The sequence below is a fragment of the Actinomadura montaniterrae genome, assembly GCF_008923365.1.
In the GTDB taxonomy this organism is placed as follows: Bacteria; Actinomycetota; Actinomycetes; order Streptosporangiales; family Streptosporangiaceae; genus Spirillospora; species Spirillospora montaniterrae.
In genome coordinates this window covers 1-55144 of record NZ_WBMR01000022.1, presented here as the reverse complement: position 1 = coordinate 55144, position 55144 = coordinate 1, and the positions used below count along the sequence as shown (strand labels likewise).

The window sequence follows — 55144 nt, the reverse complement described above, 5'->3', positions numbered from 1 at the left end:
ATCGTGCCGTCGAAGAGGTAGACGTCCTGGAACACGACGGCGATCCGGGCCATCAGCGCCTCGGTGCCGATGTCGCGGACGTCCGCGCCGCCGACGCGAACCGCGCCCGCGTCCACGTCGTAGAACCGCGCGATCAGGTTCAGCAGGGTGCTCTTGCCCGCGCCCGACGGCCCGACCACGGCGAGCCGCCGTCCTTCCGGCACCGACAGCGACACATCGTCGATGACCGTCCGGTCGCCGTGCCGGAACGTGACAGACGCGAACTCCAGGCCGCCGTGCTCCGGCCGGACGGGGTCGCGGGGTTCCGGCAGTGGTTCGGTGCGCAGCACCGCGTCGAGCCGGGCCAGTTCGGCCCGCGCGCCGCGCAGCCGGCCGCCGAGCTCCGACAGCGACAGCAGCGGGTCCGCGCAGCGGGCGGCGAGCACCAGGACCGCCAGGACGTCCGCCGCGCCGATGTCCCCGCCGAGCGCGAGGTAGGCGCCCAGGGCCAGGAGGACGGTGAAGAACGCCTGCACCGTGAGCGTCAGTCCGAGGATGCCGGGCAGCGCCGACAGCGTGGACCGCCGGGACGCGCGCTGGAGCCCGCGGAGCGAGTCGTCGAGCATCCCGAAGCGTTCGGCGGTCCGGCCGCCGGCCCGCAGCACCGGCTGGGCCTGCAGGTACTCGACGACCCGCGCGGCGGCCTCGTGGTCGCGGTCGGCGCGCTCGGCGTCGGCGGCGGCCATCGCCCGTCCGGCCCGGACCTGGACCGCCGCCACGACCGGCGCGGCGAGCAGCGCGGCCAGGCCCATCCGCCAGTCGAAGGCGGACATCACGGCGACGATCGTCAGCGGCGTCACGCAGGCCGACACGAGCGGCGCCAGCAGGTGCGCGATCACGCTCATCGCCTGGAGGAGGCCGCGGCCGGCCAGGACGGACACCTCGCCGACGCGGCGCGGCCCGTACCAGCCGACGGGCAGCCGGGCCAGATGGTCGCCGAGCCGGTCGTACATGCCGTGCAGCAGCGTGGTCCCGACGCGGAAGCCCGACAGGTCGCTGACGTACCGCAGCACCCCGTACACCGCGACCGCGGCCCCGAACGCGATCAGCCAGGGCCGGGCGTCTCCGGGCGCGTCGCCGAAGAGCGCCCGGAGGACGGGGACCAGCAGCGCGTAGGACAGGCCCTCGACCACGGCGGTCGCCGTCATCAGCGCCACGGTGCGGCGCACCGGACGCGCGTACCGGGGGCCGAGCACGCGGAACAGCATCGGAATCATCACAGGTCATCTCCTCGCAGGGTGCCGGGCCGGGCCGCGGTCTCACCGTCGGCGGCCGCCAGGTGGGTGCGCCAGAACGCGGCGAACCTCCCGTCCCGCGCCAGCAGCTCGGCGGGGGCGCCGCGCTCGGCGACCGCCCCGTCCTCCAGCATCACGATGGTGTCGGCGTCGGCGATCGTCTCCAGCCGGTGCGCGATGACGAGGACCGTCCGGTCGCCTCCCGGCGCCGTCAGGGCCCGCCGCACGGCCAGTTCGGTCTGCGGGTCGGCGAACGCGGTCGCCTCGTCGAGGACCAGGACGGGGGTGTCGGCGAGCAGCGCGCGGGCGATCGCGATCCGCTGCGCCTCGCCGCCCGACAGGCCGGCCTCCTCGCCGATCACCGTGTCGTAGCCGCGCGGCAGCTCGAGGACGCGGTCGTGGACGTTCGCCCGCCGGGCGGCGCGGACGATGTCGTCCCTGCCCGCGTCCGGTACCGCGAGCGCGATGTTGTCGGCGACCGACGCGCGCAGCAGGCGGACGTCCTGGAAGACGAACGAGACCGTCCGGTAGAGGTCCCGCGCGGCGATGTCGCGCAGGTCGGCGCCGCCGAGCGCGACCGTGCCGCGGGTCGGGTCGAAGAACCGCGGCAGCAGCCGGACCAGCGTCGACTTCCCACTGCCGGACGGCCCGACGACCGCGGTGACCGTGCCCGGTTCCAGCACCAGGTCGATGCCGCGCAGCACCTCGCGGTCGGGCCGGTAGCCGAAGCGGACGTCCCGCAGCTCCACCCGGTGCCCCCGCGGCGCGACCGGGTGCGCGGGCTCGGGCAGCGGCGGCACCGCGAGCACCTCCCGGATCCGGCCGACCGCGCGCCGGGCGCCCTGCAGGTCGTCGAAGCCGTGGAAGAGCGCGCCCACCGGGGCGGTCAGGCCCAGCCCGAGCAGCAGGAAGGGCAGCAGGTCGGCCGGCGCCAGGTGGCCGCCGGTGATCAGGACCGCGCCGCCGGTCAGCACGGCGAGCAGCACGAACGGCGGCGACAGCACCAGCTGGATCGCGGCGGCGACGCCGGAGAGGGCGCGCACCATCCGGTAGAAGGCGGTGACGAACTCGTCCACGGCGGCGGTGAACCGCCGCAGGGCGCGGTCGCCGCCGCCGAACGCCTTGACGACCGCGATGCCCTGGACGAACTCGACGACGGAGTTCGCGATCCGGCCCATCGCCGCGTCGAACCCCCGCTGCTCGCGCAGCCGGCCCGGCGTCATCATCAGCGGGACCAGCGCCACCGCCAGCAGCACCGGGACCAGCGTGGTCAGCGTGAGCCGCCAGTCGACGGAGAACAGGTAGGCCAGCGACACGAGCGGGACCACGAACGCGGAGGCGAGCTCGCCGGGGGCGTGGGCGATGAACGGGTGCACGGCGCTGACGTCGTCCCCGACGAGCTTCGCCAGCTCACCGGTCAGGCGGCCGGACAGCCAGCCGATCGGGACCCGGCCCAGCCGCGCGGCCAGCCGCCGCCGGAACGCCAGCTGCACGCGGCCGTCGAGCAGGTGCCCGATCCCCGAGGACGCGGCCGTGCACAGCAGCCGGACGAGCAGCCCGGCCGCGCCCGCGACCACGGCCGTCCAGACGCGGCCGTGGTCGGCGGGGCCGGGCGCCAGGAGGGCGCGGCCCAGTTCGGCGACCGCCAGGAGCGGCGCCAGTCCCGCGACCGCGCCGACCACCTGGAGGACGACGACCACGGCGAAGCTCCGGGCGTGCGGGCGCAGCAGCCCGGCCGAGCCCGGGTCCGCCGCGGCACCGGCCTCGGACGGCTGCGCGGGCCGCGCTTCGGCGACGCCGGTGACGGTCATCGGCGCGCCTCCAGCCGGCTGCCCTGCGGGAGGGTGACCGCCATGATGCTGCTGGGGACGTCCAGCGCGATGCGGTGCCACCGTCCGCGCGGGACGATCGCGGCGGTCCCGGCGGGCAGCCGGATCACTTCCTCTTCCTGCTCCGGCTCCTCCGGACGCAGGTAGAGGCGGAACTTCCCGATGAGGCAGGAGACGACCTCCTCGGACTCGGGGTGGACCTCCCAGTGGCCGCCGTGGACGTCGGCGTCGGTCTTCGCGTGGAAGGCCGTCAGCCGCCAGCCGTCGTGGCCGGAGCACACCGTCCTCTTCTCGGCGTGGATCGTGCCGCCCTGGCGGAGGTGGAGCAGGGACGCGAACAGGTCGATCGGGGTGACGGGCATGCCGGGCCGTCCTTCCTGCGGTGAGATGCACATGGGGGCGCCGGTCAGTCCATGGCGGCGGCCGGCTCGGGGCCGCCGGACCGTCCGGCCGGTGCGGGCGGGCCGCCGCGGCGCAGCACGGTGAGGGCGATGAGGACGGCGCCGAGCAGCAGCACCGCGCCGAGGGTGAAGCCGAGCGCGTATCCGTCGCTGAGCGACGCCCGCGTGACGGTGCCGCCGGTGCGGTCGTGCGCCGCGGTGCCGAGGGCGGCCAGGCCGAGCGAGGCGCCGATCTGGCGGACGCTGTTGAGCAGGCCGGACGCGGCGCCGGCCTCGTGCGGCGCGACGCCGGCGGTGGCGGTGGAGACGAGCGGGGCGAGGCAGAGCCCGAACCCGACGCTGGCGACGATGGAGGGCCCGAGGACGTCGGTGAGGTAGGTGCCGTCGGCGCCGATCCGGCCGAACCAGGCGAACGCCGCCGCGGTCATGAGCCCGCCGGCGATCAGCAGGGTGCGGGCGGGGAGCCGGTAGCCGAGCTTGACGGCGAGGAAGGAGCCGGCGACCACGCCGAGCGCGAACGGCACGAACTCGAGCCCGGTGAGCGCGGGATCCGTTCCGAGGACCCGCTGCAGGTAGAGGGACATGAAGTAGAAGGACGACGACAGCGCCGCGCCGGCCAGCAGGTTGTAGGCGTTCGCGCCGGCGACGGAGCGGTTCGCGAGCAGCCCGAGCCGGATCAGCGGCTCCCGGGCGGTGGTCCGCTCGACGAGGACGAACGCGGCGAGCAGCGCGGCCGCGGCCGCCAGCGTCGTCACGGTCACCGCCGACGTCCAGGCGTACCGGTCGGTGCGGACGACGCCGAACACCAGCAGCGTCATGCCCGCGGTGGCGAGGACCGCGCCGAGGACGTCCGGGCGGCCCCTGCGGGCCGGGGGCGGGTCGGCGGCGACGCCCCGCCAGGCCATGGCGAGCGCGGCGGCGGCCATCGGCACGTTCACGAACATCACCCAGCGCCAGCCGGCGTACTCGGTGAGCAGGCCGCCGATCAGGACGCCGAAGGCGCCGCCGGCGGCGTTCATCGCGCTCCAGATGCCGAAGGCGCGGACGCGGGCCCGGCCCGCGGGGAACGTCGCGGTGAGCAGGGCCAGCGCGGCCGGCGCGAGCGCGGCGGCGCCGACGCCCTGGGCGACGCGGGCGGCGACCAGGTGGCCGGGTTCCTGCGCGAGGCCGCCGAGGAGGGACGCGAGGCCGAACAGGCCGAGGCCGAGCCGCAGCACCCGCTTGCGGCCGTACCGGTCGGCGGCCTTGCCGCCCAGCAGGAGCAGCCCGCCGAACGTGAGGGCGTAGGCGTGGATCACCCACGTCACGCCGACCGCGCCGAACCCGAGGCCGGACGCGATCCGCGGGAGCCCCACGTTCACGACCGACAGGTCCAGCGACACCATGAACTGCACGACGGCCACCGCGGCGAGCGTGAGCCCGGGCCGGGCGGCCGGTTCGGCGGCCGCCCGGGCACGGGGCGTTTTCCGGATCGTGTACATGCCGGAAATGGTGCTGTTCGTGCTGGTCGGCGGTCATCGTGCGGGGGATGACTCCTTCGCCTCGCACCGCGGAAGTAGGCCCGGCCCGCCTACCACGCCGGGAGTAGCCGGCTCTTACGCCGTCCAGCGGAGGATTTCCACGAAAATGGCCCATAACCTACCTGGATGAGGTTCTTGGACCGGAGGCGGCCGCTCGCCGAGGACGGCCTGCTCGCCGCGGCGATGGCCGTCCTGCTGACGGTCGTCATGCTCTACTCGCCGCGCGCGGGCGCGCTGGATCTCGCGGCGGGCGTCGCCGGGTCGCTCGCGCTCGTCGCCTGGCGGCGGGCGCCGCTGGTGGCGCTGCTCCTCAGCACGGCGTTCATGCTGGTGGTCGCGGCCCGCACCCAGCCGGGCCCGGCGGCGGCCTACCCGGTCATGGTGGCGGTGTTCGCCGCGGTGCGGGCCGGCCACCGGGTCGCCGCGGCGCTGGTGAGCGCGGCGTTCCTGGGGATCGCCGTCGCGGTGAACCTGCCCGGCGCCGACGGGACCGGGGAGAACCTCCAGAGCGTCGCGCTGCTGATCGGCTGGTTCGTGGCGGCGGGCGTCGCCGCGACCGTCATCCAGCACCGGCAGGCGTACCTGGAGGAGGCCGAGCAGCGCGCCGCCGAGGCCGAGCGCACCCGCGAGGAGGCGGCCCTCCGCCGCGCGGGGGAGGAGCGGCTCCGCATCGCCCGGGAGCTGCACGACTCCCTCACCCACAGCATCTCCGTCATCAAGGTCCAGGCCGGGGTGGCGGTCCACCTGGCGCACCGGCGCGGCGAGGACGTCCCGCCGGCGCTGCTGGCGATCCAGGAGGCCAGCGGCGACGCCATGCGCGAACTGCGCGCCACCCTGGAGGTGCTGCGCGACTCCGACTCCGGCGGCGGTGACGGCTCGGGCGGCGAGGCCGCGGCGTCCGGCCTCGACCGCCTCGACGACCTGGTCGAACGGGCCCGCTCTACCGGCCTGGACGCCACGGTCACGGTCTCCGGGACCCGCCGCGACCTGCCGTCCGAGGTGGACCGCGCCGCGTACCGGATCGTCCAGGAGGCGCTCACCAACGTCTCCCGGCACGCCGGCGGCGCGGCCGCCGCGGTGTGCGTCGAGTACGCCGGCGACGCACTGGTCGTGCAGGTCGAGGACGACGGCAAGGCCGACCCGGACGCGCCGCCGGTGCCCGGCAAGGGACTGCTCGGCATGCGCGAGCGCGTCGCGGCGCTCGGCGGCCGGCTCCGCGCCGAGCCCCGCGCCGGGGGCGGCTTCATCGTGCGCGCCGAGCTGCCCCTGGAGGGAGCCGCATGATCAGGGTGCTCCTCATGGACGACCAGGCGCTCATCCGCGGCGGCTTCCGCGCCCTGCTGGAGATCGAGGACGACATCGAGGTGGTCGCGGAGGCCGCCAACGGCGAGCAGGGCGTCGCGCTCGCCCGCGAGCACCTGCCCGACGTCGCCCTCGTCGACATCCAGATGCCGGTGATGGACGGCATCGAGGCGACCCGGCTGATCGCCGCCGACGAGCGGCTGGCCGGCGTCCACGTCGTCATCCTCACCAATTACGGCCTCGACGAGTACGTCTTCAACGCGCTGCGCGCCGGCGCCTGCGGCTTCATGGTCAAGGACACCGAGCCCGCCGACCTGCTGCAGGGCGTGCGGGTCGCCGCCCGGGGCGACGCGCTGCTGTCGCCGGCGATCACCCGCCGGCTGATCGCCGAGTACGTCGCGCGCCGTCCCGAGCCCGTCCCGCAGGCCCTCGACGTGCTGACCAACCGGGAGCGCGAGGTCGCCGCGCTGGTGGCCCGCGGGCTGTCCAACGACGAGATCGCCGCCCGGATGGTGATCAGCCCGACGACCGCGAAGACGCACGTCAGCCGGGCGATGACGAAGCTGCGGGCGAGGGACCGCGCCCAGCTCGTCGTGTTCGCCTACGAGTCCGGCCTCGTCACGCCCCGCCGCGCCTGACGGCGGGCGCCCGGGTCACCAGGGGATCGGGCCCTCCGCGCCGAAGAAGCCGCCGGTCGGCCCGTCCGCCCCGAGCGTGGCCAGCCGCACCAGCACCGCGGCGCCCTCCTCGACCGTGAGGACGCCGGTGTGGTCGTTGGCGTCCGTGGCGACGAAGCCGGGCGCGGCGGCGTTGACCAGGACGCCGTCCTTGCCCAGCTCGTTCGCGTACTGCACGGTCAGCGCGTTCAGCGCGCTCTTGGACGGCGAGTACGCCGCCGACGGCGGCAGCGCCGTCATCGGCCCGGCCGGGTCGCTGAAGATCGTCATCGACGCGGCGTGGCTGCTGACGTTGACGACGCGCGGCTCCGGCGACCGCCGCAGCAGCGGCAGCATGGCGTTGGTCACCGCGATCACCCCGAAGACGTTGGTCTCGAACACCCTCCGGACCATGTCGAGGTCGACGGTGCTCGGGACCTGGTCGTGGGCCTGGTCGGGCGCGACCTTCCCGGAGCCGCTGATGCCGGCGTTGTTGATCAGCACGTCGAGGCGGCCGAAGCGCTCCTCCACCTGCTTCGCGGCCGCCCGGACGGACGCCGCGTCGGTGACGTCCAGCGCGACCGCGTGCACGTCGCCGCCCGCTTCGCGCAGCGCCGCGGCGGCCTCCTCGCCGCGCCGCGGGTCCCTGGCACCGACCAGGACCGTCATGCCCGCCGCCGCGAGCTGCGCGGCGGCCCCGCGTCCGATGCCCTTGTTCGCCCCGGTGACCAGCGCGACCTTCCGGTGTTCGCCCATGTCCCGCTCCCTGTCTCGGAAAGGGTGCGTCCTGCCCGGCACCCGTTGTCGGACCCGAGACGACACAGCCCGCCCGCCTGTGACATGCGGGGAGGAGCGTGGTCAGTGTTTGTGCGCTTCTTCCAGGGACGCCCCCGCCATCCGCGCCGCGAGCACGCCGGCGAAGTTCGGGCACTCGAAGACGTTGTCGTGCGGGCAGGCCAGCCCGTGCGCGATCGCTTCGCGCGCCGCCTGCATCCGGGCGATCTGCTCGTCCAGCTCGGCGAGCTTGCCCCGCTGCAGCTCCCGCCGGTCGCCCCCGGACGTGCGAGCCCCGACGAGGGCCTTGATCTCGCGCAACGTGAAGCCGACGTCGCGCAGCAGCAGGATGAGACCGACCTGCTCCACCGCCGACGGCGGGTATCGCCGCTGCCCCGAGACCCGGGCCGGCTCCGGCAGCAGGCCGACCTCCTCCCAGTAGCGCAGGGCCGAGGTGGCCACGCCCGTCCGGTCCGCCACCTCGCCGATCGTCAGCCGCTCGTCCGCCATGGTGCCTCCGAGCGTACGCGAGGCCCGTTCCCCGCGATCACGAGGCGGCCTGGGCGCGGAGGCCGCGGACGAACAGGTCCAGGTGGCGGCGCGCGAGGGCCTCCTTCTCCTCGGGTGGCAGGGGGCCCGGGAGCGGGCGGGCGATGCGGACCGCCATCATGCCGATGTCGGCGAACGTGACGTCCTGCGGCAGGCTGCCGGCCGCGTGCGCCGCGGCGACCAGGCCCTCCAGGAGGCGGAGGCTCTCCGCGCGCAGCGGCGCCAGTTCGGGATCGTCCTCGAGGTCGACCCGGCCGAGCAGCGCCGGCAGTACCGCGGAGACGCGCAGCTCCAGCGTCCGCCGCAGGTAGCGGGCCAGCGCGTCGAACGGGTCGGCTTCCTGTGCGCAGGCGTCCCGGGCGGCCTCGACGGTGCCGGTCAGCGCGTCCAGGGCGACGGCGTGCAGCAGCGTGGCGCGGTCGGGGAAGCGGCGGTACAGCGTGCCGCTGCCGACCTCGGCGCGGCGGGCGACGTCGTCGAGCGGGACGTCGGGGCCGCGTTCGACGATCATGTCGCGCGCGGCCGCCAGGATCCGCTCGAGGTTGCGCCGCGCGTCGGCCCGCATCGGCCTGGCCATCGTCCACCTCCTCGCGTCGTAGGGACACGGTAGCAGCAAAAGCGGGGAAAGTTTCCCCGCTTGCTCTTGCCGGCCCCGCGGCGGCGTGCCACAGTTAAGTGGAGAGATTTTCCCCGCTTCGTGGAGAGGAACGGTCATGACGGGCAGGAACCCCCGGGTCGGCCCCCAGCGGGGCGGCCTCGCCGCCACCGCCGCGATCGTGGTGGCGGGCGCGATCCTCACCGTGCTCGACGCGACGATCGTCAGCGTCGCGATCGGCGCCCTGGCGCGCGACCTCGCGGCGCCGCTGCCGGCCGTCCAGTGGGTGATGACCGGCTACGCGCTCGCGCTGGCCGCGGTCATCCCGCTCACCGGCTGGGCCGCCGGGCGGTTCGGCGGCAAGCGGGTGTGGATCGCCTCGCTCGCGCTCTTCACCGCCGGCTCGCTGCTGTGCGCCCTGGCCTGGTCGGCGCCCAGCCTGATCGCCTTCCGGGTCGTGCAGGGGCTCGGCGGCGGCATGGTCGCGCCGGTCGGCATGACGCTGGTGGCGCAGGCCGCGGGGCCGCGCCGGATGGGCCGGGCGATGAGCCTGGTCGGCGTCCCGATGATGCTGGGCCCCATGCTCGGCCCGGTGCTCGGCGGGCTGCTGGTCTCCGCCGCCGCCTGGCAGTGGATCTTCCTCGTCAACGTGCCGGCCGGGCTGGTCACCCTGCTGCTGTCGTGGCGGCTGCTCCAGGGCGCGCCGGGCGGACGGTCCGACCGCCTCGACGTGCCCGGCCTGCTGCTGCTCTCGTCCGGCCTGGTCGCGATCGTCTACGCGGTCTCCCGGCTGGCCGGCGACGGCGCGCTCTCCCTCGGCACCCTGGCGCCGGCGCTGTCCGGAGCCGTCCTGCTGGCACTGTTCGCGGTACACGCGCTGCGCGCCGGCCGGCCGCTGCTCGACCTGCGCCACCTCGCCGACCGGACGTTCGCCTCCGCCGCCGCGATCCAGGCCCTGCTCGGCGCCGTCCTGCAGGGCTCGATGCTGCTGCTGCCGCTGTACTACCAGCTCGTCCACCACGAGTCCGCGCTGGACACCGGCCTGCTGCTGGTCCCGCAGGGCGCCGGCGCCGCTCTCGCGCTGGCCGTCTCCGGACGGCTCGTGGACCGCGGCCTCGGCAAGCCGATCATCCTGACCGGGCTGCCGCTGCTGGCCGCCGGACTCCTCGTCTACACCCAGGCGGGCGCGGCCGCCGGCGCGTTCCCGGTGACCGCGGCCCTGCTGGTCATGGGGCTCGGCACCGGCTGCCTCATGGCGCCCGCCATGTCCATGGCGTACCGGCGCGTCGACCAGGCCGCGATCCCGCGCGCGACCGCGCTGCTGAACATCACGCAGCGGGTCGGCGGCGCGATCGGCACCGCGCTGTACGCCGTCGTCCTGCAGCACAACCTCGACACGACCGGGGTCGCCGCCGCGTTCGGCCGGACGTTCTGGTGGCCGCTCGGGCTCACCGCGCTCGCCGTCCTGCCGGCGCTGCTGCTGCCCCGCCACCAGACCCCCGACCCGCCCCGCGCACAGCCGCACGACAACGCCCCCAAGCCCGCGAACGCATGACCGGGCGCACCGCAACGGAAAGGAACAGCGCGATGAGCCGCCGGCAGATCCTCGACCTCGTCCACCGCTTCGCCGACGCCGAACTCAACGGCGACGCGGCCGCCTACGAGCGGCTGCTCACCCCCGACTTCACCGGCATCGGCCCCGTCGGGTTCGTCCTGGACGGACGGCAGTGGGCCGCCCGGCACGACGACCTGACCAACCACGCCTTCGAGGTCCTCGACCCGCAGGTCCGCCTGTACGGGGACGCCGCGGTCGTCACCGCCGTGCAGCGGCAGCGCACCACCGCGCGCGGCCACGACGCGAGCGGCTCGTTCCGGCTGACGCTCGTCGCGGTCCGCGACGGCGACCGCTGGGCCATCGCGAACCTCCAGCTCAGCGGCCCCCTCCGGCCGCCGACGGCACCGCCGCCGTCCGCCCCCGCCACCGGGGACCCCGAGACGATCTCGCGCGACGAGCTCCGCACCGCCATCGCCGCCGGGACCGCCGTCACCGTCGACGCGCTGCCGGCGCCCGCCTACGACCGCCGGCACCTCCCGTCGGCCCTCAACCTCACCGCCGAGGACGCACCCGCGTCCGCCGGCGACGTCCTGCCCGACCGCGCCGCACGGATCGTCGTGTACTCCACCGACACGTCCTGCACGCGGGGTCCCGACCTCGCCGCGGAGCTGAAGCGGCTCGGGTACCGGAACGTCCGCCTCTACGCCGACGGCATCGAGGACTGGGTCGCGGCGGGCCTGCCGATCGAGACCGGGGGAGGAGCGTAGACCGCGGTCTAGGTGGACGGGTGGCGCGCCAGGAAGTCGAGGGCGAAGCCGAGGTCCATCGGATCGGGCATCGGGTAGAGCGGACGCGCCGCCGCCAGGTCCCGGTGCATGCGGACGAACGAGGCGAAGTCCCGAGGATAGGCGCGCGCGTCGACTCCGGTGAAGGAACCGAGCGTGCGCGCCCGGGCGAGGACGTCCCGCCAGGCGGGGATCGGAGCCTGGCCCAGGGCGCGCACGCCGTTGGAGAACAGGGTCAGGCGGATCTCGTCGTAGGGCGCGGCCCCGTCCAGGTACTCCAGCAGGCGGCGGTTCGCCGGGTCGGTGTTGAACGCCAGCCAGTACGGGACGGAGCCGGTCCGCAGCGTCCACCAGGGCTCCATGAGCAGGAAGCAGGAGGCGAACAGCCGCGCGTCGGGGACGCCGCGCCGGCGGTACCAGTCGCGGTACAGGTCGGCGACGGCGGCGCTGAGCGCCTGCGGCTCCGGGAACGCCAGCCGGTGCGTGCGGAACTCGCCCAGGTCGTCCAGCAGCGCGGGGTCGAAACCCCACTCCGCCTCGGGGCTCTCGCCGTCCGGCGGCGGCGCCCGCCAGGCGCGGAACGGGGAGCCGTCCCGGGCCAGGAACGCCGCGACGCGGTCGCCTCCCTCATGGAACTCGGCCGCGCCGATGCCGCCGAACGCGCCGTGCTGGAACAGGTGCCGCTCCCCGACGCGGGTGGTCGGCCAGCGCAGCCCGCAGTCCGGCACGACGAGGGTCGCGTCCGGGGCGAGGCACTCCCGCAGGAACTCCCGGTACGCGGCGGGCAGCCGCCGGAACTTGACCCGGAAGTACGACATCCCCGCGATCATCAGCCGGTCCTGGTTCGGGTCGTGCATGTGGTGCAGGACCAGATCCGGGCCGGCGTCGGCGAGGTCCTGGCCCGCCCGCCGCGACGCCCGCAGGCTCCCGGCCGGATCGTCGGGATGGCCGCCGCGGCGGCGCACCGGGATCAGGACGGTCTGCGGCAGCCACGGCGCGCCGACCGCCGCCGCGAGATGGATCATCGCGCCGTCCGCCGAGCCGATGAACGCGGCGGGGTAGCGCCGCCGCGGGTAGTGGGACACGATCCACTCCGCCAGGGCGTCCGAGCGGACCTCGCCGGTCCGGCCGGGCGCGACGGCCTCCGCCCAGCCCGACGCCGCGAACGCCCGCTCGGCGACCCGGCGCGGCAGCCGGTTCGCCGCCCCCAGCAGGACCGACATCGGCGCCTCCAGCGGCCCGGGAAGGATCCCGAGCAGCGGCGCGTCCCGGCCGTCCAGGAATCTCGCGAGGACGCGCAGCATCGCGGTCGCCGAGTCGAACCCGGCGACCTGCCGGCCCGGCGACGTCATCGCCCGCCCTCCGCGCGGCCCGCGGCGAGGCTCCGGATCGGCTCCGACCACGCGTCCGGGTACGGCCACACGAACGTGTGTGCCCCGGGGACCTCCAGGAACCGGCCGTCCGGCGCCGTCCGGGCCAGCTCGCGCGCCCAGCGCGCGGTGAGCAGGCGGTCCCGCCGGCCGCGCAGCACGAGCACGGGGAACGGCAGGTCGGCGAGCACGTCCTCGACGTGGTCGTCGAGATGCGCGCGGACGATGTGCCACAGCCGGCGCGGTCCCGCCCGCAGCCACTCGGGGTGGTGCGAGCGGCCGAGCTCGCCGGGCTCGCGGCGGGCGTCCAGCCGCCAGCGCAGCAGCAGGCGGGGGACCGAGCGGGCGACCGGGTCGACGGTCGGGCTCGCCAGCACCAGCGCGGCCGTCCGTCCCGGCCGGAACGCCGCGGCGTGCGCGGCGACCTGGGTACCGCTGCTGTGCCCGGCCACCACGACGGGACCGAGCGCGGCGTCGTCCAGCCACGCCGCCACCGCCCGCCCGTACCCGGGCACGTCCAGTTCCTGCGGAGGGTCGCCGCTGCCCGCCAGGCCCGGCAGGTCCACCAGGTGCGCGCGGGTCCACGTGCCCAGGCGCGCCAGGGCCGGCATGAGGTAGTCGGACACCGCCATGCCCTGCACCACGACGACCTCGGGAACGCCCGGCACCGCGCGTCCCACCGTCCGCGCCCGCATCCTGCCGCACGGCAGGCTCCGGTAGGTCACCTCGAACCGATCGGGCGCCTGCGGATGATTGATGTCCACCTTTGCCCCCTACCCGCGGACGCGGTGGTCGACGTTTTCGCTGAGGGCGAGAGCCGCCCGGGCGGCGCCGGACACTGCCATGATCGACGGGTCATGCCACCGACCTTCCCGGAGGGGCCATGCTCGGGGTGACGGACGACGACGTCGCGTGGGCCGACGACGGGACGCTCGGCGAGGTGTTCTGCCTGACCTTCGTCAGAGGGCTGGACGAGACCGAGGCGCTGACGCGCCTGGGCGCCCTGCCGGACGAGATGCGTCCGCGCACCCTCGACGAGGCCACCGAGGCGAGCGGATCCTTCGCGGAGGGCTACCCGGACTTCGCGTTCGCGCTGGACCTGGGCGAATGGACGGTGCTGATCGAACCGGACGGCTTCCAGGGCTCGCTCACCGGGCCGCTGACGGCGCTGTCCCGGGGCACCGAGGCCGTCTCGGTCCAGCGGCACGATTACGCCGACCACGGTTTCTCCTACGCCGTCGACGGCACGCTGGTCACCGGATTCGAGCCCACCTGGCCCGATCAGCGCTGGGGCAGCGAGCCGGACCGGCTGCTCGGCCGGATGCGCGCGGTGGGCCTCGACCTGGACGCCGAGGACGACGACGACCACGTGCCGGGCGCCTACGTCCCGGCGCTCCTGCTGGCGGGGCTGATCACCGGCGCCGTCCCGCACGCGGACGCCCTGGCGGGAGAGCTCCCGTCCGCCCCGCTCGAACCCTGGTTCGGCCCCGCTCCGGCTTCGCCCTCCCGCGGCCCGTCCGACCCCGCGATGGTCGCGGCCCTCGACGCGGCCCCGCCGCGGCTGCTCCGCGCGGTCGCCGCCCGCGAGACGATGCGCCTGGCCACCGTCCTCGCCGTGGACGGCACCCCGGGTCTCGCCGACGCGGTCGCCGCGGCCGAGCGCGGCGAACCGGTCACCGTCGCCCCCGGCTCCGACCTCGGCACGCACGTCCGGTCCTGGCTGAGGCGCTCGCGTCAGGCGGGACGGTCGCTCAACGACCCGTCCGCCCGCTCCAAGATGAGCGACGACGAGCGGACCGCCGCCCACATGCTGGGCTGGTTCGCGCAGGCGCTGAGAGCCGCGCTGTCGCCGGATCCGCGCGCCGCCGCCCACGCCGCGCTCCGCCCGCTCACGCAGGGGCCTCCCCTCCTCCGCGACCCCGCCGAGGAGGCCGCGATCCTGCGGACCCTCCGCAGCGCCGCGAGCTGACCCCGCCCGCTCAGGCCAGCGCGGAGAGCAGGCGGGCCAGGGGGACGGCCAGGTCGGGCCGGCTGGAGCGGGCGGTGTGCTCGCGGAGCCGGTCGAGGCAGTGCAGGTAGAGCGGCAGGAGTTCCCGCTGGAGCAGGCCGGCGGCCGACGCGGTGTCTTCGATGCCGCCGGATCGCCACCGGAGGGCCGCCGTGACCAGGCCGCTGGACGGCTGCGGCGGATCGGCGTACCAGCGGGCGGCGTCGTCGTTGCGGCCGAGCAGGCCGGTGGCGGCGGTGTAGAGGAGGCGGACGGGGAACAGCACGGTCTTGGTGACGGTGCGGACGCCCTGGCCGGCGAGGCCCGCCGGCTGCTTGAGCGCGTGCATGTAGTCGGGCTCGGCGAACCGCTTCGCGGCGAAGGCGGCGCTGTCCAGAAGAAGCTCGTCCGCGTCCGGCCGCGCACAACCGGACCGGCGGTCGGCGCCGTACAACAGGATGCCTGAGTCAAGGAGGTCGAGCCGGTCGGTCGCGGGGAACCGGCCGGCTTCGGAACCGTCCGCCAGGCCCTCCCAGTCGCTCCAGAAGAGGGAAAGGCGTTCCGCCAGAGCGTGGTGAGGGGTGCCCGCGTAACGCTGGACCGTGTCCTGGCGGATCGTGTCGACGGCCACCGCCGCGGCGGCGTCGGCATGGTCGACGACGAGCGCCACGTCCACGTCGCTGACCAGGGGAGCGAACCCGCCGTGCGCGAGGCTGCCGATGGCGAAGGCCGCCGCGAGCCGCCCGTCGAGCCGTTCCGCCGCCCGGGCGAGCGTGGTCTCCACGATTTCCCCGCCGATGGGATCGGACATCTGCCGGCGCATGGGTCAGCGGTGGCCGTGCAGGACGGCGTGGTGGTCGGTGCCGTCCGTGCCGTCCGGGTCGGCGTGGACGGTGGCGGCGCGCAGCCGGGGCAGGCCGTGGATCAGGCGGTGCTCCGCCTCCACCGCCACCGTGTGCGCCTGCACCAGCGACAGGTCCGGATCGAGCACGATGTCGGTCTCCGCGTGCAGCGTGTGGCCGACCCAGCGCATCCGGACGCCGCCGACGCGCCGGACGCCGTCCACCCGGGCCAGGATCCGCTCGGCGTCGGTGACCAGCCCCGGATCCACCGCGTCCATCAGCCGGTGGTAGACCTCCCTGATCGCGTCGCGCAGCACGAAGCAGATGGCGACGGTGATGAGCAGGCCGACGACCGGGTCGGCGACGGGCAGGCCGAGAGCGGATCCGGCGGCACCGGCCAGCACGGCGAGCGAGGTGAAGCCGTCGGTCCGTGCGTGCAGGCCGTCGGCGACCAGGGCGGCGGAGCCGATCTCGCGGCCGACCCTGATCCGGTACCGGGCCACCCACTCGTTGCCGAGGAACCCGGCGACGGCGGCGGCCGCGACCCAGCCGAGCGCCCGGACGTCCTGCGGGGCGACCAGCCGGCGGAACGCCGCGTAGCCGGCGAGGGCCGCGGAGACGGCGATGATCACGACGATCACCAGTCCGGCCAGGTCCTCGGCACGCCCGTACCCGTAGGTGAACCGGCGCGTCGCGGCGCGCCGGCCGAGCAGGAAAGCGATGCCGAGCGGGACCGCGGTCAGCGCGTCCGCGACGTTGTGCAGGGTGTCGCCGAGGAGCGCCACCGACCCCGACATCGCCACGATCGCCGCCTGGACGACCGCGGTGGCGGCCAGCACCGCGAGCGAGAGCCCGAGCACGCGCAACCCGCGGCCGCTGGTCTCCAGCGCCTCGTCGGTCTTGTCGGCGGTGTCGTGACTGTGCGGGGCGACCAGGTGCTTCGTGCGGGAGAGGAAGGACGCTGCCCTTCCGCGCTCCCGCCCGTGGTCATGTCCGTGTCCGTGGCCATGCCCGTGGCCGTGTCCATGTCCGTGACCTGGCGGGCGTCCGGGCTCCGTGGGGTGCGACATGGGCCTCCTCGGTTGCGAGCGAGCCGTCCGGCCAGTATATGTAGTCAGGTATGCACGCGGCTACATTGCAGGTGCGAGGTCCATGCAGGAGCATCCTTCGAGCGCGCAGATCGAGGCGGCCACGGCGGCGTTCCGGATGCTCGCCGACCCCACCCGGCTGCGGCTGATGTGGCTGCTCACCTCCGGCGAGTACGACGTCACGTCGCTCGCCGAGCGTCTCGAGGCGTCCCGGCCCCTCGTCTCCCAGCACCTGGCGAAGCTCCGGATGACCGGTCTGGTGCACACCCGCCGCGAGGGGCGCAGGGTCCTGTACCGGGCCCGCGACACCCACGTGCGGACGCTGATCACCGAGGCGCTCTTCCATGCCGGCCACGAGGTGACGGGCAGACCCCGGCACGACGACTGATGCCGCTCGGTGAGGCCGGGACGGGCCCGGCCGCGGCGGATCGGGTCAGCCCGCGAGGGCGCCCGGTTCGGGGTCCGGGCGGCGCGGAGCGCTGACGGCCGCGTACAGCAGCACCATGCCCAGGATCTGGGCGAGGTGGTACAGCGACGTCGGGTCCAGCGCGACGCGGTGGGTCACGTCCGGGTCGACGGCCTTGGCCGCCGCGGCGGCGCCGTCGGCGACGAGCGCGATGATCACCGGGCCGGCCAGCGGGTGGCGGCGGCGGGCCGCCCGCCCCCACAGGACGATGATGCTGAGCATCGTCAGGCTCTCGCAGGCCAGCAGCGCGTCGACGCCCGCGTGCCCGGTGGCCGCCAGCACCGCGTACGCCGCGATCCCGATCGACCGCAGGAGCCAGAACGTCCGCTGGTGGCGCGGCCCGAGCACCTCGGCGACGGTGGCGGCCAGCAGGTAGGACACCGCGATGACGACCATCGCGCTGATGACGGCCCAGCTCGGCCCGGTCCAGCGCGCCGAGTGCTTCACCACGCCGTGGTGGACGAAGCCGGCCAGCGCCGCGGCCCCCGCCCACCAGAAGGACGTGCGCCAGTGCCGGTGCGCGACCGGCGAGCGGCCCAGCCGGACGGCGAGCACCACCACGACCAGCCCCAGCGCGAGGTCGCTGAGGGCGGGCGCGGGTTCGGCGAGCACACTTGCACGTTACCGACAAATCGCCCATCCGCCTCACCTGTGCGGCCCGCGCCCGTGCGCGCCGGGTTCAGGCGCGGTAGGCCGGGAGGACGGTGCGGGGGATGGGGCCCTTGTTGCGCTGACCGCTCTGGCTCTCCTCCCAGGCGTGGGCGAGGACGCCGATGCTGCGGCTGAGGACGAACAGGCCGCGCGCCAGCGGCGCGGGGAACCCGAGCTCGGCGTAGATGATGGCGGTGGCCCCGTCGATGTTCATGGGGACGGGCTTGGCGCGGCCCTCGGCGAGCCGGGCCTCGATCGCCTTGCCGGCCCGCAGGTGGCGGCCGGGGACGGCGCCGTCCCGCACGGCGTCCTCGACCAGGGCGAGCAGCGGGTCGCGGCGCGGGTCGCGGGGATGGAAGCGGTGACCGAAGCCCGGCAGGTACCGGGGGCCGTCCGCGATGGCCTCGCCGGCCGCCGTGCGCAGGTCGAGCCCGGCGTCCTCGCGCCGCAGCACGTCGTCCAGCAGCAGGACGCACTGCTCGCCGGCCCCGCCGTGCGCGTCGCCGAGGGTGTTGACGGCGCTGGCGACGGCGTTGTTCAGGCCGACGCCGCAGGTGGCGGCCATCCGGGCGATGGCGATGGACGGCGCCTGCGGGCCGTGGTCGACGGCCGCGACGAGCGCCGCCTCGAGCAGGGCGGCCTGCCGGGGCGCGGGGAGGTCGCCGCGCAGCATCAGCCAGATCATGGACGTGAGGCTCGTCGTGCCGATGAGGTCCTGGACGGGGCGGCCGCGCAGCTCGATGACGCCGGGTTCCATCCGGGAGACGGCGGTCGCCCACCAGTCCGCGACGGCGCCGGTCGGGTCGATGTCGGTCACGGGAGCCTCCTGCGCTGGACGGTCGGTCATGGGGTGACGGCGTTCTCGGCGCGGCCGTTCCAGCGGTCCGCGAGGGCGGCGCGGTCGGCGTTCTGGTCGCCGAGCAGGGGCGGGGGCCCGGTGGGGCGCAGGGGTTCGCCGTCGTGCAGGACGCCGCCGCCGGTGACCTTGAGCACCCGTCCGGAGCCGTCGGGGAAGGGCAGCTCGGTGAAGAAGCCGCGGTGCTCGAGCTGGTCGAGGCCGAGTGCCTGGGGGACGGTCACGACGCGGGCGGCGGGGACGCCGGCCGGGCCGAGGATCCGCTCCCATTCGCCGGCGGTGCGGCGGCGCAGCGCGCGGTTGAGCTCGCCGGTCAGCGCGTCGCGGTGCGCCTTGCGCTGCTCCCGGTCGGCGAAGCGCGGGTCGTCGAGCAGGTCGCGCCGGCCGACCAGGTCGCACAGCGTCTCGAACTGCCGCTGCCGGTTCGCGGCGATGTTGAGCGGGCCGTCGGCGGCCTGGAAGGTGCCGGACGGGGCGGCGGTGGCGTTCTGGGTGCCCATCGGCTCCGGCGGGACGCCGCTGACCAGGTAGTTCGAGACGGCCCAGCCCATCGCCGAGACGGCCGACTCCAGCATGGAGACGTCGAGGAACGTTCCCTTCCCGGTGCGGGTGCGGCCGGCGAGGGCGGCGGAGATGTGCAGCGCGGCGGTGAGGCCGCCGACGGTGTCGCAGACGGGGAAGCCGATCCGCAGCGGGGCGGTCTCCTCGGTGCCGGTGATGCTCATCATGCCGGAAAGGCCCTGGATGATCTGGTCGTACGCGGGGGCCTGGCTCATGGGGCCGGTCTGCCCGAAGCCGGAGATGGCGCAGTAGACCAGCCGGGGGTTCAGCTCGCGCAGGCGGGGCCAGCCGAACCCGAGCCGGGCGAGGACGCCCGCGCGGAAGTTCTCCAGCAGCACGTCGGCGCCGCGGACCATGTCCTCGAAGGCGGCGCGGCCCGCGGCGTCCTTGAGGTCCAGCTCGACGGACTTCTTGCCGGCGTTCTGCGCCAGGAACGAGGCGCCGATCCCGGACCGGTTCAACTCGGCGTCCGGGCCGAGGTGCCGGGCGAGGTCGCCCTGCCCCGGCACCTCGATCTTGACGACCTCGGCGCCGAGCAGCATCAGCTGGTAGCTGCAGTACGGGCCGGCGAGGACGTTGGTGAGGTCGAGGACGCGTACACCGCTGAGCGGTCGCTCTGACATGCGCATTGCTCCTTCAGGTCACGCCGTGGGTCCGGGAGTGGGTCCGGCCGCGGTCAGCGCGCGGGGCTGAGCGGGTGGTCGAAGCCGCGCTCCGACATCTCCGCGGCGACCTGGCGCAGGTCCGCGGCGTACTGCTCGACGACGTCGTCGGGGAAGCGGACCGTCGGGCCGCTGAGGGACAGGGCGGCGACGACGGTCCCGGACCGGCCGAGGACCGGGACGGCGACGGCGGACAGGCCGTCCTCGCGCTCCCCGTGGCTGACGGCCCAGCCGCGGTGCGCCGCCTCGTCGATCCATTCGCGCAGCCGCTTGACGTGGCCTTCCCCGTAGGGGGAGCTGAGGGCGACGCGCCTGAGGAGGGAGTCGGGGGCGTCGCGCAGGAGGGCCTTGGACGAGGCGCCGGCCCAGAGCGGGAGCTCGTCGCCGACGTGGACGACGTGGCGGAGCGGCTGCGGGCTCTCCTGCTGGGCGACGCAGACGCGGTAGATGTCGCGGAGCATGTAGAGGTTGACGGTCTCGCGGCGGCGGGCGCCGAGGTCGCGCATGTGCTTGCGGGTCTCCGGGGGCAGCTCCCAGCTGCTGCGCGCGAGGTGGGCCCAGCGCCACAGGCCGGGGCCGGGGAGGTAGCCGTTGGGCGCCGCCCACAGCAGGCCGTTCTGCTCCAGCGTCTGGACGAGCCGGATGACCGTGGTCTTCGCCAGCCCGGTCGCCTCGACGATCTCGCGGATCGAGATCACCGGGCGTTCCTCGCTGAGCAGGGACAGGATCTCGACGGCGCGCTGGACGCTGCGGACGCCCTGGGAGTCGGGGGCGGGCTGGGCGTCCGCGCCGGGCTGCGTGCCGGTGGCGGTCCGGCCGCCGGCGGCGGTCTCGGTGGCGGGCTTCTTGGCTGGGCTCACTGGTCCTCGATCTCCCCGAGGTCGGCGGTAGGGTCCGGGAAACCCGGCGTGCTGCGCTCGGCCGCGGATGCGGAGCGGGAGCCGGCACGGGGCCGTGCCCGGTGCGGCCGGGGACGGCTCGTACGTTACACGCAGTCCACACAGTGGTCTAGTTGGACCGTCAGTCGGTATTTCTGGGCGGTTCTGGGAACTTTCCGCCGCGCTCTTCCCCTGGTGAGCCACGTCACCTATAACTAACTCACTGGTTCGAACATTAGGTGCCGGCCGGGGAGGTGGCAGAGCCGTGCGACCCGCCGTTCCGTGCGCTCTCCGGGCCCAACTTTCTCGCCGCCGACCCTTGTCAGCGCGCGGCGCCGCCCCGTACGTTGGCTCGAAGTCCACATGATGGCACTAATGGTCCGCTTGGTGGATCTGGAGGAACGGATGCTGGAAGCGCTGCTCGCGGCCGCCGCCGGGGACGAACCGGTGCAGGCCGCGGCGCTGGTCGCCGGCCGGTGGGAGCCGGCGGGTCCGCAGAGCGAACGCGTCGGACCGTACGTGCGCCGGCCGGTCAGCCGGGCTCCGGCCGCCGGCCCGGACGACGTCGAGGCGGTCCGCCGCCATGCGCGCCCCTTTGCCCGGACGGTGGCGCGCATGGCACCGGCCTCGCGGGCCGGGATCCTGGAGAACGCCTCGCGCGCCGCCGCCGAGCACCGCGAGGGCCTCGCCCGGCTGCTGGCCCTCGAACTGGGCAAGCCGCTCAAGGACGGGCGCGGCGAGATCGACCGGGTCGCCGACACGTTCGCGGTGTGCGCCGCCGAGGCGCGGCAGATCGGCGGCGACACGCTCCCGGTCGCGGGATGGGCGCGCGGCGCCGGCACCACCGCCTTCACCTACCGCGCGCCGGCGGGCGTGGCCCTGGCCATCACGCCGTTCAACGCCCCCGCGAACCTGCTCGCGCACAAGCTCGGCGCCTCGTTCGCGGCCGGCAACACCACCATCGTCAAGGCGCCGCCGCAGGCGCCCGCCGTGTCCACGGCGATCGTCGCGCTGCTGGTCGAGGCCGGGATGCCGTACGAGGCCGTCCAGCTGCTGCACGGGGACGGCTCCGTCGGCGCCGAGCTGTGCGCGGCGGACGAGGTCGCCGTCATCAGCTTCACCGGCGGCGCCGCGACCGGCAACGCGGTCGCCCGCGCGGCCGGAGCCAAGCGCCTTGTCCTGGAACTCGGCGGCAACGCCGCGACGATCGTGTGCGAGGACGCCGACATCGCCGAAGCGGCCCGCGTGTGCGCGCGGACCGGCTACAGCAACTCCGGGCAGAGCTGCATCTCCGTCCAGCGCGTCTACGTCCAGCGTTCCCGCTACGAGGAGTTCCTCGAGGCGTTCACCGGCCAGGTCGCGAAGCTGACCGTGGGCGACCCGCTCGACCCGGGCACCGACGTCGGCTCGATGGTCGACGAGGACGCCGCCGAACGCGTCGTGCGGTGGAGCGCGGAGGCCGCCGAGGCCGGCGCCCGCGTGCTGCTCGGCGGCGAGCGCGACGGCGCCACCGCGATGCCCACGATCGTCGCCGGACCGCCACCGACCTGCTCGGTCGTCAGGGACGAGGTGTTCGGCGCGCTCGTCGCCGTGCTGCCCTTCGACGACCTGGACCAGGTGATCGAGGAGTGCAACGGGAGCCGGTACGGGCTCCAGGCGGGCCTGTTCACCCGCGACATGGACCGGATCATCACCGCGTGGCGGGACCTGGAGGTCGGCGGGCTCGTCGTCAACGGCTCGTCCAACTTCCGGCTGGACCACGTGCCGTTCGGCGGCGTGAAGGACTCCGGCTTCGGGCGCGAGTCGCCCCGCTGCATGATCGACGACTACACCGTCGTCAAGACGATGATGCTGCGCGGGACCTCGCTGTGGGGTGCCGCGTGAGGGCGGCCGTCCTCGCCGCGCCGGACGAGGTCGCCGTGCTGGACGACCTGCCGGAGCCGTCCTGCGGGCCCCGGGACGTCGTCGTCGCCGTCCACGGGGTCGGGCTCTGCGGCTCCGACCTGGCCGTCGTCTCCGGGCACCGCCCGGTGCCCGCGCTGCCGTGGGTGCTCGGGCACGAGGCGTTCGGCGTCGTCGCCGCCGTGGGCGAGGACGTCACCGACCGGTTCCCCGGGCAGCGGGTCGTCGTCGAGCCGAACTATCCGTGCCTGGCGTGCCCCGCGTGCCACACCGGCGCGACGGCGGGCTGCCCGAACCGCAGGGCCGCCGGCATCACCGACCCCGGCCTGCTCGCCGAGCGCGTCGCCGTCCCGGCGCGCTTCACCTGGCCCGTCCCGGGCTCCTGGGACGACGCCGACGCGGTGTGCGTCGAGCCGTTCACGGTGGCGCTCAACGCCGTCCGCATGAGCGGCCTGCGAGCGGGGGACGCGTGCCTGGTCGTCGGCGCTGGCTCGCAGGGGCTGCTGGTCTCGATGGCCGTGGCGCACGCCGGGGGAGTGCCCTTCGTCGTCGAGCCGCACGAAGGGCGCCGCGCGCTGGCCCGCGACCTCGGCGCGCGGGACGCCGCCCCCGGGACGGCCTGCCCCGTCGTGATCGAGACGTCGGGCGCGCCCGAGGCGTTCGAGGAGGCGCTGGAGCGCACCGCGCCCGGCGGCACGCTCATCGCCGTCGGGCAGAGCACCCGGACCGCCCGGCTGTCCACCTTCTCCCTCGTGCAGCGGCGCCTGACCGTGCGCGGCTGCCTCATCTACGACCACCCGGCCGACTTCCCCCGCACCATCGCGACGCTCGCCGCGCACGGCCTGCGCCCCGGCCGGATCCTGCGCGAGCGCTTCGACCTCGCCGACGCGCCGAAGGCGTTCGCGCGCGCGGCGGAGACCGCCGGCAAGACCTGGATCGGCATCGCCCGCGAGGAAACGAGCCCCCGCAACCCCCGAACCGAGGAGACCCCTTCATGACCGTGGACGTCCAGCCCCAGAGCGACCCCGCCGTGTCGGTGTCCGCGGCGGAGGCGCTCGTCCGGCAGCTCGAGCGCTACGGCGTCGAGTACGTGTTCGGGACCTGCGGCCACACCAACATCGCCCTGCTCGACGCACTGGGCCGCAGCCCGATCGAGTTCGTCATCGCGCGGCACGAGCAGGCCGCCGCGCACGCCGCCGACGGCTACGCCCGCGCGTCCGGGCGGCCCGGCGTGCTGCTCGTACACGTCGGCCCCGGCATGATGAACGCCGTCACCGGCGTGGCGACCGCCGCGCTCGACTCCGTCCCGCTGGTCACCATCGCGGGGGACGTCCCGTCCTATTACCGGGGCCGGCACCCGCACCAGGAGGTCAACCTCCACAACGACGCGGACCAGACGGCGATCTACCGGCCGTTCGTCAAGCGCGCCTGGCACGTCCACCGCGCCGAGGACCTCGGGCGGTTCACCGAGCGCGCGTTCTGGACCGCCACCTCCGGACGTCCCGGCGCGGTGCTGCTGAACGTCCCGATGGACCTGTTCTCCAGGCCGGTCGCGCCCGCGGACCACCCGCTGCCGCCGCACGACTCCGGCCCCGACCTCCCCGCCTTCACCGCCGAGCGGATCGCGGCGCGGCTCGCCGGGGCCGAGCGCCCGCTGATCTACCTCGGCGGCGGGCTGCGCGGCGAGGCGGGCCGCCGCGCGCTGCTCTCCCTCGCCGAGCACCTCGACGTCCCGATCGTCCACTCGCTGATGGGCAAGGGCGCCGTCCCCGACGACCACCCGCTGCTGCTCGGCATGCCGGGCTTCTGGGGGCTGGAGACCACCAACGACTACGCGCGCAACGCCGACGTCGTCCTCGCCCTGGCGACGCGGTTCGCCGAGACCGACGCCAGCTCCTGGGACGACCGCTACACCTGGAACCTCGGCGGCCCTGACGCCCCGGAGACGCGGGGACGGCTCATCCAGATCGACATCGACGCCGCCGAGATCGGCCGGAACTACCCGGTGGAGATCGGCGCCGTCGCCGACGTGACCCTCGCCGTCCAGGCCATCGGCGAGGCGGTGCGGGCCGTCCACCCCGACCCCGTCGACCGCCCGGGCCTGCGCGAACGGATCCGCGCGGCGCGCACCGAGCTGTTCGAGCGGAGCCGGGAACGGGGCCGCGCCGCCGACTTCCCGCTCCGCCCCGAACGCATCCTCGCCGACCTGCGCGAGGCGCTGCTCGCCGACGCGGTGCTGGTCACCGACGTCGGCTGGAACAAGAACGGCGTCGCGCAGTGCTACGAGCTGCCCGCCGAGGGCCGCTTCATCACGCCCGGCGGCGCGTCCACGATGGGCTTCGGCCCGGCGGCGGCGGTCGGCGTGCAGATCGGCGCGCCCGGCCGCGTCGTCGTCGCGCTCGTCGGCGACGGCGGGATGAGCGCGCAGCTCCCCGCCGTCCCGATGGCCGTCGAGCAGGGCCTGCCGGTGATCTTCGTGGTGATGAACAACCGCGCCCACGGCACGATCGCCGACCTCCAGGCCGCCAACTTCGGCGCGAGCTACGGGTGCGAGTTCCGCGACCCCGAAGGCCGCCCCTACAGCCCCGACTTCGCCGCCTACGCCGAAGCGTGCGGAGCCGACGGACACCGCATCACCGCACCGGACGCCCTCGCGCCCGCCCTGCGCGCGGCCATCGCCGCGCGCCGCCCGGCCGTCCTGGACGTGCCGATGGTCAACGAGCCCGTGCCCACACCCGGGCACTGGAACATCAACGACATCTACCAGGGTGTCTTCCCCGGCGACAGCGGCCACCCCTCGCCGTCCGCCCCCTGAGCCGACCCCACCCACCCCGACATCCCCACCCACCGAGGTGAATCCATGCGCACCATCCCCCGACTCCGTGTCTCCGCCCTGGCCGCCGGAGTCCTCGCCGCGGGCCTGACCGCGGCCTGCGGCGCCCCCGGTGAGTCGAAGGACTCCGGCTCCGGCGGCAGCGGCCCCATCAAGATCGCCGTGGTCGACGCGCAGAGCGGGCAGCTCAGCTCGCTCGGCAAATGGGAGTACAAGGGCGCCAAGCTCGCCGTCGACGAATGGAACAAGGCCGGCGGCATCGCCGGCCGCACCATCAAGCTGGACGTCTTCGACGACCAGGGCGACCCGACCGTCGGCACCAACATCGCCCGCAAGATCGGCAGCCAGCACTACATCGCGATGATCGGCACCGCCGAGAGCGCCGTCACCATCGCCATGGCGCCGACCCTGCGCCAGGAGGAGATCCCCAACATCGCCTCGGGCCAGTCCAACGGGATGGTCGCGCTCAAGAGCCCGTTCCTGTTCCTCAACGGGCCCACGTCCACCACCTACGACGAGACCCTCGCCAAGTACGTCGTGGACACCAAGAAGATGAAGAAGATCGCGATGATCAGCAACAACGGGTCCTACGGGAAGGGGGAGCACGACGCGTTCCTCAAGGCGCTGACCGACCGCGGCGTCAAGCCCGTCGCCGACGAGGTCGTCACCACCGACCAGAAGGACTTCAGCGCCCAGCTCACCAAGATCCGGCAGCGGGCGCCGGAGGTGATCTTCATCGGCTCGGAGGAGGTCGAGTCCGGCCTCATCGTCAAGCAGGCCCGCGACCTCGGCATCGACGCGCCGTTCGCCGGCGCCGCCCCGCAGGGCACCCCCGTGTACCGCGACACCGCGGGCGTGAAGAACGTCGAGGGCACCATCGTCAGCTCGCCCTACCTCAGCAACGACGTCAGCGACGCGTCCAAGAAGTTCGCCGCCGCCTACAAGGCCGCCTACGGCGAGGACGCCGAACTCCACGGCGCCAAGGCCTACGACGGCACGTCGATCCTGCTCACCGCGCTGAAGAACAGCAACGTCGCGACCGGGAAGAAGCTGGCCGACGCGATCCGCGCCGTGCAGTACCAGGGCCTGCTCGGCGACTTCCGCTACGACGAGACCGGGGTCGGCATCAAGGCGACCTCCATCGGGATCATGAAGAACGGGACGGTCGTCAAGGCCGACGGCTGACGGCGGACCACCCGGACGACCGAGGGCGGCCGGGCCCGCGGGCCCGGCCGCCCCGCCCTCGTCCCCGCCGGCTCCGACGCCGGCCGCGCAGAAAGAGAACCATGCAGGTCTTCCTTCAGACACTGATAGGCGGACTGAGCCTCGGCGCGATCTACGCCCTGGTAGCGATGGGATTCTCCCTCGTCTACCGCACCATGGGCCTGGTCAACTTCGCGCACGCCGACGTGCTCATGATCGGCGCCTACGCCGCGTCCACGTTCTACATGTCGACCAAGCTGCCGTTCGCGCTGGCCATGGTGCTGGCCATCGCGGTGACCGGCCTCATCGGGCTGTTCATCGAGCGGGTGCTGCGCCCGCTGGAGAACAAGGACTTCACCCTGATGCTGATCGGCACGATCGGCTTCGGGATGGTGCTGCAGGCCGTCGCCGTGCTGATCTGGGGCGCGACCGGACGGGCCGTCCGGACCCCGGTCGGCGGCGCCCCGCTGGAGTTCTTCGGGCTCCGCGTCCGCACCTACGACCTCGTCGTGCTGGCCATCGCCGCGGTGGCGGTGTTCCTGCTCGTCGCGTTCCTGCAGCGCACCAAGATGGGCGCCGCGATGCAGGCGGTCGCGATGGACCACGAGGCCGCCACCGCGGTCGGCATCCACGTCGGCCGCAGCAACGCGATCGCGTTCGCGATCGGCGCCGGGCTCGCCGCGCTCGCCGGCGGGCTCGTCGGCCCGCTGCTGTACGTGAACCCGACGATGGGCGGCACCATCGGCATCAAGGGGTTCGCGGCGGCGATGCTCGGCGGCTGCGGCAACATCCCCGGCGCCATCGCCGGCGGCTTCGCGATCGGCGTCCTGGACTCCTTCGCCGCCGGCCACTTCCAGGGCTACTCCGAACTCGTGGTGTTCCTCGTCTTCACGGTGGCCATCATGATCCGCCCGACCGGCCTGTTCGGCGAGACGACGGTGAGCCGCGCATGAACGCCCTCCTCAGGAACCGGTACGCGCCGAAGCTCGGGACGCTCGCGGCGTTCGCCGTCATCGCCTGGCTGCTGCCGTACACGGTCGGCGGCTACGCCATCCACGTCGTCGACATCGCGCTCGTGTTCGCGCTGCTGGCGATCGGCATGGGGCTGGCGATGGGCATCGCCGGGCAGATCAACCTGGCGCAGATCGCCTTCTTCGGCGTCAGCGCGTACGCGACCGCGATCCTCACCACCCACAACGGGCTCGGGTTCTGGCCCGCCGCGGCGCTGGCGCTGGTGGCGTCCGCGCTGATCGGGCTGCTGGTCGGCATCCCGGCGCTGCGGATGCAGTCGCACTACCTCGGGATCGTCACGCTGGGCCTCGCGCTCGGCTTCATCAACTGGACCACCAACGCCGAGATCGCGGGCGGCGCCGAGGGCATCTCGGCGATCCCGGTCCCGCCGATGTTCGGCGTCGACCTGTCCAGCGAGTACCTGTACTACTACCTCGAAGTCGTCGTGTTCGCGCTCGCGCTGGCGTTCGGGCTGTTCGTGGTGCGGACCGGGCTCGGCCGCCGGATGATGGCGATGCGGGACGACCCGCTCGCCGCGGGCGCGGTCGGCGCGGAGATCCCGCTGCTGCGGATGACGGCGTTCATGCTGTCGAGCGTGTTCGGCGGCCTCGCCGGCGTGCTGTACGCGGGCCTGATCCGCTACATCGCGCCTGACACCTTCAACATCGCCAACATGTTCCTGCTGCTGGCGATGGTCGTGATCGGCGGCCGGCAGAGCCTCGTCGGCTGCGTCGTCGGCGCGGTCGGCCTGACGCTGATCCGCGAGAAGCTGGTGGACCACCCCACCTACGCCCAGCTCGGCTTCGGGATCGTCGTGGTCCTCATGGTGGTCTTCGCGCCCACCGGGCTCGCCGGCGTCCCCGCCCGGCTGAAGGCCGTGCTGGACCGGCGGCTCGGCAGGACGGCGGAACGGTCCGTCCTGCGGCCGTTCGAGCCGTACGAGGCCGCCGCCAACGTCGGCGAAGATGCCGCGGCGGGCGAAGCGCGGCCGATGCTGGAGATCGACGGCATCGCCAAGCAGTTCCGCGGGCTCAAGGCGTTGAAGGACGTCTCCCTCACCGTCGAGCGCGGCGAGATCCGCGGCATCGTCGGGCCGAACGGCTCGGGGAAGACGACCCTGTTCAACGTCGTCAGCGGGTTCTACCGGCCGTCCGGCGGGCGCGTCCTGGTGGACGGGCGGGTCGTCTCCGGATCCCGCCCGTACCGGCTGTCCCGGCTCGGGCTCGCCCGCACGTTCCAGAACCTGCGGCTGTTCGGGGAGCTGAGCGTCCGGGACAACCTGCTGGTGGCCCTCGACCGGTCCCGCACGTACGCGATCTGGAGATACGCGCTGTGGCCCGTCGGGATCTGGCGGCAGGAGCGCCGCCTGCACCGCCGCGCCGACGACCTGCTCCGCCGCTTCGGGCTGACGGAGTTCGCCGCGGCGGCGCCCGGCGCGCTGCCCTACGGCATCCAGCGCCGGATCGAGATCGCCCGGGCGATGGCCGGGTCGCCGCGCCTGCTGCTGCTCGACGAGCCCGCCGCCGGGCTCAACGGCGAGGAGGTGCGCCAGCTCTCGGAGATCGTCCGCTCCATCCGCGACAGCGGCGTCACCGTCGTGCTCATCGAGCACAACATGGGCCTGGTGATGTCGCTGTGCGAGCGGGTGACCGTCCTCGCCGGCGGATCGGTGATCGCCGAGGGCACCCCCGCCGAGGTCGTCGCGGACCACGCGGTCATCGAGGCGTACCTCGGCGACTCCGCGATGGCGGACATGCCGCTGCCGAACAGCACCGAGGTGACCTCATGAACGCGGGCACGGCCGCCAGGGGCGGCGAGAAGGCCGGGGCCGGGACGGGCCCGGAGGCGGCGACGCTGACGGTGGAGGACCTGTCCGTCCACTACGGCGGGGTCTGCGCCGTCAACTCGATCGGGTTCACGGTCGAGCCCGGCCAGTCGGTCGGCATCATCGGCGCGAACGGGGCGGGCAAGACCTCCACGCTCAAGGCGCTGATGGGACTCGTCCCGCGCAGCGGAGGGCGCGTCACGTTCGGCGGCACGGACCTCACCAGGGTCAAGGCGCGCGACATCGTCCGGCACGGCATCGGCTACGTCCCCGAGGGCCGGCACGTCTTCCCGGGCCTCACCGTCGAGAAGAACCTGCTGCTCGGCGCGTACGCCCGCCCGTGGCGGGGCGCGGAGACGAAGGAGTCCCTCGCCGAGGTGTACGGGCTGTTCCCGGTGCTGGGGGAGATGCGGTCGCGGCTCGCGGGCGCGCTGTCCGGCGGCCAGCAGCAGATGCTGGCGGTCGGCCGGGCGCTGATGGCCCGGCCCCGGCTGATCCTGCTGGACGAGCCGTCCATGGGGCTGTCGCCCAAGCTCGTCGAGGACATCCTCGCGGTGCTGGTGCGGCTGCGCGAGGAGGGGCTGAGCCTGCTGCTGGTCGAGCAGAACGCCAAGCTGACGTTCGAGGCGACCAGCGACTGCGTCGTGATGGAGAACGGCGAGGTCGCGATGGTCGGCACGTCCCGCGAACTGCGCGACGACGTCCAGGTCCGCCGCATCTACCTGGGCCTCTAGGTGCACCGTCGCCGGGCTCGTCCGGATCGTCCGGTCCGAGCCCGGCCTGGGGACGGGGCGGCGCGCCGCGGGTCAGCGGCAGAAGGGCTTCATGCCCATCGCCGACTCGATGCCGTTCAGCACCAGGCTCTGGAACTGCTTCGCTCCGGCGAAGCCCGAGCCGTCGTCGGTGAACGCCTTGGCGTCGTGCCCGAGGGTGGTCAGCCAGGCGCGGCCGCCGTCGTAGTACTGGCACCAGGCGACGGGGTGGAAGGAGCCGTGCCCCGGATGGTTCATGTTGCCGGTGACGCCCTGGGTGAGGGTCTTCTCGTCCACGGTCGCCAGGAACCGCACCTCGCTCGGGAACGGGACGAGGTTGTACCACTCGTCGCTGAAGTCCCACCGGGACGGCAGCCCGGCGGTGGAGGCGTCCTTGCGGTCGGCGGTCTGGACGGTCCCGGGCTGCGCGTGCCCGTGGTCGTAGAAGTTGGCGCCGCCGAGGAGCCCCTCGTACCAGGGCCAGTTGTACTCGGTGCCGAACGCGTTGTGGATGCCGACGAACCCGCCTCCCGCGCGGACGTACTGCCGCAGCGAGGTCTGGGCGGCGTCGTCGAGGGCGTCGCGGGTGGTGCTCATGAAGACGACGGCGTTGTAGCGCAGCAGCGTGGACGGCGAGGCGAGCTGCGTGACGTCCTCGGTCCAGTCGACGCCGAACCCGTTGTCCTGCCCCATCTTCACCAGGGCCTTCTGGGCCACGTTGGCGTCGGTGAGCGGCGGGTTCATGCCGGGGCCGAGGGCGGGGCCGAGGTTGGCGTGCCGCGGGCCGGCGGTGCGGCTGTAGACGAGGATCTTGTAGCCCTTGGCGGGGTCGAAGTTGCCCCAGTCGTGGTAGCAGCGGGGGTCGGTGCCGCGGCAGACGCCGTAGACGGGGTCGCCGAGCTCCTGCGCGCCGGCGTTCTTCGGCTTGGCGAGGGGGCCGGCCGTGGCCGCTCCGCCGGTCAGCGCGGCGGCGGCCAGCACGGCGGCGGTGCCGACGGCGGCCGCGGCGGCGGACAGCACGGGGGACGCGGGTCTCTTCATGGGGTGGGTTCCTTTCCGGCGTGCTCGCTCGATGGTCCATCTAGCGGACTAATTGAACCGTCTAGAGGTTCTAGGACGATCTCATGCGGATCGGCCGTCGGCAATACCCCGGGTGCGGGCCGCTCGGGCCGGGCCGCGAGCACCCTTCTGTCATGACTGGTGAAATTACCGATGTGCGGGAGCCGTTCGGGATGCAGGCTATTGCCAGGGCCGCCGAAGCGGCTTACCGTGTCGTCCGTCGATCGGACCTATGAGTCCGTCTGGTGGACCACGGAATGGGAGAGAGCATGGACCGACGGAACTTCCTGACCGGGGCGGCCGCGGTTGTCGGCGGCACCGTGGCCTTCACGCCGCTGCGCACCCCGGCGGCGAACGCCGAAGCAGCCTCGTCCCGCCTCGCCCTGCCCGTCCCGCCGCAGCCGACCGCGTTCGGCGCCACCGGCCGCGACTTCCCGAAGGTCTGCGGGAACTACGGCAACCAGAACCACTCCACGCTCCGCCGGATCGACCGCGGCAACGTCCGGCGCCTCGGCGGCGCCTGGCACGTCAACCTCGAAGGCGGCAGCACGTCGGCGCGCTCGCAGCAGAGCACGATCGTCGCCCAGGACGGCGTGCTGTACGTCCAGACCGGGCAGCAGAACGTGTTCGCCGTCGACGGCCGCACCGGCGAGGTCAAGTGGAAGACCAACGTCGGCTCGCAGCAGACCAACATGCGCGGCGTCGGGCTCGGGGAGGGGCTGGTCTTCACCACGTCCGGTTCCAACATCGTCTACGCGCTCGACCAGAAGACCGGCGCCGTCGTGTGGCAGCGCGAGCTGCTCGTCGCGGGCGAGGGCGACCCGAACTGCGACCCGCAGGAAGGGCAGTGCGGCGGCAACCGCGGCGGCCTCGCCGGCGCGATCGTCTACTTCGACGGCCTCATCTACGTCGGCACCGAGGGCAGCACCGCCGGCGCCCGCGGCCGCGCCTACGCGCTCGACGCCCGCACCGGCGAGATCGCCTGGACGTTCTGGGGCCCGCCAGGACCGGGCGAGTTCGGCAACGACACCTGGGAGGGCGACACCTGGAAGACCGGCGGCGTCGTCTGCTGGATCCACCCGGCGATCGACCCCGAGCTCGGCCTCGTCTACTGGACGTTCGGCAACCCCTATCCCCGCACGAACGGCTCCACCCGCGGCGGGACGAACCTGTTCGCCAACTGCCTGGTCGCCATCGACGCCAAGACGGGGAAGCGGCGCTGGCACTTCCAGTCCGTCCACCACGACATCTGGGACTTCGACAACGTCATGGCGCCGGTGCTGGCCGACGTGCAGATCGGCCACCGCAAGCGCAAGGTCGTCGTGTACGGCAGCAAGGTCGGGATGTTCTACATCCTCGACCGCGAGACCGGCAAGGGCGTCCACGGCATCACCGAGCGGCCCGTCCCGCAGGAGCCGCGGCAGAAGACGTGGCCGACGCAGCCGTTCCCGGGCGGCGAGCCGTTCGTCCACCAGTCGCCGAGCTTCCACGACTCGACCCGGCCCGTCCCGTACTACCCGACCGGCGAGATCTTCACGCCGTTCTGGGACGACGCGACGATCCTGTTCCCCGGCGCCGGCGGCGGCGCGGACTGGTCGTACATGTCGTTCAGCCCGCACACCGGGTTCGTCTACGTCGGTTACGGGCTCGTCAACTCCTCCTACTCCAACACCAACGGCGGACGCGTCAACACCGCGCGGCCGCTCGGCGAGTACTTCTCCGGCGGCATCGTCGCCGTGGACCCCCGCACCAACAAGCCCGTGTGGCGCAAGGAGGGCGAGTGGTCCCTCGCCCACGGCAACGGGATCCTCACGACCGCCGGACGCGTCATGTTCCAGGGCGGCCCGGACGGCGTGCTCCACGCGATGGACGACGCCACCGGCCGCGACCTGTGGAGCTGGCAGTGCGGCGCCGGCGTGCACACCAGCCCGGTCAGCTACGAGATCGACGGCGAGCAGTACATCGCGGTCTTCGCCGGCGGCAGCTGGCTGCCCTACCCCGACATCCCCAAGGGCGACCACCTGTGGGCGTTCAAGCTGAACGGGAAGGTCGGCCCGGCGCCCGCGCCGACGCCGCCGTCCAAGCGCAACCAGATCCGCACCGCCGCCGTCGCCGGGGCGGACGCCAACAACACCGTCACGCTCGGCCGGATCTGGGACTCCGCGGCGGGCGCGCCCGGCGGCGAGGAGAACACGGTCGCGCAGAACGCGATGTCGCCGCAGAACATGACCGTCCCCGTCGGCACCGAGGTCACGTTCGTCAACCCGGCCGGGAACGAGCACTCGCACGGCGCCGCGTCGTTCTTCGAGCACGTCTTCAACTCCGGGCGGCTCAAGCCCGGCGAGGCCTACAAGCACACCTTCACCAAGCGCGGCGAGTACTTCTACAACGACCCGGTCTTCCCGCAGAGCACCGGCAAGATCGTCGTCCAGTGACCCCCGGGCCGGCGGGCCCGGGACGCACAGATCCCCCCACGGAAGGGAAGCACCAGAGATGACCCAGCACCTCCCCGACGCCCAGACCGCCCACACCGACCTCCCCGACGGCCAGGCGCAGGGTGCGGTCGACCAGCGGACCGCCTCCTGGTCCACGCCCGACTACCAGGTGGTCGAGACCTCCCTGGAGGTCACGGCCTACTTCGGCGTCGAGATCTGATCCCGGTCCGATGAGGGTGCGCGTTCTCGGCACCGCCGCGGGCGGCGGCGTCCCCCAGTGGAACTGCGCGTGCCACGGGTGCGCCGCCGCCCGCGCGCACCCGTCGTGGCGCCGCCTGCACGCGTCGATCGCGATCGAGGCGTCCCCGGGACGCTGGTACGTGGTCAACGCGACGCCGGACATCGCCGAGCAGATCGAGGCGAACCCGGACCTGCACCCCGGTCCGGAGCGGCGCCGCACCCCGGTCGCGGGGGTGGTCCTGACCGACGCCGAGCTCGACCACACGCTCGGGCTGCCCCGGCTGCGGGAGGCGCGGGACCTGCGCGTCGTCGCGACCGGCACCGTCCGCGACGCGCTGGCGCGCGGCCTGCGGATGGACCGCGTCCTCGCCCCGTACACCTCGCTGACCTGGTCGGACCTCCCCGAGGACGAGCCCGTCCCGCTGGACGGCGCCGGAGGCGTGGCGATCCGGGCGGTCAGGGTCTCGGGCAAGCGTCCCCGCTACGCCGCCGATCTCGACCTGCCGGACGGGGCGTGGTCCGTGGCGCTGCACGTCACCGACCGGCGCAGTGGCGCGAGCCTCGTCTACGCGCCGGCGCTCGCCGGATGGCCGTCCGGACTCGGCCGGGCCCTGTCCGCCGCGGACTGCGTCATCGTCGACGGCACGTTCTGGGACGACGACGAGCCGCGCCGCTCCGGCTTCACCGACCGGACCGCCACCGCGATGGGCCACCTGCCGATCAGCGGCCCGGGCGGCACGGCCGCACGGCTCGCGGCGCTGCCCGCCGCGCGGCGCCTCTACACGCATCTCAACAACACCAACCCCCTCGTCGACCCCGGCCACGACGGCCACCGCACCCTCGCCGGAATGGGGATCGAGGTCGCATCGGAAGGCCAGGTGATCGACCTGTGAGCACCACGACGGACGCCCCGCGCCGTCCCGCCCGCCCGCTGCCGTGGACGCCCGGCGAGGTGGAGCACCGGCTCCGCGCGATCGCCGCCGAGCGCTACCACCACCGGCACCCGTTCAACCTGCGCATGCACGACGGGCTGCTGACGCGGGAGGAGCTGCGCTGCTGGGTGCTGAACCGCTTCCACTACCAGCGGCACATCCCGATCAAGGACGCGCTCATCCTCGCCAAGCTCGACGACCGGGACCTGCGCCGCAGCTGGATCCGGCGGATCCACGACCACGACGGCCGCGACGGCGACGACGGCGAGCAGGGCGACGCGGGCGGCATCGAGCGGTGGCTGCGCCTCGGCGAGGCCGCCGGCCTGGACCGGATGCCGCTGCTCTCGGGGGAGGGCGTCCTGCCCGGCGTCCGGTTCGCGGTCGAGGGCTACGTGAACTTCTGCCGCCTCGCCACGCCCCTCGAAGCGATCGCCTCGTCGCTGACCGAGCTGTTCGCACCGGACCTGATGGTCACGCGGATCGGCGCGTGGGAACGCCACTACCCCTGGATCGAGCCGGAAGGACTGCGCTACTTCCAGGTCCGCGTGCAGCAGGGACGCCGGGACGCCGACGAGGCCCTCGCGCTGGTGCACCGGTGGGCCGAGACGCGCGCCGACCAGGAACGCGTGCTGGCCGCGTTCACCTACAAGTGCGACGTGCTCTGGTCCCTGCTGGACGCCGTCGAGCACGCCACGACCACGGGGAGCGCCGATGCCGGCTGAACCCGCGCCGGCGATGGCGGCGGTCACGGGGGACACGCGGCCCGCGCTCGCCCGCTCCGTCCTGCTCCGCTACGACCGCGTCCGCGAGGCCGAGCTGCTGCTGATGCCGGAACGGGCCGTCCTGCTCAGCCCGGAGGCCGGACGCATCCTGCGGCTCTGCGACGGGCGGCGCACCGTCGCCGGCATCATCGCCGCGCTCGCCGCCGACCACCCGGACGCCCCGCTCGACCGGGACGTCCCCGAGTTCATCGACAGAGTCCGCGCCGAGGGATGGCTGCAATGACCGAGCCCGCCGCGCCGTGGGCGCTGCTCGCCGAACTGACCCACGCGTGCCCGCTGCACTGCCCGTACTGCTCCAACCCGCTCGAACTCGTCCGGCGCGGCACCGAACTGGCGGCGGACGAGTGGGCGCGGGTGTTCGCGGAGGCCGCCGACCTCGGCATCGTCCAGGCGCACATCTCGGGCGGCGAGCCGCTGCTGCGCCCCGACCTGGAAGAGATCGTGGCGGCGGCGCACCACGCCGGCGTCTACACCCAGCTCGTCACCAGCGGCGTCGGCCTCACCGCCGACCGGCTGGACGCGCTGGCCGGCGCCGGGATCGACAGCGTGCAGCTGTCGGTCCAGGACGCCGACCAGGCGAACTCCGACCTCATCGCCGGACGCGCCTCCTACGCGGCGAAGGAGCGCGCCGCGGGCGTGATCCGCGATGCCGGGCTGCCCTTCGGGCTCAACGTCGTCCTGCACCGGCACAACCTCGACCGCCTGCCCGAGATCATCGCCATGGGCGAACGCTGGGGAGCCGACCGCATCGAACTCGCCAACGCCCAGTTCTACGGCTGGGCCCTCCGCAACCGGGACGTCCTGCTCCCCACCAGGGACCAGCTCGAATCCGCCAAGGAGACGGTCGCCGCCCATCGCGCGGCGTCGCGCGGACCGGAACTGGTGTGGGTGCTCCCCGACTACTACGAGGGCGTGCCGAAGCCGTGCATGGGCGGCTGGGGCGCCCGTTCCATCACGGTGGCGCCCGACGGGACGGCACTGCCGTGCCCGGCCGCCTCCGCGATGACCGATCTGCGTCCGCCGAACGTGCGCGACCATCCGCTGTCCTGGATCTGGCGGAGCTCCGACGCGTTCAACGCCTACCGCGGCACCGCGTGGATGAGCGGGCCGTGCGGCGAATGCCCGCGCCGCGAGACCGACTTCGGCGGCTGCCGCTGCCAGGCGTACGCGCTGACCGGCGACGCCTCCCGCACGGACCCGGCGTGCGCCCTGTCGCCCGACCACCACCTGGTCCGCGACCGCGCCGCCCTCGCCGGAACGGCGGACGGCGCCGCGCCGGGCTTCGTCTACCGGCGCCCCGCGAACGCCCGCGGCTAGGAGCCGCCGCGGCCGGGCGTCCTGCGCCCGGCGCCGGTCAGGTACGCCACGACCATCTCGCCGATCATCTCGCGGTGCCGCTCCCGGTGCTCCGGAGCCGTCATGTCCCGCCCGAACAGCGCGCCGAACGTGTGCTGGTTCGCGATCCGGAAGAAGCAGAACGAGCTGATCATCATGTGCACGTCGATCGCGTCCGCCTCGGCGACGAAGTCGCCGGCGGCGCGGCCGGCGTCGAGGATCTGCGAGATCAGCTCCGCGACCGGGCCGCTGAGGTTCGGCAGCGCCTCCGACTTGCGCAGGTGCTCGGCCTGGTGGATGTTCTCGATGCTGACCAGCTTGATGAAGTCCGGATGCGCCTCGTGGTGGTCGAACGTCAGCTCGGCCAGCGTGCGGATCGCCTCCACCGGCGCCAGGTGCTGGACGTCGATCGTCGACTCCAGCTTGCGGACCTCGCCGTACGCCTTCTCCAGCACCGCGACGTACAGCTTCTCCTTGCCGCCGAAGTAGTAGTAGATCATCCGCTTCGTGGTGCGCATGAGCGCCGCCATGTCGTCCACCCGGGCGCCGGCGTACCCGTGCCGCGCGAACTCCCGCTGCGCGACCTCCAGGATCTCCGCGCGGGTGCGGTCGGCGTCGCGCTGGCGCTCTCCCGAGGCGGGTGTGACGGAGTGCGACGGCATGTGACTCCATGAGAGGGGTGCGGACGAGGACACATCCTATGGTGCTCCGGGCGCCCGCCCCGCTCGCTGACCACCAGTGGTCCCGAGGCGGCGCCCGCCCGGGCTAGCCCGCGCGCAGGCGCGGCCGGGCGTGCTGCGCGGCGAGCCGCACCGGCGCGTTGACGGCGCCGTACCCGCGGTAGCCGCCGATCCGCTGGACGATCTCGAAGAAGACCCGTCCGGTCGTCTCGGTGTAGAAGTGCAGGAACTCGCCGTGCTCGTCCCGGTCGTACAGCAGGCCCAGCTCGCGGAGGAGCCGGTGCCGGTCCGCGCCGAGGTCGTGGCGGGCCTCGAGGTCGTCGTAGTAGTTCGCGGGGATCGCGAGCGCCGGGGCGCCGGCCGCGCGGAACCGGCGCGCGGTCGCCACGATGTCGCCGCTGGCCAGCGCGATGTGCTGCCACGCCGTGTCGTGCGATCCGTCGTGCGCGCCGACGTGGGCGACGTTGAGCGCGACGCGGACGCCGCCGTCCTCGGTGGACACGGCCCGGCTGCGCAGGAGCCCGTAGGGGTCCGGCAGTTCGAGGCTCTCGTGCGGGCGGAGCCCGAGGACGCTCCGGTAGAACAGCGACGCCTCGTCGAAGTGATGCCACGGCTGGGTGAGCGCCACGTGGTCGATGTGCGTGATCTCGCCGGGCGCCGCCGCGGGGCCGCGCCGGTCCGCGGCGAAGTCGCCGGTCCAGCTCGGATGGTCGGGGCGCGCCGTCCGGCAGAAGAACACCTCGGTCCCGTCCGGCGCGGCGACCGCGTCGAGCGGGGCGTCGTGCGGTCCCCGCATCCGCGGCAGGACGGGGGAGAGCAGCGCCTCGGCGCGCTTGACCGACGCGGCCGGGTCCGGCGACTCCAGCCCGATCGCGCCGAGCGCGGGGCCGTCCGGGCTCTCCGCGCTCCCGCTGTTCACCAGTACCCGCGCGGCGCCCTGCTCCCACAGCTCCACCGGCTTTCCGGCGTGTACGCCCGTGCGGACGAACCCGAGCGCCTCCAGCAGGTTCCCGAGCGGGGCGGCGGACGGCGCCGCGATCTCCGCGAACGCGAACCCGGTCGGCACAACAGGGCGGGGCGGCGACGTCAGCCCCGCCACCGGGCCGCCCATGCGCAGGCCGACCTGCTCCTCCAGCGCGATGAGGGAGCGCATCGCGTCCTGCGCCGTCCGCATGGACGCCGCCTGCCGGAAGATGTCGTTGAACACCTCCAGCGACAAGGGCCCGTCGTACCCGGTCCGCAGGACGTCCGCGACGAGGCCCGCCACGTCCATGTCGCCCTGGCCGGGGAAGCAGCGGTAATGGCGGCTCCAATAGAGCACGTCCATCGGAAGGGACGGGGCGTCGGCGAGCTGCAGGAAGAAGATCTTGTCGCCGGGAATGGCGCGGATGGCGTAGGGATCGACGTCCCGGGCCGCGATGTGGAAGCTGTCCAGGCACAACCCGAGCGCGGGGTGGCCGGCCATGCGGACGATCCGCCAGGCGTGCGCGTAGTCGCCGACGTGCCGTCCCCAGGCGAGCGCCTCGTAGGCGATCCTGATCCCGTGCTCGGCCGCGCGCTCCGCGAGCAGCCGCAGCTGCTCTGCGGCGAGCGCGTCGTCGTCGATCGCGGCCGGGGACACGTTCGAGCACACCAGCATCAGCTTCGCGCCGAGCCGTTCCATCACCGCGAACTTGTGCTCCGCGCGGCGCAGCGAGCCGGCGAGCAGGTCCGGCGGCACCGCCTCGAAGTCGCGGAACGGCTGGTACAGCTCGACGGCCAGCCCGAGGTCCGCCGCGCGGTCCCGCACGTCCTCGGGGGACAGGTCGCTGGCGAGCAGGTCGTTCTCGAAGATCTCCACGCCGTCGAAGCCGGCGCCGCCGATCGCGGTCAGCTTGTCCGCCAGCGAGCCGCTGAGCGACACCGTCGCGATTGACCTGCGCATACCGCGATACGCTCCCTCTTTATGGACGAACTAGTACGTTAGCCTAGCAGGGCGCTGGATCACCGACCGCTTCTCATTCGCGCCGCCCCCGGTGCAGGGATCCCCGGCTCGTAAGCCTGGCGGGGATCAGTGGGAGGCGTGGCGCGGGGCGCCCGGGCGCAGCGTTCGGCAGAGCAGCGCGGCCCCGGCGGCGAGGGCCAGCAGGGTCCCGGCGAACGCGCCCCATCCGGGCGGCGTGCCGAGCAGCGCGTGGCGCGGACCGTCCGGGATCTGCTCGGTGAGCACGAACACGGCCATCGCCACGACGAACCAGCCGAAGACGCGGCGCAGCCGGTCCGGTTCGACGCGTCCGGTGAGCCGGGACCCGGCGAGGCTGCCGGCCACCGCGGCACCGGTCACCGCGAGGGTGAGGCGCCAGTCGAGCTGGACGTTCTGCAGGTGTCCCGCCAGGCCGGCGAACGAGTTCGCCGCGATGACGAGGAGCGAGGTGCCGACGGCGGCGGGCAGGGCCAGGCCGCCCAGCAGGACGAGCGCGGGGACGATCAGGAAGCCGCCGCCCGCGCCGATCAGGCCGGTGACCAGGCCGACCGCGGCGCCGTTCAGCAGGGTCCGGGCCGCCGGACGGGGACGGGGCGCGCGGTCCGGGGCGCGGGAGCCCTGGCACAGCATCGCGAACGCGGTCAGTGCCATCATGACGCCGAAGCCCGCCAGCAGCAGTCCGGCCGGAAGGTAGGCGGCGAGCCGTCCGCCCAGGTAGGCGCCTGCCATGCCCGCGGCGCCGAACAGCAGGCCGGTCCGCCATCGCACCCTGCCCGCGCGCGCGTGCGGGAGCACGCTGACCGCGCTGGTCACCCCGACGACGAACAGGGACATCGCGATGGCCGGTTCCGGTGCGGCACCCGCCAGGTACACCAGGATCGGGACGGTCAGGATCGACCCGCCGCCTCCGAGCAGGCCGAGGGTGACGCCGACGGCGACCGCCGCGGCGAGGGTGAGCGCGAGGATCATCCGGGATCCCCGTCCCGGACGAGGCGCTCGATGACGTCCGCGCCGCACGCCGGTCCCCGGTTGAAGGGGAGGCGCGCCAGCAGCATCCCCATCGCGCACGTGTTGGTCAGCGCCGCGATGGTCAGCCCGGCGCCGATCGCGGCGGCCAGCCAGCGCAGGGCGGGCACGGCGAGGCCGCCGAGGACCCCGGCGAGCACGAGTGTGCCCGCGACGAGGCGCACCTGGCGTTCGAGGTCCCAGGCGGCGCGACCGCGGTTCACCGGGGCCCCCGCCGCCTGCCAGGCGGTGATGCCGCCGTCGAGGACGTGTACGCCGGGCAGCCCGGCGTCGGCCAGGGCGCGCTCGGCCTGCGCCGCGCGGGCGCCGCTGCGGCAGACCAGCACGACGTCGCCGAGACGGCGGCCGAGCTCGTCCCGGTGCTCGCGCAGCAGGTCGAGCGGGACGTTGGACGAGCCGGGAATGTGCACGGACGCGAACTCGGCGGGCGTGCGCACGTCCAGCAGCCGCGGCGGATCGGGACTGGCCAGGCGCTCGCGCAGCGTCGCGGCGTCGAGCCGGGCGGGGGAGAGGGGCATCTGAGGTCTCCTCGGTGTCGGGCGGTCGCGGTGGGTTGTCAGGAGGCGCGACGCGGTCAGGCGGTCGCGACGACGGGGAGGCCCGCGAGGGATTCGGCGCGGTACTCGTCGTCGATCAGCACGACGTGCCGTCCGGCGGCGGCCAGGATCGACGCCGCGATGGAGGCCCGGTAGCCGCTCTGGCAGTGCACCCAGACCTCTCCCGGCGGGACGTCGTCCAGGCGCTGGAGCAGGTCGTGCAGCGGGATGTGCGCGGCGCCGTCGATGCGGGACCCGGCCCGCTCCTGGTCGCGGCGGACGTCCAGGACCGCGACCGGACGGTGGTGGCGGACGGACGCGAGGTCGGCGAACGTCGCGGTCGGCAGGGTCCTCGGGGCGCCGGCCGACCAGTCCCCGGGGCCGCCGGTGGCGGCCGCGGCGGGCCGGTCGATGCCGATGCGGACCAGTTCGCGCTGCGCCGCCGCGACGTCCTGCGGCGTCTCGCCCAGCAGGGTCACCGGTGTCCCCCAGGGGATGAGCCAGCCGAGGTAGGTGGCGAAGGCGCCGTCGAGCCCGAAGCTGAGCGCGCCCGCGGCGTGCCCGGCGGCGAAGGCCGTGCGGCTGCGCAGGTCCACGACCCATTCGCCCGCGTCGATCCGGTTCCGGATCTCCGTCGCGTCCGCGCGGTGCGGCTCGGACAGGTCCGGGGCGCCAGGGCCGGCGGTGTTCAGCGGTTCCATGTGGGCGTAGTACGCGGGGTAGGCGTCGAGCCCGGCGAGCAGTTCCTCGACGTATTCCCGCTCGTCCAGGGTCAGGACCGGGTTCGCCTGCCTCTCCCGCCCGATGGTGGACGCGGTGGCCTGCGACTGCGTCGAGGAGCAGAAGCTGCCGAACCCGTGCGTCGGGAAGATCTCCGCGTCCTCGGGGAGCTCGCGCGCCAGCCGGTGGGCGGAGCCGTACTGGGCGTGGACGAGCGCGTCGGTGTGGTCCGGGCCGAGCAGGTCGGGCCTGCCCGTCGAGCCGTACAGCAGGGATCCGCCGGTGAACACGGCGGGAGCGCGTCCCGGCGCCTCCAGCACGTACGACAGGTGGGTGAAGGTGTGGCCGGGAGTCGCGATCGCGCGGACGCGCATCTCCTCGCCGACCGCGACGACGTCGCCGTCGCCCACCGGGTGGCGGTCGAACGCGACGGGGTCGGCCGCGTTGACGTGGTAGGCGGCCCCGGTCGCCCGCGCGAGCGCGAGCCCGCCGGTCACGTAGTCGTTGTGGATGTGGGTCTCGAAGACGTCGGTGACGGTGACGCCCCGCTCGCCCGCCAGGTCCAGGACCCGGTCGATGTCGCGCTGCGGGTCGACGACGAAGGCGACGCGCCCGTCCGTGACCAGGTAGCCGCGGTCGCCCAGGGTCGGTGTGTCGATGGAGACGATCTCGATCAACGTGCCCTCCTCCGGTGTCGGATATATACCCCCAGGGGTATCCATCGGCGCCAGGTTAGCCCGCCGCGGACGCGGCCCGCAAATACCCCAGGGGGTATCTCATCTCACAGTGAACCCGCACGTGGGACAGCCTTTGCCGGATGCCGGCGACGCGCCGGCCGAGATACCCTGGGGGGTAACCGGGAGGAGACGCATGGAGCTCGAGCGGGATTCACTGGCCGACGTCGTCATGCGGTTGAAGCGCGCCCAGGGGCAGCTCGGCGGCGTGATCCAGATGATCGAGAACGAGCGCGACTGCAAGGACGTGATCACGCAGCTCGCCGCGGTGTCCCGGGCGCTGAACCGGGCCGGATTCAAGATCATCGCCACCGGCCTGGAGCAGTGCGTCGCCCAGGGCGACGACCCGGCGCAGGCCGCGGCCGACCGGGCCCAGCTGGAGAAGCTCTTCCTCACCCTCGCCTGACCGGCCGCCCGCGCCCGCCGTCCCGTCAGGGCAGCGGGAACCCCAGCTCGCGGCCCTGCGCGCGCAGCTCGTCGCGGGCCGACGGGTGTGCGACGTTGGCGATGATCTGCTCGGCCTGGGACGCGGCGTCGTTGCCCCAGACCGTCGCCGTGCCCTGCTCGCTGACGATGTAGCTGTGCTGGAACGAGGTGACCGGGCCGGCCAGCCGCGCGATCACGGTGGAGACGTCCGCGCGGGGATGCCACGACGGCAGCGCGATGATCGCGTGCCCGCCGGGGGAGTGTAAAGCGCCGACGACGAAGTCGGTCTGCCCGCCGAAGCCGGAGTAGATCGTCCCGCGCACGCGGCTGGCGTTGGCCTGCGCGAACAGGTCGACCTGGAGCGCGGAGTTCAGCGCGACCATGCGGGGCCGGCGGGCGATGAGGCCCGGGTCGTTGGTCTTCTCGGTGCGCAGCATCCGGATCCGGTCGTTGCGGTCGGCCCAGTCGTACAGCTCGCGGCCGCCGAAGGCGAACGAGGCGGTGATCGGGCTGCCGGTGTCGAGCGCGCCGGCCTTCTCCAGCGCCAGGACGCCGTCGCTGAACATCTCCGACCAGACGCCGAGGCCGCGGCGGTCCAGCAGGGAGGCGAGCACCGCGTCCGGGACGGCGCCGATGCCGAGCTGGAGCGTGGCGTGCTCGGGGACGAGCCGCGCGACCCGCTCCCCGATCCGGTGGGCGACCTCGCCGGGCTCGCGCGGCACCGGCGAGGCGAGCGGCTCCTCGGCCTCGATCGCGTAGTCGATCTCGTCCTCGGCCAGGACGGCGTCACCGAAGGTGTAAGGCATCCGCGGGTTGAGCTGCGCGACGACCAGGCCGCCGCGGGCCCGCACCGCCTCGATCGCGGCCGGGAGGATGTTGACCTCGATGCCCAGCGAGACGGTCCCGGCGGACGGCGGCGAGGTCTGCACGATCACCACGTCCGGCGGCAGCGACTCCTTGAGCAGGTTCGGGACCAGCGACAGCCGCGACGGGAAGTACCGCAGGTTCGCGCGGCCGCGCATCCCGGCCCCGACGAACGGCGTCTCCAGGTCGACCCCCTCGCGGTCCGGGAGGTCGCCCTGGGCGTTGAGCATGAACAGCCGGTACTCGCCGATCGCGGCGTCGGCGATCTCCAGGGCGCGCCGCGGCGTGGCGAAGTTACCGCCCGCCACGATCCTCGGACGTCCCGGCAGACCGGCGAGCACCCGGGCGAGATGCTGTTCTGAGATGACGCGCATGGAGGTCCCTTTCCCCGGCCACCGGAGGCCGCATCAGGACGCGGCGGTCGAACCCGCCGCCGCGGCATGGCCGGCGGTGCCGTCCATCAGGCCGAGCAGCCGCGGAAGGTCGCGCATGTCGTCGAAGACGACCGTTCCGGGTCCTTCGAGCCAGTCCGCCGGGGTCAGGCCGCCCGCGTACCCGAGGACGCGCATCCCGGCGGCGCGGGCCGCCTGGACGCCGTAGCGGCTGTCCTCGACGACGACGCAGCGGACGGGGTCGACGCCCATCTCGCGGGCGGCGAGGAGGAACAGGTCCGGTGCGGGCTTGCCGTGCGCGACCTGCGTCGCGCTGAAGATGCGGCCCTCGAAGTGCGCGTGCAGGCCCGTCCGGCCGAGCGTGTGGCGCATCTTGGCGTGGCTGCCGCTGGACGCGACGCAGGTCGGCAGGGTGATCGCCGCGAGCGCCCCGGCGATGCCCGCGACCGGCGCGAGTTCCGCGTCCACCGCCTCCCGGTGCAGCCGCTCGAACCGGCGGGCCGCCTCGGCGGCCCGCTCCGGGCCGAGCCGCGCCTCGATCAGCTCGTTGATCGACGCGGTCGACCGGCCCACGAACCGCTCGGTCACCTCCGCCTCGCTCACCGGCCAGCCGAGCGCCGCCAGCACCGCGGCGTGGGTGCGCACCGCGATGGGCTCGCTGTCGACCAGCACGCCGTCGCAGTCGAAGATCACCAGCTCGATCGAATCCGTCACGAGGTACTTATACATGCATACGGGCAGTTCGGTGCGTATGGGCGACGTGGCACCGCGTCCGGGATCGACCAGAAGACCACGGGAGGAAACGCCCCTTCAGTAGGGTGTGATCATTCTTCGGGCGAACGCCGCGCCGCCGCGGGGCGGACCCGGCCGGCTGACAAGGAGTTCTGAGGCGTGGTCGTCACCTTCGACACAACCGGCCTGCAGCGCGTCGACGAGACGACCTGGATGCATCCCGGCACCGGCGATCGGATCATCCAGCAGGTCACGAACTCCCCGCTGGGGGAGCCCGTCTGGCTGGAGGACGTCCCGGCCATGCGCCGCAACCTCGCCACCGGGTACGCGCAGATGGGCTGCCTCATCGAGGCCGAACCGGTGCTGCTCGGCGGCGTCCGCGGCGTGTGCCAGCTGGTGAAGGTGCCGATCCCGAACGCCCCTGCCGGCCTGGTCTTCCTGGCGAACATCTTCCTGGCCAAGGCCGACCGCTACGTGATGTTCGGCTGCTCCGCCGCGGAGCAGGGCATCACCGGGATGCGCGAAACGACGATCATGGCCACGCTCGGCGTGGGCCTGGACGGCTGGGTCCTCCCGCACCCGTACGCTCCCGATGTGCGGAGCGCGCTGCCGTTCCACCGCGGCGACGACCCGGCGTGGGACGCGCAGTACCCCGACCATCCGCTGACGCGGGTACGGGCGTGGGTGCGGTGGGTGACGGCCACGGCGACCGTCGACCCCGGGTTCGCGGCGCTTCCCGAGTTCGTGCCGAGCCGTCCGGGCCCGGGTGCCGGCCACCACCACGGCTGACCGACCGGGGCGGCGGTGGGCCCGATGCGGTCGAGGGGCTGAGGACGCGTGGCGGCGGGCGACGCGTGGCGGGTCGGCCAGGTCGTCGACGGCCGCTACAAGGTCCTTCAGGTCCACGAGGGCGGCGCGATGGGCGTCGTGTACCGCGTCCGGCACCTGGAATGGGCCACGGACCTGGCGGTGAAATGCCCGCGCCCGGAGCTGTTCACGGCCGAGGCGCAGCGGGACCGGTTCATCGCCGAGGCGGAGATCTGGGTGTCGCTGGGCCTCCACCCGAACGTGTGCGGCTGCCACTACGTCCGCGTCCTGGACGGGGTCCCGCGGGTGTTCGCCGAGTACGTGCCCGGCGGCAGCCTGCGCGACTGGATCGACGACCGCCGGCTGTACGCCGGCGGCCCGGCCGAGGCGCTCGCCCGGATCCTGGACGTGGCGGTGCAGTTCGCGTGGGGCCTCGCGCACGCCCACGACCGCGGCGTCGTCCACCAGGACGTCAAGCCCGCGAACGTGCTGATGGACGGCACCGCCGACCGCGCCGTCGCGAAGGTGACGGACTTCGGGCTGGCCAGGGCGCGGGCCGTCGCCGGATCGTCGCCGAGGACCCCGGACGGGCATCACCCGACTACCCCGTACGCCCCGCCGGGCGCGAGCATCATGGTGTCCACCAGCGGGTTGACCCCCGCCTATGCCTCGCCCGAACAGGCCGCCGGACGGCCGGTGGGGCGCCGCACCGACATCTACAGCTTCGCCGTCTCCGTGCTGGAGATGTTCACCGGCGGGATCACCTGGATGTCGGGGACGGTGGCGGGCGCCGCCCTCGCCGCGCGCCTTCAGGAGCCCGAGCCGGGGATCCCCGACCTACCCCCGGAACTGGCCGGCCTGCTCGGCCGGTGCCTGCGGCGGGACCCGGCCGAGCGGCCCGCGTCGCTGGACGAGGTCGCCGCCGAGCTCGCGGAGATCCACCGGCGGGCGGCCGGCGCGTCCCGCCCGCGTCCGGCGCCGGCCGTCGCGGACCTGCGGGCCGACGAGCTCAACAACCGCGGCGTCTCGCTGCTCGACCTGGGCCGTCCGGCCGAGGCGGGCGAGGCGTTCGCCGCGGCGCTGGCCGCCGACCCGCAGCACCCGAACGCCACCTACAACGCCGGCCTGCTCCGGTGGCGGCGCGGCGAGTGCACCGACGAGGACCTCGTCTCGGCGGTCGCCGCCGCCGGCTCCGATGACGGTGACGGCCGCCGGCTGCTGGCGCAGGTGCACCGCGAACGCGGCGACCACGACCAGGCGGACGCGGTCCTCGGCCGCGACGCGACCGCCCGGCCCGGGCCGTCGGACGGCACGCGCCGCATCCCCTGGTACTCCTACGAGGAGCGCGTCGAGACGTTCCAGGGCATGCGGATCCCGCGGCAGCCCCCAAGGATGGGCGTCCGGTTCACCGGCGACGGCGGACGCGCGGTCGTCGCGTGCGACGGCGTGCTGCGCGTCTGGGACGTCCGCGACGGCCGGTGCCTGCGGGAACTGGCGGCCCCGGGCAGCGGGTTCACGTTCGACATCAGCGGCGACGGCCGGTCCGCGATCACGACCGGTCCGGACGCCGTGCACTTCTGGGACCTCGCCGGAGGGCGCCGCCTGCGGGCGATCGGCGCGCCGCCGGACTGGAACCGGGCCATGTGGTCGTCGTCGGTGAGCCTGTCCGACGACGGGCGGACCGCCGCGTCCGCCGGCTACGACGGGACGGTCCTGGTGTGGGACTTCCCCGGCGGCGGGCTCCGGCTGGCGATCGACGGGCACCACGGCAGGGCGGTCACGGCGCTCAGCGGCGACGGGCGGCTCGTGCTCACCGCGGGACGCGCGGACGGCACGGCGCGGATCTTCGACGTCGCGACGGGCCGCTGCGTCCACGTCCTCGACGCGCGTGTCCGCGACGGCTTCAAGGCGGTCGACGAGGTCTGCCTCGACACCGGCGGGAGCCGGGCGGCGCTCGCCGCGGGCGGGCGGATCCGCGTCTGGGACCTCCGCACGGGAGACGTCCACAGCCTGCCCGGGCACGCGCGCGTGGTCGGCTCGCTGTCGATGTCCGGCGGGTTCCTCGTGTCCGTGGGCGCGGACGACACCGTCCGGCTCTGGGCGCTCGACGGCGTCCAGTGCCTGCGCACCTACCGCGGCGACGGCCCCGTCCGGGCGGCTCACCTCGACACGGACGCGGGGGTGCTGCTGACGGCCTGGCGGTCCGGCCTGCACTGGTGGACGGTCCCGCCGCGGCACGTCGCGCCGTTCCAGCTGAGCAGGCCGCGGGAGCACGCCGAGCTGACCGGGCTCGACGCCGCGGTGACGGACCTGATGGACCGGGCCCGCCGGGCGGCGGACCCCGGCACGGCCCTGGCGCTGCTCGCCGAGGCCAGGTCCGTCCCCGGATACGAGCGGGAACCGCGGCTGCTCGGCGCGTGGCGGGACCTCGGCCGCTCCGCGGTCCGGACCGGGCTCCGCTCGGCGTGGACGGCCGGCGTCTTCCAGGCCGACACCGCGCCCACCGCGGTGGCGCTGCACCCGGACGGCCGGATCGCCGTGTCCGGAGGGCAGGACGGCACCGTCCGGCTCTGGGACGTGGACGGCGGGACCTGCCTGCGCACGGTCGCGAAGCACCCGAGCGCCGTCAACGCCGTCGGGGTGAGCGGCGACGGAGCGCGGGCCGTGGCCGTGAGCCGCGACGGGACCGTCAGCGCGTGGTCGCTGACGACCGACGAGCGCATCGAGACGATCCAGCTCCTGGGCCCGCTGGGCGCGTCGGCCGCCGCGTTCGACCGCGGCGCGCGGCTCGCCGCCGTGGCCGGGGCGGACGCGGTGATCCGGCTCTGGAACCTGGACACCGGCGAATGCGAACGGGAGATGCGCGGCCACGCCGGGAGGGTCGGCGCGCTCCACACCGCGCCGGGGCTGATCGCGTCCGCGGGAGCGGACGGCTCGGTGCGGCTGTGGCACCCGGATACCGGGCAGTGCCTGCGGACCATGCACGGGCACACCGATCAGGCGATGTCGGTCTGCCTGAGCCCGGACGGCCGCCGCGTCCTGTCCGCCGGCGGGTACACCGACCGGACGATCCGCCTGTGGGACACCGCGTCCGGCGAGTGCCTCCGCGTCTTCGGCGACGAGCCCGACGATCCCCGGGGAGTCGACTCGGTGCCGTCCGTCCAGTCCAAACGGGTCCGCTTCACCCCGGACGGGCGGTTCGCGGTCTCCGGCGGGTCCGACGCCGCCGTGCGGATCTGGGACCTCGGCGGGCGGTGCCTGCGCGTCCTCGACGGCCACAACGGAGCGGTGAACGCCGTCGCCGTCAGCGCCGACGCCCGCTTCGCGCTCTCCGCGAGCACGGACGGGACCCTGCGCCGCTGGGAACTCGACTGGGAACTCCTCGCCCCCTGAGACGCGGCGCGACGCGGCGCACCCGCGCGCCCAGGACGGCGTGCGGGGCAAGGGGCGGTCAAGGGTGGTCGCTGCGCGGGCCAGGATCAAGGTCCGGGTGGAGGCATCGGGGACGTCCCGGGAAGGGCACAGGTGGACCGACACATCTCGTGACCAGGGGAAAACGGCATGACGGATCCCGGCTCTTCGCATGAGCGCGACGCGCCGTTGCAGGGGCGGACGGTGGTGGTGATCGGCGGGAGCTCGGGCATCGGGCGGGAGACGGCCCGCCTGGCGGGCGCCGAGGGCGCGGACGTCGTCCTGGTCGGCCGCGATCCCGAACGGCTGCGGGACGCGGCGTCCGACGTCCGCGCGGCGGGCACCGTGGCGTTCGACGCGACCGACCCCGAACGCCTCCAGCGGTTCTTCGACGGCCTGCCGGGCCCCGTCGACCACGTGATGGTGACGGCGGGGAGCAACTACTACGCGCGCCTGGCCGACCTCGACTTCGCGGAGGCGCAGCGGCAGGTCGACGAGCACCTGTGGCTGCCGATCCGCATCGCCCGCGCGGCGGCCGCGCGGATGCCGGCGGGGGGCTCGCTGGTGTTCATGGGCGGGACCGGCGCGCGGCGCCCCGCGCTCGGGCTCGCGGTGTCGTCGCCGCTGACGGTGGCGCTGCCCGCGCTCGTCGCCGTGCTGGCGCTGGAGCTGGCGCCGGTCCGGGCCAACCTCATCGCCGCCGGGTTCGTGGACACGCCGCTGTCGGCGCGGCTGCTCGGCGACCAGCTCGAAAAGCGGCGCGAAGAGCTGCGCGGCTCCCTGCCGATCGGACGCGTCGTCCAGCCGGGCGACGTCGCGGCGCTGGCCCTGCACCTCATGGCCAACACGGCGGTGACCGGGGCGACCTTCGACGTCGACGGCGGCCAGCAGTTCGCCGAGTGACCGCACGCCTCCCGGCGGAGGAGAGCCCCGCCGGCCGGCGGAAGAAACAACCAAGCGGTTGCTTCTCCTTCGCGCCGCTGCCAGCCTGGGACGATGGACGGCGTTGATCTGACCGATCTGGACCGGTTCGCTCGCGGGTTCCCGTACGAGGTCTTCGACGCGCTCCGGCGGGACGCGCCGGTCTGGTTCCATCCGGCGACCGCGAACACCCCGGGCGGCGAGGGGTTCTGGGTGATCAGCCGGTACGCCGACATCGTGGCCGCCGCGTCCGACGGCGCGACATTCTCCTCCGAGGGCGGGCCGGGACGCGACGGCGGCGGAACGCTCATCGAGGACCTTCCCGGCGGGTTCGCCGCGGGCGTCCTGCTGAACATGATGGACGACCCCCGGCACCAGCGGTTCCGGCGCCTGCTGACGCCGAGCCTGGCGCCGCGCGCGTTGCGGACGATCGAGGCCGACCTGCGGCGGCGCGCCGGGCGGATCGTGGACGCGGCGCTGGCGAAGGGCGACTGCGACTTCCTGACGGACGTGGCGGCCGAGCTGCCGTTGCAGGCCGTGGCGCAGCTTCTCGGCGTCCCGCAGGAGGACCGGCACCAGTTGCTGCTGTGGGCCGACGCCACGCTCGACCACGAAGACCGGGGCCTGGGGGAGAGCACCGACCGCACTCGGCAGGCCGCGGCGGAGATGTTCGCCTACGGCTCGGCGCTGCTGGAGCGCAAGCGCGCCGAACCGGCCGACGACCTGCTCTCCCTCGCGGCGCACGCCCGCATCGACGGGGACCCGCTGCCGGACCTCGAACAGCAGATGCTCTTCAACCTGCTGATCGCGGCGGGCAGCGAGACCACGCGGAACGCCATCGCCATCGGAATGCACGCCATGATCGACGACCCTGGGGCATGGGCGCGGCTCCGGGACGACCGGGAACGGCTCCCGCCCGCGGTCGAGGAGATGCTGAGGTGGGCCTCCCCGACGCCCTACAACCGCCGCACGGCGACCCGGGACGTCACCATGGGCGGCCGTCGGATCCGGGCGGGAGACAAGGTCACGCTCTGGTGGGCGTCGGCCAACCGCGACGACGAGGTCTTTCCCGATCCGTACCGCTTCGACATGACGCGCACCCCGAACCCCCATCTGGCCCTGGGGCGCGGCGGCCATTTCTGCCTCGGCGCCGCGCTGGCCCGCGTGGAGATGCGCGTCGTCTTCGACACCCTCCTCGACCGGGTGGATGCGGTCGAACCGACCGGCCCGCTCGAATACACGAGAAGCAACAAGCATTCCGGGGTCCGCCACATGCCCGTCCGCCTCCACCCCAGGTAGCGAGCCGGGCCGTCGCGACCGCCGCCGGGCGGGCCCCCGTACGGTGATCGCATGAAGATCTGCGTTTTCCTGTCCGCGGCCGAGCTGTCCGAGACCTACACCAGGCCGGCGCGGGAGTTCGCCGAACTGATCGGCTCGGCCGGCCACACCCTGGTGTGGGGCGGCTCGAACACGGGCCTCATGAGGGTCGTGGCGGACGGCGTGCACGCGTCGGGCGGGCGGCTCATGGGGGTCTCGGTGTGGTTCCTGGCGGACAAGGTCCGGCCCGGCGTGGACGACATGGTGATCGCGGCGGACCTGGCCGAGCGCAAGAGGCTGCTCCTGGAGAAGGCGGACGCCGTAGTGATCATGGTGGGCGGGACCGGGACCCTGGACGAGGCGACCGAGATCCTGGAGCTGAAGAAGCACGGCCAGACGGAGATGCCGCTGGTGCTCCTGAACACCGCGGGCTTCTACGACGGGCTGAAAACGCAGTTCAAGCGCATGGAGGACGAGGGGTTCCTGCCGCGGCCGCTGTCCGAGCTGGTGTTCTTCGCCGACGAGCCGGCGAAGGCCATGGCCTACCTCGAGGAGTCGCGGTAGTCGGCGAAGGCCGGGGTGCCGGGTTCGGGACGGAGCCTCAGGGCGCGCGCGGCGAAGGAGATCGCGTGGTACCAGCCGCAGAGCAGGAGCAGGTCCACGGCGGCCTCGTCGCCGACCGCGCCGGCCAGTTCCCGCCACTCGTCGTCCGACAGGTCGTTCGCCGTGCAGAGGGCGTCGACCGCGCGGAGCACCGCGCGGTCGGCGGGGTCGGTCCAGCAGCCGTCGTCCGGGCCGCCCGCGACGAGGGAGCGGATCTGCTCGTCGCCGAGCCCGGCCTTGCCGGCGAAGACCGCGATGTGGACGCCCCACTCGTACTCGGCTCCGCACCGCACCGTGGTGCGGTCGATCACCAGTTCCCGGTGCCGCAGGCTCAGGGCCGTCCGGCGGGACAGGTAGTAGCGCCCCCAGCCGTGGACGCCGTGCGCCCGCTCCGGGCGGCGGGCGAGCACCCTGAACAGGGCGATCGGCGGGCCCAGCGCCTCCAGCGCGGCGGCGGTCTCCGGGTCGTGGGGCGGTTCGACGGGGGCGACGCGCGGCGCTACCGTGTGCTTTGAAAATCGAGGCATGCGGCCACGCTAGCACCGGTGCTTCGGAAAAAGAAGCGCCCTTCCCCGGGCGCCCGGCGACCGAAAGGAGCACGCCCATGGCGGACGGTCCGGCGGGCCAGCCGTCCACACCGCTGCCGGGACGGCCCGTCCGGGGCTCGGCGACCGGGCGGCCGATCATGGCGCTGTTCGACCTCCTCGGCCGGCGCTGGACGCTCCGCGTCATCTGGGAACTCGCCCAGAGCCCCGCCGCCACCTTCCGCGAGCTCCAGCAGCGGTGCGACGGCGTCTCCTCCAGCGTGCTCGCCCAGCGGCTGGCGGAGCTGGACGAGGCCGCCATCGTCCGGCGCGGCGAAGGCGGCTACACCCTGACCGAGGACGGCCGGGCGCTGTGCGCCGACCTCATGCGGCTCGAGACATGGGCCGACCGGTGGGCGGCGAGGACGGCCTCATCGGCCGAATGAATTCCGGCCCCACCCCGGGCTACATCTGGCTGAAGACGGTGAGCCACTCGGCCTCGCGCGGCCGGTAGCCGTACCGGTCTCGCAGCCCGGCTGCGACGGCGGGGATGTGGCCCGCCCCGTATACAACCCCGACGGTGATCGGTTCCCCGCTGCGTTCCGCGTGGATCTCGCCGAGCGCGTCCAGGAGCAGCCGGTCGCGCCGGGCCGTCAGCGCCTCGATGACCGGGCCGTCGGCCAGCGCCTCGGCGCGGCTCGTCTTCGGCAGATCGTCGACCTCCAGGTCCGTGTCCAGGAAGGCCCGTGGACCCCGCACCGTGAACACCAGGCCGAACACGGGAGCGGCAACCAGCAGCAGCGCGTACGTCCAGCGGGGCAGGGTCTTGAGGTCGGCCGTGGCCTGGGCCGCGGTCACGTCCGGATTGAGCAGCGGGACGGCGGCGGGCAGCACGATGGCGTTCTTCTGCTCGACGAGGCCGTTGCGGCGCCGGCGCGGTGCGAACCGGTAGGCCAGGGTCAGGGCGCCCACCTGGCGGGAGTCGCCGCGGATCCCTTCGGCGACGATGACGTCGCAGCCCTCCAGCCGGGTCCTGACCTGGGCGTAGAACGCCGGTGAGGCGACGTGGAGCATGGGGAAGAGCACGAACCGCAAGGGCGTGTCCCCGCGCCGCATGGTGATCACGGCCGACCGGACCCCGAACCCGGTCACCTCGATGATCTGCATGATCGCCCCGCCTCCCGGCGCACTCACCAGGCCCCTGGGAGCAACTATCGGACCGGCGCTCCGCCAGGACAAGACGAGTCCCGCGGAAGCGGCCGTCCACTGACGGCCAGTGCGCGCTGCAGGGGAGCAAGCTGGTGGCGAGCCACGCTGGGCATTGCGGGCACAATATGGGGAGGACGGAGGTGGCCGTGTGGCCGGACTGGCGGGATCGCTCGAACGCTCCATCATGGACGTCCTGTGGGCGGCGCCCGGTCCGCTGCGGGTCCGCGAGCTGCTGGCCAGGCTGAACGAGAACGCCGACAAGGCGCTCGCCTACAACACGGTGCAGACGGTCGCCGAGCGCCTGGCGCAGAAGGGGATGCTGCAGCGCACGCAGGACGGTCTGGCCTTCCGCTACAGCCCCACCCGGGCGCGCGAGGAGTACGCGGTCGAGCTGATGCTGGACGTGCTGACCGACGCCCCGGACCATGGCGCGATCCTGGCGAGGTTCGCCGAGAGCGTCCCGCCCGAGGACGCCCGGCGGCTGCTGGAGGTCCTCCGCCGCCGCGCCTCCGACGACCGGGACTGAACGCGTGCTGTTCCCGGTGCTCGCTCTGGCCGTGTCGGCCGTCCTGCTGGGCTTCCTCGCGGGGCCGGTGCTCGACCGGTCGCGCCGGCGGTCCGCCGGGCCGGGAGCGGCGATCGCCTGCTGGACGGCGGCTCTGGCGGGAACCCTCATCGCGAACGCGGCCGTCGTGGTGGTCGCGCTGATCGCGCCGCCCGGGCCCGGCCACGGTCTCGTGCAGTGGCTGCGCGACTGCCTGCCGCACCACGGGGCGCCGGCCGTCGTCATGGCCGCGGCGGCGACGCTGGTGCTGATGACGGCCTGCTGCTCGCGGCTGGCGAGCGGCCTTCCACGGCTCGGCCGGGCCGTCCGCCACCGCCGTCGTCACCGGGAGATGCTGCGGCTGGTCGCCCGGGAGGACGGCCGGCACGCCGACGTCCTCGTGCTCGATCACCCCGTCCCGGTGGCGTACTCCCTTCCTGCGCGAAGGCGGCCGATCGTGGTGAGCACGGGCGCGCAGGAGGCGCTCTCCGACGCCGAACTCGGCGCGGTCCTGGCGCACGAGCGCGCTCACCTGCGGCAACGCCACCATGCCCTGCTGCTCATGCTGGATCTCGTTCACGCCCTCATGCCGTGGCTGCCGACGGTCCGGCGCGCGAAGGCGCGGCTGCCGCTTCTGCTGGAGATGGCCGCGGACGACGCCGCCGCGAGCGTGTACGGGCGGCGGACGCTGGTCGACGCGCTGTGCCGGCTGTCGGCCGCGCCGGGGGCGGCGGGCGCGCTGGGCGCGGCGGGGGCGTCCGGACCGGCGGCGCTGGTCGAGCGGGTGCTGCGGCTGGAGACGTCGGCGCCTGTGCGGGCGCGCGG

53 protein-coding genes (1 of these 53 cut by a window edge) are annotated in these 55144 nt (G+C 74.1%); 28 read left to right on the top strand and 25 right to left on the bottom strand.

Annotation, left to right across the window (positions count from 1 at the left end; genetic code table 11):
* The 4 genes in view from F9B16_RS11195 to F9B16_RS11180 are tightly spaced (at most 44 nt apart) and all read right to left on the bottom strand, a layout consistent with a single transcriptional unit that may run on beyond the window.
* Window positions 1-1256: the 5' portion of an ABC transporter ATP-binding protein gene (locus F9B16_RS11195; protein WP_151539972.1), read on the bottom strand. 463 nt of this gene lie to the left of the window's left edge; only the first 1256 of its 1719 coding nucleotides appear in the window; it begins with the start codon at window positions 1254-1256; its stop codon lies off the left edge, out of view.
* Window positions 1256-3085 carry an ABC transporter ATP-binding protein gene (locus F9B16_RS11190; protein ID WP_151539953.1) on the bottom strand — a complete coding sequence of 610 codons (1830 nt, stop codon included), beginning with the start codon at window positions 3083-3085 and terminating at the stop codon, window positions 1256-1258. Before F9B16_RS11190 ends, F9B16_RS11195 begins: the two co-directional genes overlap by 1 nt.
* Window positions 3082-3465: a cupin gene (locus tag F9B16_RS11185; RefSeq protein WP_151539952.1), complete on the bottom strand. Its 384-nt coding sequence runs from the start codon at window positions 3463-3465 to the stop codon at window positions 3082-3084. Before F9B16_RS11185 ends, F9B16_RS11190 begins: the two co-directional genes overlap by 4 nt.
* Before the next feature lie 44 nt (window positions 3466-3509).
* Window positions 3510-4985, bottom strand: coding sequence for an MFS transporter (locus tag F9B16_RS11180; RefSeq protein WP_151539951.1), 1476 nt, complete (start codon window positions 4983-4985; stop codon window positions 3510-3512).
* Between the two features lie 165 nt (window positions 4986-5150).
* On the opposite strand from F9B16_RS11180, the gene F9B16_RS11175 reads away from it, so the two are divergent.
* Both F9B16_RS11175 and F9B16_RS11170 read left to right on the top strand, forming a co-directional pair.
* A complete protein-coding gene (locus F9B16_RS11175; RefSeq protein WP_151539950.1) occupies window positions 5151-6308 on the top strand; it encodes a sensor histidine kinase in 1158 nt (385 codons plus the stop codon).
* Window positions 6305-6964, top strand: coding sequence for a response regulator (locus tag F9B16_RS11170; protein WP_151539949.1), 660 nt, complete (start codon window positions 6305-6307; stop codon window positions 6962-6964). Before F9B16_RS11175 ends, F9B16_RS11170 begins: the two co-directional genes overlap by 4 nt.
* A gap of 15 nt (window positions 6965-6979) precedes the next feature.
* Here the strand turns inward: F9B16_RS11170 and F9B16_RS11165 are convergent, their stop codons facing one another.
* The 3 genes from F9B16_RS11165 to F9B16_RS11155 all read right to left on the bottom strand — a co-directional run bounded on the left by F9B16_RS11165 (window position 6980) and on the right by F9B16_RS11155 (window position 8882).
* The gene (locus F9B16_RS11165; RefSeq protein WP_151539948.1) at window positions 6980-7738 is read right to left on the bottom strand and encodes an SDR family NAD(P)-dependent oxidoreductase; all 759 of its coding nucleotides are present in this window, start codon (window positions 7736-7738) and stop codon (window positions 6980-6982) included.
* Window positions 7739-7840: 102 nt separating this feature from the next.
* The gene (locus F9B16_RS11160; protein ID WP_151539947.1) at window positions 7841-8266 is read right to left on the bottom strand and encodes a MerR family transcriptional regulator; all 426 of its coding nucleotides are present in this window, start codon (window positions 8264-8266) and stop codon (window positions 7841-7843) included.
* Between the two features lie 37 nt (window positions 8267-8303).
* Complete coding sequence (locus F9B16_RS11155; RefSeq protein WP_151539946.1) at window positions 8304-8882, bottom strand: TetR/AcrR family transcriptional regulator; 579 nt, start codon at window positions 8880-8882, stop codon at window positions 8304-8306.
* 136 nt (window positions 8883-9018) lie between these two features.
* Between F9B16_RS11155 and F9B16_RS11150 the strand changes: the two genes are divergently transcribed.
* Both F9B16_RS11150 and F9B16_RS11145 read left to right on the top strand, forming a co-directional pair.
* The gene (locus F9B16_RS11150; protein ID WP_151539945.1) at window positions 9019-10455 is read left to right on the top strand and encodes an MDR family MFS transporter; all 1437 of its coding nucleotides are present in this window, start codon (window positions 9019-9021) and stop codon (window positions 10453-10455) included.
* 32 nt (window positions 10456-10487) lie between these two features.
* Window positions 10488-11222 (top strand): DUF4440 domain-containing protein, encoded by a 735-nt coding sequence (locus F9B16_RS11145; protein ID WP_192808720.1) that lies wholly within the window; start codon window positions 10488-10490, stop codon window positions 11220-11222.
* Window positions 11223-11230: 8 nt separating this feature from the next.
* Here F9B16_RS11145 and F9B16_RS11140 read toward each other — a convergent pair whose 3' ends face one another.
* Entirely contained in the window at window positions 11231-12592 is a 1362-nt protein-coding gene (locus tag F9B16_RS11140) for a hypothetical protein (protein ID WP_151539943.1), read from the bottom strand.
* On the bottom strand, window positions 12589-13374 hold the full coding sequence (locus F9B16_RS11135) for an alpha/beta fold hydrolase (protein ID WP_225991544.1): 786 nt from the start codon (window positions 13372-13374) through the stop codon (window positions 12589-12591). Before F9B16_RS11135 ends, F9B16_RS11140 begins: the two co-directional genes overlap by 4 nt.
* Before the next feature lie 119 nt (window positions 13375-13493).
* Between F9B16_RS11135 and F9B16_RS11130 the strand changes: the two genes are divergently transcribed.
* Complete coding sequence (locus F9B16_RS11130) at window positions 13494-14579, top strand: DUF6461 domain-containing protein (protein ID WP_192808719.1); 1086 nt, start codon at window positions 13494-13496, stop codon at window positions 14577-14579.
* Window positions 14580-14589: 10 nt separating this feature from the next.
* Here the strand turns inward: F9B16_RS11130 and F9B16_RS11125 are convergent, their stop codons facing one another.
* Together F9B16_RS11125 and F9B16_RS11120 are read right to left on the bottom strand one after the other, a co-directional pair.
* Window positions 14590-15408 carry a hypothetical protein gene (locus F9B16_RS11125; protein ID WP_151539942.1) on the bottom strand — a complete coding sequence of 273 codons (819 nt, stop codon included), beginning with the start codon at window positions 15406-15408 and terminating at the stop codon, window positions 14590-14592.
* A gap of 15 nt (window positions 15409-15423) precedes the next feature.
* On the bottom strand, window positions 15424-16509 hold the full coding sequence (locus tag F9B16_RS11120; protein WP_151539941.1) for a cation diffusion facilitator family transporter: 1086 nt from the start codon (window positions 16507-16509) through the stop codon (window positions 15424-15426).
* 82 nt (window positions 16510-16591) lie between these two features.
* On the opposite strand from F9B16_RS11120, the gene F9B16_RS11115 reads away from it, so the two are divergent.
* Complete coding sequence (locus tag F9B16_RS11115) at window positions 16592-16915, top strand: ArsR/SmtB family transcription factor (RefSeq protein ID WP_151539940.1); 324 nt, start codon at window positions 16592-16594, stop codon at window positions 16913-16915.
* 45 nt (window positions 16916-16960) lie between these two features.
* Here F9B16_RS11115 and F9B16_RS11110 read toward each other — a convergent pair whose 3' ends face one another.
* From F9B16_RS11110 to F9B16_RS11095, 4 genes are all read right to left on the bottom strand, one after another.
* On the bottom strand, window positions 16961-17605 hold the full coding sequence (locus F9B16_RS11110; protein WP_151539939.1) for a DUF6962 family protein: 645 nt from the start codon (window positions 17603-17605) through the stop codon (window positions 16961-16963).
* Window positions 17606-17672: 67 nt separating this feature from the next.
* On the bottom strand, window positions 17673-18461 hold the full coding sequence (locus F9B16_RS11105) for a citryl-CoA lyase (protein WP_225991543.1): 789 nt from the start codon (window positions 18459-18461) through the stop codon (window positions 17673-17675).
* Between the two features lie 26 nt (window positions 18462-18487).
* Window positions 18488-19684 (bottom strand): CaiB/BaiF CoA transferase family protein, encoded by a 1197-nt coding sequence (locus F9B16_RS11100; RefSeq protein WP_151539937.1) that lies wholly within the window; start codon window positions 19682-19684, stop codon window positions 18488-18490.
* 53 nt (window positions 19685-19737) lie between these two features.
* Window positions 19738-20583 carry an IclR family transcriptional regulator gene (locus tag F9B16_RS11095; protein ID WP_151539936.1) on the bottom strand — a complete coding sequence of 282 codons (846 nt, stop codon included), beginning with the start codon at window positions 20581-20583 and terminating at the stop codon, window positions 19738-19740.
* Window positions 20584-20976: 393 nt separating this feature from the next.
* On the opposite strand from F9B16_RS11095, the gene F9B16_RS11090 reads away from it, so the two are divergent.
* The 7 genes from F9B16_RS11090 (at window position 20977) to F9B16_RS11060 (ending at window position 30109) form a co-directional block, all read left to right on the top strand.
* A complete protein-coding gene (locus F9B16_RS11090) occupies window positions 20977-22485 on the top strand; it encodes an aldehyde dehydrogenase family protein (protein ID WP_192808718.1) in 1509 nt (502 codons plus the stop codon).
* Window positions 22482-23501 (top strand): zinc-dependent alcohol dehydrogenase, encoded by a 1020-nt coding sequence (locus F9B16_RS11085; protein ID WP_151539934.1) that lies wholly within the window; start codon window positions 22482-22484, stop codon window positions 23499-23501. Before F9B16_RS11090 ends, F9B16_RS11085 begins: the two co-directional genes overlap by 4 nt.
* Window positions 23498-25318: a thiamine pyrophosphate-binding protein gene (locus F9B16_RS11080; protein ID WP_151539933.1), complete on the top strand. Its 1821-nt coding sequence runs from the start codon at window positions 23498-23500 to the stop codon at window positions 25316-25318. The genes F9B16_RS11085 and F9B16_RS11080 overlap by 4 nt, the downstream gene beginning before the upstream one ends.
* Window positions 25319-25363: 45 nt before the next feature.
* Complete coding sequence (locus F9B16_RS11075; protein ID WP_151539932.1) at window positions 25364-26521, top strand: ABC transporter substrate-binding protein; 1158 nt, start codon at window positions 25364-25366, stop codon at window positions 26519-26521.
* Between the two features lie 101 nt (window positions 26522-26622).
* Window positions 26623-27492 (top strand): branched-chain amino acid ABC transporter permease, encoded by an 870-nt coding sequence (locus tag F9B16_RS11070; protein WP_151539931.1) that lies wholly within the window; start codon window positions 26623-26625, stop codon window positions 27490-27492.
* Entirely contained in the window at window positions 27489-29339 is a 1851-nt protein-coding gene (locus F9B16_RS11065; RefSeq protein ID WP_151539930.1) for a branched-chain amino acid ABC transporter ATP-binding protein/permease, read from the top strand. The genes F9B16_RS11070 and F9B16_RS11065 overlap by 4 nt, the downstream gene beginning before the upstream one ends.
* On the top strand, window positions 29336-30109 hold the full coding sequence (locus tag F9B16_RS11060; RefSeq protein WP_151539929.1) for an ABC transporter ATP-binding protein: 774 nt from the start codon (window positions 29336-29338) through the stop codon (window positions 30107-30109). Before F9B16_RS11065 ends, F9B16_RS11060 begins: the two co-directional genes overlap by 4 nt.
* Before the next feature lie 72 nt (window positions 30110-30181).
* Here F9B16_RS11060 and F9B16_RS11055 read toward each other — a convergent pair whose 3' ends face one another.
* A complete protein-coding gene (locus F9B16_RS11055; RefSeq protein ID WP_151539928.1) occupies window positions 30182-31168 on the bottom strand; it encodes a ThuA domain-containing protein in 987 nt (328 codons plus the stop codon).
* 287 nt (window positions 31169-31455) lie between these two features.
* Here F9B16_RS11055 and F9B16_RS11050 point away from each other — a divergent pair, with 287 nt between their 5' ends.
* Genes F9B16_RS11050 through pqqE form a run of 6 tightly spaced genes read left to right on the top strand, consistent with a single transcriptional unit; the run spans window position 31456 to window position 36892 of the window.
* Window positions 31456-33621 (top strand): outer membrane protein assembly factor BamB family protein, encoded by a 2166-nt coding sequence (locus F9B16_RS11050; protein WP_192808717.1) that lies wholly within the window; start codon window positions 31456-31458, stop codon window positions 33619-33621.
* Window positions 33622-33679: 58 nt separating this feature from the next.
* The gene (gene pqqA / locus F9B16_RS11045) at window positions 33680-33841 is read left to right on the top strand and encodes a pyrroloquinoline quinone precursor peptide PqqA (protein WP_151539926.1); all 162 of its coding nucleotides are present in this window, start codon (window positions 33680-33682) and stop codon (window positions 33839-33841) included.
* Window positions 33842-33851: 10 nt separating this feature from the next.
* Window positions 33852-34754 (top strand): pyrroloquinoline quinone biosynthesis protein PqqB, encoded by a 903-nt coding sequence (pqqB, locus tag F9B16_RS11040; protein WP_151539925.1) that lies wholly within the window; start codon window positions 33852-33854, stop codon window positions 34752-34754.
* The gene (gene pqqC / locus F9B16_RS11035; RefSeq protein WP_151539924.1) at window positions 34751-35515 is read left to right on the top strand and encodes a pyrroloquinoline-quinone synthase PqqC; all 765 of its coding nucleotides are present in this window, start codon (window positions 34751-34753) and stop codon (window positions 35513-35515) included. Before pqqB ends, pqqC begins: the two co-directional genes overlap by 4 nt.
* Window positions 35505-35798, top strand: a complete 294-nt coding sequence (gene pqqD / locus F9B16_RS11030) for a pyrroloquinoline quinone biosynthesis peptide chaperone PqqD (protein WP_151539923.1) — start codon at window positions 35505-35507, stop codon at window positions 35796-35798. Before pqqC ends, pqqD begins: the two co-directional genes overlap by 11 nt.
* Window positions 35795-36892: a pyrroloquinoline quinone biosynthesis protein PqqE gene (gene pqqE / locus F9B16_RS11025; RefSeq protein ID WP_225991542.1), complete on the top strand. Its 1098-nt coding sequence runs from the start codon at window positions 35795-35797 to the stop codon at window positions 36890-36892. The genes pqqD and pqqE overlap by 4 nt, the downstream gene beginning before the upstream one ends.
* Here the strand turns inward: pqqE and F9B16_RS11020 are convergent.
* The 5 genes from F9B16_RS11020 to F9B16_RS11000 form a co-directional block, all read right to left on the bottom strand.
* On the bottom strand, window positions 36889-37572 hold the full coding sequence (locus F9B16_RS11020) for a TetR family transcriptional regulator (protein ID WP_151539921.1): 684 nt from the start codon (window positions 37570-37572) through the stop codon (window positions 36889-36891). The genes pqqE and F9B16_RS11020 overlap by 4 nt on opposite strands.
* Window positions 37573-37675: 103 nt before the next feature.
* The gene (locus F9B16_RS11015) at window positions 37676-39514 is read right to left on the bottom strand and encodes a bifunctional sugar phosphate isomerase/epimerase/4-hydroxyphenylpyruvate dioxygenase family protein (RefSeq protein WP_151539920.1); all 1839 of its coding nucleotides are present in this window, start codon (window positions 39512-39514) and stop codon (window positions 37676-37678) included.
* A 126-nt stretch (window positions 39515-39640) separates the two neighbouring features.
* Window positions 39641-40522 (bottom strand): sulfite exporter TauE/SafE family protein, encoded by an 882-nt coding sequence (locus tag F9B16_RS11010; RefSeq protein ID WP_151539919.1) that lies wholly within the window; start codon window positions 40520-40522, stop codon window positions 39641-39643.
* Entirely contained in the window at window positions 40519-41097 is a 579-nt protein-coding gene (locus F9B16_RS11005) for a rhodanese-like domain-containing protein (RefSeq protein WP_151539918.1), read from the bottom strand. The genes F9B16_RS11010 and F9B16_RS11005 overlap by 4 nt, the downstream gene beginning before the upstream one ends.
* A gap of 56 nt (window positions 41098-41153) precedes the next feature.
* Window positions 41154-42512 carry an MBL fold metallo-hydrolase gene (locus F9B16_RS11000; RefSeq protein ID WP_151539917.1) on the bottom strand — a complete coding sequence of 453 codons (1359 nt, stop codon included), beginning with the start codon at window positions 42510-42512 and terminating at the stop codon, window positions 41154-41156.
* A gap of 193 nt (window positions 42513-42705) precedes the next feature.
* Between F9B16_RS11000 and F9B16_RS10995 the strand changes: the two genes are divergently transcribed.
* Window positions 42706-42975: a metal-sensitive transcriptional regulator gene (locus tag F9B16_RS10995; RefSeq protein ID WP_151539916.1), complete on the top strand. Its 270-nt coding sequence runs from the start codon at window positions 42706-42708 to the stop codon at window positions 42973-42975.
* 25 nt (window positions 42976-43000) lie between these two features.
* On the opposite strand, the gene F9B16_RS10990 is transcribed toward F9B16_RS10995, so the two are convergent.
* Complete coding sequence (locus F9B16_RS10990) at window positions 43001-44233, bottom strand: acetyl-CoA hydrolase/transferase family protein (protein ID WP_151539915.1); 1233 nt, start codon at window positions 44231-44233, stop codon at window positions 43001-43003.
* Window positions 44234-44266: 33 nt separating this feature from the next.
* A complete protein-coding gene (locus tag F9B16_RS10985; protein WP_192808716.1) occupies window positions 44267-44965 on the bottom strand; it encodes an HAD family hydrolase in 699 nt (232 codons plus the stop codon).
* Window positions 44966-45142: 177 nt separating this feature from the next.
* Here F9B16_RS10985 and F9B16_RS10980 point away from each other — a divergent pair, with 177 nt between their 5' ends.
* The 5 genes from F9B16_RS10980 (at window position 45143) to F9B16_RS10960 (ending at window position 52003) form a co-directional block, all read left to right on the top strand.
* A complete protein-coding gene (locus F9B16_RS10980) occupies window positions 45143-45772 on the top strand; it encodes a hypothetical protein (protein WP_151539913.1) in 630 nt (209 codons plus the stop codon).
* Window positions 45773-45820: 48 nt separating this feature from the next.
* Window positions 45821-49183 (top strand): serine/threonine-protein kinase, encoded by a 3363-nt coding sequence (locus tag F9B16_RS10975; protein ID WP_151539912.1) that lies wholly within the window; start codon window positions 45821-45823, stop codon window positions 49181-49183.
* 168 nt (window positions 49184-49351) lie between these two features.
* Entirely contained in the window at window positions 49352-50104 is a 753-nt protein-coding gene (locus tag F9B16_RS10970; protein WP_151539911.1) for an SDR family oxidoreductase, read from the top strand.
* A gap of 93 nt (window positions 50105-50197) precedes the next feature.
* Window positions 50198-51421, top strand: coding sequence for a cytochrome P450 (locus F9B16_RS10965; RefSeq protein WP_151539910.1), 1224 nt, complete (start codon window positions 50198-50200; stop codon window positions 51419-51421).
* A 51-nt stretch (window positions 51422-51472) separates the two neighbouring features.
* Window positions 51473-52003, top strand: a complete 531-nt coding sequence (locus tag F9B16_RS10960; RefSeq protein ID WP_151539909.1) for an LOG family protein — start codon at window positions 51473-51475, stop codon at window positions 52001-52003.
* Here F9B16_RS10960 and F9B16_RS10955 read toward each other — a convergent pair.
* Entirely contained in the window at window positions 51982-52569 is a 588-nt protein-coding gene (locus F9B16_RS10955; RefSeq protein ID WP_151539908.1) for a carboxymuconolactone decarboxylase family protein, read from the bottom strand. The two genes, F9B16_RS10960 and F9B16_RS10955, sit on opposite strands and share 22 nt — an antisense overlap.
* 77 nt (window positions 52570-52646) lie before the next feature.
* Between F9B16_RS10955 and F9B16_RS10950 the strand changes: the two genes are divergently transcribed.
* A complete protein-coding gene (locus tag F9B16_RS10950) occupies window positions 52647-53012 on the top strand; it encodes a winged helix-turn-helix transcriptional regulator (RefSeq protein WP_151539907.1) in 366 nt (121 codons plus the stop codon).
* A gap of 19 nt (window positions 53013-53031) precedes the next feature.
* Here F9B16_RS10950 and F9B16_RS10945 read toward each other — a convergent pair whose 3' ends face one another.
* Window positions 53032-53733 (bottom strand): hypothetical protein, encoded by a 702-nt coding sequence (locus tag F9B16_RS10945; protein WP_151539906.1) that lies wholly within the window; start codon window positions 53731-53733, stop codon window positions 53032-53034.
* A gap of 190 nt (window positions 53734-53923) precedes the next feature.
* On the opposite strand from F9B16_RS10945, the gene F9B16_RS10940 reads away from it, so the two are divergent.
* The gene (locus F9B16_RS10940; protein WP_151539905.1) at window positions 53924-54301 is read left to right on the top strand and encodes a BlaI/MecI/CopY family transcriptional regulator; all 378 of its coding nucleotides are present in this window, start codon (window positions 53924-53926) and stop codon (window positions 54299-54301) included.
* Window positions 54302-54305: 4 nt separating this feature from the next.
* Window positions 54306-55144 (top strand): M56 family metallopeptidase (locus F9B16_RS10935; RefSeq protein WP_192808715.1); only part of this gene is annotated, 839 nt, incomplete at its 3' end.

Excerpts from the sequence above, each read along its gene's own strand:
- F9B16_RS11190 (WP_151539953.1), bottom strand. The coding sequence starts at position 3,085 with ATGACCGTCACCGGCGTCGCCGAAGCGCGGCCCGCGCAGCCGTCCGAG.
- F9B16_RS11185 (WP_151539952.1), bottom strand. The coding sequence starts at position 3,465 with ATGCCCGTCACCCCGATCGACCTGTTCGCGTCCCTGCTCCACCTCCGC.
- F9B16_RS11180 (WP_151539951.1), bottom strand. The coding sequence starts at position 4,985 with ATGTACACGATCCGGAAAACGCCCCGTGCCCGGGCGGCCGCCGAACCG.
- F9B16_RS11175 (WP_151539950.1), top strand. The coding sequence starts at position 5,151 with ATGAGGTTCTTGGACCGGAGGCGGCCGCTCGCCGAGGACGGCCTGCTC.
- F9B16_RS11170 (WP_151539949.1), top strand. The coding sequence starts at position 6,305 with ATGATCAGGGTGCTCCTCATGGACGACCAGGCGCTCATCCGCGGCGGC.
- F9B16_RS11165 (WP_151539948.1), bottom strand. The coding sequence starts at position 7,738 with ATGGGCGAACACCGGAAGGTCGCGCTGGTCACCGGGGCGAACAAGGGC.
- F9B16_RS11160 (WP_151539947.1), bottom strand. The coding sequence starts at position 8,266 with ATGGCGGACGAGCGGCTGACGATCGGCGAGGTGGCGGACCGGACGGGC.
- F9B16_RS11155 (WP_151539946.1), bottom strand. The coding sequence starts at position 8,882 with ATGGCCAGGCCGATGCGGGCCGACGCGCGGCGCAACCTCGAGCGGATC.
- F9B16_RS11150 (WP_151539945.1), top strand. The coding sequence starts at position 9,019 with ATGACGGGCAGGAACCCCCGGGTCGGCCCCCAGCGGGGCGGCCTCGCC.
- F9B16_RS11145 (WP_192808720.1), top strand. The coding sequence starts at position 10,488 with ATGAGCCGCCGGCAGATCCTCGACCTCGTCCACCGCTTCGCCGACGCC.
- F9B16_RS11140 (WP_151539943.1), bottom strand. The coding sequence starts at position 12,592 with ATGACGTCGCCGGGCCGGCAGGTCGCCGGGTTCGACTCGGCGACCGCG.
- F9B16_RS11130 (WP_192808719.1), top strand. The coding sequence starts at position 13,494 with ATGCTCGGGGTGACGGACGACGACGTCGCGTGGGCCGACGACGGGACG.
- F9B16_RS11125 (WP_151539942.1), bottom strand. The coding sequence starts at position 15,408 with ATGTCCGATCCCATCGGCGGGGAAATCGTGGAGACCACGCTCGCCCGG.
- F9B16_RS11120 (WP_151539941.1), bottom strand. The coding sequence starts at position 16,509 with ATGTCGCACCCCACGGAGCCCGGACGCCCGCCAGGTCACGGACATGGA.
- F9B16_RS11115 (WP_151539940.1), top strand. The coding sequence starts at position 16,592 with ATGCAGGAGCATCCTTCGAGCGCGCAGATCGAGGCGGCCACGGCGGCG.
- F9B16_RS11100 (WP_151539937.1), bottom strand. The coding sequence starts at position 19,684 with ATGTCAGAGCGACCGCTCAGCGGTGTACGCGTCCTCGACCTCACCAAC.
- F9B16_RS11090 (WP_192808718.1), top strand. The coding sequence starts at position 20,977 with ATGGTCCGCTTGGTGGATCTGGAGGAACGGATGCTGGAAGCGCTGCTC.
- F9B16_RS11080 (WP_151539933.1), top strand. The coding sequence starts at position 23,498 with ATGACCGTGGACGTCCAGCCCCAGAGCGACCCCGCCGTGTCGGTGTCC.
- F9B16_RS11075 (WP_151539932.1), top strand. The coding sequence starts at position 25,364 with ATGCGCACCATCCCCCGACTCCGTGTCTCCGCCCTGGCCGCCGGAGTC.
- F9B16_RS11070 (WP_151539931.1), top strand. The coding sequence starts at position 26,623 with ATGCAGGTCTTCCTTCAGACACTGATAGGCGGACTGAGCCTCGGCGCG.
- F9B16_RS11065 (WP_151539930.1), top strand. The coding sequence starts at position 27,489 with ATGAACGCCCTCCTCAGGAACCGGTACGCGCCGAAGCTCGGGACGCTC.
- F9B16_RS11060 (WP_151539929.1), top strand. The coding sequence starts at position 29,336 with ATGAACGCGGGCACGGCCGCCAGGGGCGGCGAGAAGGCCGGGGCCGGG.
- F9B16_RS11055 (WP_151539928.1), bottom strand. The coding sequence starts at position 31,168 with ATGAAGAGACCCGCGTCCCCCGTGCTGTCCGCCGCCGCGGCCGCCGTC.
- F9B16_RS11050 (WP_192808717.1), top strand. The coding sequence starts at position 31,456 with ATGGACCGACGGAACTTCCTGACCGGGGCGGCCGCGGTTGTCGGCGGC.
- pqqA (WP_151539926.1), top strand. The coding sequence starts at position 33,680 with ATGACCCAGCACCTCCCCGACGCCCAGACCGCCCACACCGACCTCCCC.
- pqqB (WP_151539925.1), top strand. The coding sequence starts at position 33,852 with ATGAGGGTGCGCGTTCTCGGCACCGCCGCGGGCGGCGGCGTCCCCCAG.
- pqqD (WP_151539923.1), top strand. The coding sequence starts at position 35,505 with ATGCCGGCTGAACCCGCGCCGGCGATGGCGGCGGTCACGGGGGACACG.
- pqqE (WP_225991542.1), top strand. The coding sequence starts at position 35,795 with ATGACCGAGCCCGCCGCGCCGTGGGCGCTGCTCGCCGAACTGACCCAC.
- F9B16_RS11020 (WP_151539921.1), bottom strand. The coding sequence starts at position 37,572 with ATGCCGTCGCACTCCGTCACACCCGCCTCGGGAGAGCGCCAGCGCGAC.
- F9B16_RS11015 (WP_151539920.1), bottom strand. The coding sequence starts at position 39,514 with ATGCGCAGGTCAATCGCGACGGTGTCGCTCAGCGGCTCGCTGGCGGAC.
- F9B16_RS11010 (WP_151539919.1), bottom strand. The coding sequence starts at position 40,522 with ATGATCCTCGCGCTCACCCTCGCCGCGGCGGTCGCCGTCGGCGTCACC.
- F9B16_RS11005 (WP_151539918.1), bottom strand. The coding sequence starts at position 41,097 with ATGCCCCTCTCCCCCGCCCGGCTCGACGCCGCGACGCTGCGCGAGCGC.
- F9B16_RS10995 (WP_151539916.1), top strand. The coding sequence starts at position 42,706 with ATGGAGCTCGAGCGGGATTCACTGGCCGACGTCGTCATGCGGTTGAAG.
- F9B16_RS10990 (WP_151539915.1), bottom strand. The coding sequence starts at position 44,233 with ATGCGCGTCATCTCAGAACAGCATCTCGCCCGGGTGCTCGCCGGTCTG.
- F9B16_RS10970 (WP_151539911.1), top strand. The coding sequence starts at position 49,352 with ATGACGGATCCCGGCTCTTCGCATGAGCGCGACGCGCCGTTGCAGGGG.
- F9B16_RS10965 (WP_151539910.1), top strand. The coding sequence starts at position 50,198 with ATGGACGGCGTTGATCTGACCGATCTGGACCGGTTCGCTCGCGGGTTC.
- F9B16_RS10960 (WP_151539909.1), top strand. The coding sequence starts at position 51,473 with ATGAAGATCTGCGTTTTCCTGTCCGCGGCCGAGCTGTCCGAGACCTAC.
- F9B16_RS10955 (WP_151539908.1), bottom strand. The coding sequence starts at position 52,569 with ATGCCTCGATTTTCAAAGCACACGGTAGCGCCGCGCGTCGCCCCCGTC.
- F9B16_RS10950 (WP_151539907.1), top strand. The coding sequence starts at position 52,647 with ATGGCGGACGGTCCGGCGGGCCAGCCGTCCACACCGCTGCCGGGACGG.
- F9B16_RS10945 (WP_151539906.1), bottom strand. The coding sequence starts at position 53,733 with ATGCAGATCATCGAGGTGACCGGGTTCGGGGTCCGGTCGGCCGTGATC.